Genomic DNA, 41708 nt, shown 5'->3' with positions numbered 1-41708 from the left:
GAACGACGACGACCACAGGGTGGGCATACGGCTCTTGAGGTGCGGGAACTCCTCGCGCAGTACGCGGGAGGTGAAACCCTTGAACTGGTTCGCGACGTAGGACGCGGAAGCCTTCGGCTCATGCTTGACGAACAGGTGCACGTGATCGGGCATCACCTCAAGGGCGATGATCTCCCAGCCCTTCTCGGCCGCCTTCTGCTCGATCAGCTCACGCAACCGGACCGCGACCCGGCCACCGAGAACCTGGCGGCGGTACTTCGGGCACCACACCACGTGCAGGCCCAAGTCGTACACGCCGCCGGAGTACCGGCGGACCTTCCGCGTCACAGTCACACGATCACTATACACACGCCACACATCTAGCTGGAGTCAACAACGCAGATCCGTAGGGACAGTTGAGGTCAGAGCAGTCCTGAGAAACGATTCCCCCCATGCCTAAAGGCACGGGTCCCCTCGCTAGCTATCCGATGGACGCACCCAGCGCAGGCCCGCTCCGTCCATCGCCACCCGCCAAGAGCATCCTGATACTGCCCTGGCAAGCGACTTGGTGCCTCCCAAAATCATCAACACCAGAAAAGGTCAGTTGGACGCCTCGGGTGCCGGCGCGGGCAGGGGCGCGGAGCAGGTCGCCCGGCCGAACTCACCGCTGGCCGTGGCGCTCTGCACGTGCCGCCCGCGCACGGCGACCGCGCAGCGGGCCTGACCGCCCTGCTCGCCCAGAGTGATGCTGATGACAGGGTTCCGACCGAGAGGCACCTCGACCGTCTTCTTCCAGGGTAGGCGGGCGCCGGAGACGGTCTCCGCCGTGCCCTGCTCGCTCGCCCCCTGGTAGCTGAGGTCGGCGGTCCCCTCGCCGGTCACCTCGTACGTCACCGGGGCGGTGGGGATCTCAGGCTCGGCCTTGCCCTCGTCGCCGCCGCGCACCATACCGAACAGCACGACGCCGAGGCAGAGCACGAGGAAGCCGACGGCCGCGATCAGAACGGGGCGGTCGGAGGAGATCCTGCGGTTGCCGTCCTCGGTGCCGGCCGGGGGAGCCCCGCCGTCTCCGTCGCTCCCGGCGTCGGCCGTCCCGGTCGTCTCCGGAGCGTCCGCGCCCGCCTCCGCCTGCTCGAGGGCAGGCGTGGAAAGCCCCGCCTCGCGCGTCTCGCCGCTCATCCGAACTCCCCTCAACCGTAGGCCCGGACGGGCCCCGCCCGATCCAAGAGCCGTGGGGAATCCTCTGTCAAGCGATCTTGGCGCAACGGTCAGGGTTGGCCTGATCCCATCGCATTGCTTTGCGGGACGATCCTGCGAAGAAGAGGAAAAGTCACAGCTCAGGCAGCAACTGACTGCTCCTATGGGTGAGTTGTGTAAATAGTCTGTGCGGTTGACATGGGCAGGGGGCCGCCTGTTAGGGATCTCGGCTGACAACTGCCGTCCGGCAGATGGTCCTTGGTTCCTTCGAAGGGAAACCGATGCACAGACCACGGGCCGTAAGGCTCTTGGCCTCGAGTGCGGCGCTGGCGGTCCTCGCGACCGTCGCACCGACGACACCGGCATTTGCGGCACCACCCGACACGGGACGACTCGCCGACAGCCTTCGCGACTTCTTCACCGACGGGGACGCCGAACCGGCCGATCCGCCCCATCTCCCCGACACCGACGTCCCGGCCAGTGACAAGCTCGCCAAGGCGAAAGACGCGCCGAAGGCCAAGCGCGTCAAGGAGTTGACGGACCGGCGGACGCCCTACTCCCGTCACTGGCGCATGTCCGACGGGCGGGTCCAGTCCGAGGTCTCGGCCATGCCCACCGCCTACGAGACGGGCAAGGGCAAGGACGGCGAGTGGAAGCCGATCGACACCGCGGTCACCGACACCGACCGCAAGGGCTTCGAGAAGGCGAACACCACCAACCTCGCCCGCACCTACTTCGGTGCACACCCGGGTGAGCTGGTCCGCTTCGAGCTCGACGAGGGCCACTGGGTCGCCATCGGCCTCAAGGACGCCGGTGCCGCGAAGCTGACCCCGGCGGTCGACGGCAACAAGGTCACCTACAAGGACGCCCTGGGCCAGGGGATCGATCTCTCCTACACGGTCGGCAACGGCAGTGTGAAGGAGGACATCGTCCTCAACGAGCGTCCGAAGGGCACGCCATCCTTCGAGTTCACGCTCACCACTGGTGGCCTGACCGCGAAGTCGGAGAAGAACGGCACCATCTCGCTGTACGGCGAGAACTCACCCGTCGGCGCTCCCGCGTTGGTGATCCCCGCGCCGTTCATGACGGACGCGAAGAAGGATGCCGTCTCGGCGTACGGCACCACCGGCACCGACGCCGTCCGTCAGGCCCTGTCCGGCAAGGAGGGGTCGTACGGCATCAGCCTGAAGCCGGACGCCAAGTGGCTGGCGGCGCCGGAGCGCCAGTACCCGGTGACGGTCGACCCGACCGTCACGATCGCGCCGACTCCGTCGCAGTCCGCGGACGCGATGATCTCCTCGGACGACCCTGGCGCCAACTACGCGGACCTCTGGCGCCTCTCGGTCGGCAACACCAGCACCGGCACGTCGCGTGCGCTGCTGAGGTTCGGGCTGTCGGGCATACCCGCCGACACGCAGCTGGATTCGGCCGAACTGAAGCTGTACTTCGACCAGACGCACACCACCGGCGCCACCGAGGTCCAGCTGGAGGCGCACCGGGCCACCACGGCCTGGACCGAGACCGGCGCCACCTGGAACAACGCCAAGGACCTCACCGGAGAGCTGTCCGGCACGTCGGTCCTCGTCGACGACGGCGACTCCGGCACCACGGCTGCCCAGGGCGCCTGGCCCACCTCCGGGAACACCGCGTACACCCAGTACGCGATCGGGCAGGACTACCGGTACAACAAGGACGCCACGGCGGGTGACAAGTACACCTGGCGGCCGAGCCTTCCCGAGGACGGCGAGTACCAGGTCGACGTGCACTACGTCCCGGCCTCCGACCGCGCCACCAACGCGCCCTACACGGTGACGTACGACGGCGGCACCAAGACGTACCCGGTCAACCAGCAGGCGGGCACCGAAGGCGTCTGGAAGCCGCTGGGCAAGCACCCGTTCAAGGCCGGCACCACCGGCCAGGTCGTGCTCGGTGACGGCCCCGCCTCGACCTCCACGGCCGTCCTCGCGGACGCGGTGCGCTTCACCAAGGGCGGTGTGGTCACCAAGCAGCCGCAGGAGGTCAACACCTGGCACTCCTTCCCGGTGACCAAGACCGTCCAGCAGTGGCTCGACGGCACCTACCAGAACCACGGCTTTGTGGTGAAGGCCGCCGACGAGTCCGCGAGCGCCCCCAAGGGCGGCCCGCGGTACGAGGCCGCCGAGTACGCCTACAAGGGCGAGGTCGCCAACTACCCGAAGCTGGTCCTCACCTGGGGCGACCAGGGCGTCGACGTCAATCCGCCGAAGGTCATCCACTCCACCGGCGCCGAGCTGAGCTGGCCCGCGTACACCGACCCGTCGACCTCGCCGGGCGACGACATCGCCGAGTACCAGGTCCACCGCAGCGTCTTCCAGCACTTCACGCCGTCCTCGCAGACGCTGGTTTCCCCGGTCGCCGAGGACACGCACACGTACACGGACACCTCGGCCCGGCCGACCCCGGTCGACTCCGCCGAGGAGTTCGGCGACGCGTACTACTACATGGTCGCGGTGAAGACCCGTGACGGACGGATCCTCCCGGCTGTCACGGAGCTGGTGCGTCTGCCCAAGGCAGGCCGCACCACGGTGGTGCTGCAGTCCGGGCAGAGCGACACCACGCTCTCCTCGGCGCAGCCGTCCACCGGCCACGACACGCTCACCGACGCGGGTGTCGCCCACCCGTGGCTGTCGGTGGGCAACAACTCGGCCACGTACGGCAACACCCGTGCCGTGCTGAAGTTCCCCGGCGTCGGCGAGATCCCGGGCAACGCCCGGGTCCTCGAGGCGCAGCTGAACATGTGGGGCTTCCAGACGGCGACCGACTCCAGCGGCGCGATCTACGAGGCGCACGGTCTGACGCGCGACTTCGACGAGGCTACCGCGTCCTGGACGAGGGCGAACTCCACCACCTCGTGGACGACCGCCGGCGGCGACATGGACGCCGCCGTCTCCGACACGGTCGGCACGGTCACCAACGACCCGGCACGGCAGTCCTGGTCCATCACCTCGCTGGCCCAGAGCTGGATATCCGACCCGGCCGGCAACCACGGCGTCGCCGTCAGACTGCGCGACGAGTCGACGAGCGGCCCGCGCGAGCGGGCGCTGTTCCTCTCCTCCGAGGCCGAGGAGCCGCAGCTGCGCCCGCAGTTGGTCGTGACGTACCTGACGAAGTCGACGGAGGCGACCTACCACGCCCCGTACACGCCGTCCCGGATGATCCCGGGCGATGAGTACACCGTCGACGTCACCCTCACCAACACCACCACCAGCACCTGGGCAGCGGGCAGCCACGCCCTGTCCTACACCTGGTCGCTCCCGGACGGCACCGACGCCACCACCGGCGGCAACCAGCTGCAGACGGCGCTGCCGGACGAGGTTCTGCCCGGCGACTCGGTCACCGTGCCGGCGAAGCTGAAGGCCCCGATCAACTCGGACTCCGGCAACAAGCGCCTGGACTACGTGCTGAAGTGGGACCTGAAGAACACCACGACCGGCACCTGGCTGTCCGACAGCGAGGGCATCGCCCCGCTGGCGCAGAACGTCCGCACCGAGGACCCGACCTCCAACCAGCTCGGTCTGGAGAAGTTCTACTCCTACGCGGGCAAGAACACCGGTGCGGGTTCGTCGCTGATGACGAACCTGTACGCGGGCAACAGCGTCTGGCAGTACAACGCGTTCTCCAACCCGGGCCGCGGCATCACCACCTTCGCCCGGTTCGCGTACAACTCCCAGGACACCTCCGACACGGTCCTCGGCCACGGCTGGTCGGCCCAGGCCGCGATGCCGCTGCGTCTCGGCGCCGCGCTGGACTTCCACCCCAACCCGAACCCGACCGAGGTCACCCTCCCCGACGGTGACGGCACCGCCCACGTCTTCCGCAAGCAGGAAGACGGGACGTGGCTGGCGCCGGCGGGTGTGCACTACCTGCTGCGGCAGGGCACCGGCGTGGACTGCACACCGGACAAGGACGGCGACCCGAAGGCCTGGTCGCTGACCCGGCCGGACCGCACCCAGTTCTTCTTCGACTGCGACGGCTACCTGACGTCGATCGTCGACAAGAACGGCAACACGCAGACGTACACGTACGCCGAGCGCAAGTCGAACAACAAGCCGGTCAAGTTCCTCACCTACATCGAGGACCCTGCCGCGCGTCAGTCGCTGACGGTCGAGTACTACACGAAGGACGACACCACCAGCCCGAAGATCATCGACCACGTCAAGTCGATGACCGACATCTCGGGCCGGAAGATCACCTTCGAGTACTCGGACAAGGGCCTGCTCACCACCCTCACCGACGGTGCGGGAAGCTCGCAGCCCAAGGTGTTCCGCTTCACGTACGACATGGAGCAGGGCAACAAGAACGCCAAGCTGGTCGAGGTCACCGATCCGCGCGGCAACTCCACCTCGCTGGACTACTACTACCCGAGCGAGGGCGACGACCCGAAGTTCCACTGGAACACGCAGACGCTGACGGACCGCCTGGGCGGGACCACCGGCTATGTGTACACCGATCCGGACGGCACGGCGGGCTCGGTCGTCAACACCAAGGTGACGGACGCCGAGAACCACGACACGCAGTACGTGCTCGACGGGTACGGCCGCGCCACCCAGATGACCAACGCCAAGTCCGAGACCACCAAGACGGCCTGGGACACCGACAACAATGTGACGCGCCTGGAGGAGGCCAACGGCGCGGTCACCACGTGGAAGTACGACACCAGCACCGGCTATCCGCTGGAAATGAAGGACGCCGAGGCCAACAAGAACGGCACCGCGGCGCAGACCCTCACATACTCCTACGGGCTCAACGGCCATATCGCGGACCTCTTCGAGAAGAAGTCCCCGGAGGGCCGCACCTACCGGTTCGGCTATGACACCAAGGGCAACCTGACCTCGGTCACCGACCCCAAGGGCGTCGCATCCGCCACCGAGGGCGACTACACCTCTCGCACGGAGTACGACGCGCTGGGCCAGGTCATCAAGGAGACCGACGCCAACGGGCACGCCACACAGTACGGCGAGTTCGAGCCGGTCGGCTACCCGAAGACCATCACGGACGCGGCCAGCAACCCCTCGCACTTCGTCTACGACGTGCGAGGCAACGTCACCAAGGTGACCAACGCCCAGGGCGCCGAGGTCACCCAGGCCTATGACGCGTTCGGCAGACCGCTGGAGAAGCGCGAGCCCAAGGACCAGAAGGCAGGCGAGTTCATCGTCACGCCGGAGCCGGTCTATGACGCCAACGACAACATCACCAAGGCCTTCGCCCCCAACGGGACCGAGACCACGGCGGTGTTCGACAAGGCGGACCAGCGGATCGAGTCGGTCAAGCCGTCCGACGAGCCCGGCGGTCCGGTGCGCAAGTCCACCTCCGTCTACGACAAGGTCGGCAACCTCGTCTCCGGTACCGGCGCACAGGGCAACCTGACGGCGACCGAGGGCGACTACACCGCCACCACCAAGTTCGACGCGATCTACCAGCCGATCGAGATGGTGGACGCCGAGGGCAACAAGGCGACGGTGGAGTACGACAACGTCGGCAACGTCGTCAAGGTCGTGGACGCGCGCAAGAACGCCACCGCGAACGCCGACGACTACACCACGCGCTACGAATACGACCTGAACCACCGGGTCAAGCGCACGGTCGACGCCCTGGAGTGGGCCACCTCGGTCCGCTACGACAAGGACGGCCTCCAGATCGCGCAGACCGACGCGGAGGGCAACGAGTCGCTCGCGACGTACGACGAACGCGGCGCGCTCGTGGAGTCCAATGTGCCGGTCAAGGAGGACACCTCCGGCAACATCACCTACCGCACGACCAAGTACGCGTACGACCAGGTCGGCAACCGTACGAAGACCACCACCCCGCGCGGTGTCGCCACCGGTGACGACGACGCGGACTTCATGTCGGAGACGGTCTACGACGAGCTGAACCGGGTCAAGGAGGAGCGCTCGCCCTACGACAAGGACGAAGCGGTCTACTCCTCACCGGACTCGGTGTTCTACGATTACGACTCCGTCGGCAACCTGAAGTCGGTCTCGGCTCCCCCGTCGGATGGCCAGACGGTCCGCAACGTCACCGAGTACACGTACTTCGACAACGGCTGGACACGTACGGCCGAGGACCCGTGGGACATCACCACGGCCTACGAGTACAACAAGCTCGGCCAGCAGACGAAGAACACGCTGACCTCGGCGGGCGGCTCCCAGCAGCGCACCATGACTTGGGACTACTACCCGTCGGGCAACAAGAAGGCCCGCTCGGACGACGGTGTGCCGGTCGGCAACCAGGTCGTCCTGGTGGACAGCTCGGACTTCAACAACACCGCGACCCAGGGCAACTGGTCGCGGACGCAGGCCGAGCAGCAGTACGGCTACGACACGTACTCGCACCCCGCGGGTACCGGCACCTCGTCGCTGTCCTGGCAGTTGAACATCCCGCAGAACGGCACCTACGAGGTGTTCGTCCGTTACCCGAAGCTGACGGGTGCCGCCTCGGACGCCAAGTTCAAGGTCGACCACGACGGCGGCAGCACCACCAAGACCGTCGACCAGACCGCGAACACCGGCGCATGGGTCTCACTCGGGTCCTACGCGTTCGTGGAGGACGGTCCGCAGAAGGTCACGCTGACCGACGCCGCCAATGGCACGGTGCTCGCGGACGCGGTGAAGCTGGTCCGCTCGAACTCCGGTGAAACGGACAACGAGAAGAAGGACTTCACCTACAGCTACAACGCGAACGGCAACATGACCGAGGTCCGTGACCTCTCGCCGGGCGCGAAGATCGACACGTACAAGATCTCGTACGACGGCCTCAACCACATCACCAAGGTGGAGGAGTCCGCGGGCGGCACGGTGAAGAACACCACCTCGCTGACCTACGACGAAAACGGCAACCCCGTCACGTCCACGCACGATCTGACCTGGACGAAGATCGAGTACGACGAGCGCGACATGGTCAAGAAGGTGACCAACGCCGATTCGCCCACCGCGGGCGATCAGCAGATCACCACGATGACCTACACCGGGCGCGGCCAGCTCCTGAAGCAGACCAAGCCCAACGGCAACACGCTCGATATGCGCTACTACCCCGACGGGTCGGTGGAGCAGTCGCTCGAGAAGACCTCGGGCGACACCGTGGTGGCGCAGCACGACCTGGAGTACTCGCCCAACGGGCACCGCTCCAAGGACGTCCTGAAGCTGATGAACGCCGATGACAACTCGGCCTACATCAACAACACGTACACCTTCGACTACGACCCGCAGGACCGCATCACCAAGGTCACCAAGAGCGGCGACGACGCGTCCACCGAGTCCTACCGCTACGACCGCAACAGCAACATCGTCGAGCAGACGGTGGACGATGTCACCACGACCCAGCGCTACGACCGAAACCGCCTGTTGTCGGCGAGTTCGGGCGGGGTCACGTCCACCTACAACTACGACCCGCTGGGCCGGCTCGACACCGTCAGCACCGGCGGTCAGACCGTCGAGAAGCACTACTACGACGGCTTCGACCGTGAGGCGAAGGTCCGGCAGGGCGTGGGCGCCACCGCGGTGACCACCTCGTACGTCTACGACCCGTTCGACCGGACGGTCTCCCAGACCACCTCGGGCGACCAGGGCAAGACCACGGCGTTCACCTACCTCGCCATGGACAAGACGCTCCTGCGCGAGACGGTCGACGGCAAGGCGGACAAGGACTACCAGTACATAGCCGGTGGTCAGCGCGCCACGCAGATCAAGCACAAGGACGACGGCAGCAAGGAGGCCTCGCAGTACGTCACGAGTCCGCGCGGCGACGTCGAGGCGATCACGAAGGAGGACGGCAAGACCCGTTCCACGTACGGCTACACGGCCTACGGTTCGGACGACTCGTCCCAGATGACCGGTGCGGACAAGCCGGGCAGCGGCACCGAGGGCAAGAGCGACTACAACTCGTTCCGCTTCAACTCCTCGCGCTGGGACGGTGCCTCGGGCACGTACGACATGGGCTTCCGCAACTACGACCCGGGGCTGAACCGCTTCCTCACCCGGGACTCGTACAGCGGCGCCCTGGCCGACATGTCCCTGGCCACCGACCCGTTCACCGGCAACCGGTACGCGTTTGCCGGCGGCAATCCGATCAGCTTCGTCGAGCTCGACGGGCACCTGTTCGGTCTGTCGCTCTCGGACATCGGCCATGCCACGCTCGACGTGGTCGGCCTGGTCCCCGTCGTCGGTGAGGTCGCCGACGTCGCCAACGGCATCTGGTACGCGGCCGAGGGCAACTATGTCGACGCCGCACTGTCGTTGACCTCGGCGATCCCGCTCGCGGGGTACGCGGCCACCGCCGTCAAGGCCGGCCGCTACGTCGAGAAGGGTGTCGAGGCGGTGGACTCCGCCAACGACGTGCGCAAGGCGGTGGACAACGCCGGTGACGCGGCGAACGCCGCGAGCGACGTTCGCAAGGCGGACGGCGTGGACGCCCCGACGACGAAGTCGCCGGACAGTCCGCAGGCACCCGCCTGCAAGGTGAACAGCTTCCTGCCGGGCACCCAGGTCGTCCTCGCGGACGGCACCACCCGGGCCATCGAGAAGCTGGAGGTCGGCGACCTGGTCGTGGCCACCGACCCGGAGACCGGGGACACCCGGGCCCGGGAGGTCACCGAGACGCGTGATCACGAGGGCACCAAGGACCTCGTGACCCTGACCGTCGACTCCGGCGGCAAGGGCAAGGCGCTCAAGCTGACCTCGACGGCCGCGCACCTGTACTGGCTGCCGGACTTCGGCAAGTGGGTCCCGGCCAAGGACCTCAAGTCCGGTATGTGGCTGCAGACCTCGGCCGGTACCTGGGTCCAGATCAGTGCGGTCGACACCGCCCACCGCTCGGCCAGGGTCTACAACCTGTCGGTCGAGGGCGTCCACACGTACTACGTGGGGTCGGGTACCGCCGCGGTCCTGGTCCACAACTGTGGTTATAAGGATGAGGCGGTCAGGGCGCAGCAGCGCGCCCAGGAACTCGCCGGTCAGCTCCACTTCTTCAAGGAGTCCATGGTGACCGTCGCGGTCATCGGGGTCCGGAAGAAGGGCACCAAGGACATCATCGAGAAGGTGGGCATGAGCTCCGGTCAGAAGGGCGACCTTCTGGAGCTCTCCGACGGCCAGTCGTTCGTGCCCGGCAACCTGGTGCCCGGACGTGTGACCAAGAAGGGCAATCCCGCCTACGAGCACGCCGAGGAATCGGTGTTCAGGTGGCTCGAGGAGAACCCGGACTACGAGGTGCTGTACGGCGGCACGTCGAAGAACGTGTGCTCCGACATCTGCGCACCACTCGTCGAGCAGAGCAAGATGAAGCTCGACGGTGAGGTGTTCGGCGGAGCGTCCGACAAGACCGACTTCCGGACGTTCTGGCGCTTGAGGCGCTAGGAGACATTGGCGCCACCTCCAGTGGCGCCGCCAGACACGCAAGCAGGACGCCCGGCCGGGGGGCTTCCCCGGCCGGGCGTTCGCGTCGCGGGACGCGCTCAGCTCGCGTCGGCCAGACTCCACAGGTGCACGGCCGTGCGGTCCTCGGCGAGGGTGGCCCACAGGCCGGGGCCGGCCCGCAATGGGCTGCCCGAGACCGGCAGGGAGTAGACGATCCGCCCGCGCAGAGCGAGTGTGCCCGGGTCCACGAGCCAGTGACGGGGCTCGGAGGTGTGCCCATCGGTGCTGACGACGGCGCCGTCCTCGTAGGGGTAGGCGCCCTCGTAATCCCAGCGCGCCATGTCCTCACCCGGCGCGGGTGGCACGACATCCCTGGCGTTGAGGCGTCCGGCCTCCTGCGCGCCGGGGGACTCGTGCAGATACAGCGCCCACTGGCCGGGATCCGTGCACAGGAAGTGCCCACCGGACGGACTGACGTCCTGCAGCAGTACCCCTTCGATGCGTTCGAAGCCCAGGTCGGTACCGTCCCAATGCCCCCACAGGGAGGGGGAGTCCTCATGCCCCTCACCGACGGTCAGTCCCATGTACGAGCCGTCGGGATGCGGGAAGTGGGCGGACGCCGAACCCACGGTCGAGGTCCTGGTCCGGCCGAGCACCGACCCGTCGGCCGCGTCGAGGACCAGCCACTCCTCGTGCGGCCAGTCCTGTGCGTGCCGCACATGGGCCCACACCAGCTTGCCGTCCGGGCTGAACGCGGCGGAACCGTGGTCTGCGCGCCGATGCCGCGGGTCGTCCGCGTACTCCTCGAACGAGGCATGGGCCGCCGTGCACTTGGCGGCGGACCAGCACCCGTGCGGGAGCTCCCAGTGGACCTTGCCTGTCCGGTCCACGGCCCGTACGGCGTGCACGCCGCTGAACACGGCGAGGTCGCCCGTGGGAGAGACGGTGACATCGCCGAAGGGCCGAGGCCAGGGGGCCGGGAAGCGGAACTCGGCGCCGTGCTCCTGCCCTGTCGGGCCGAGCCCGACCACGGCGAGCTCGTCGTCCCCGCGCTGGACGAGCAGCCTGTGGCCGGGCCCATAATGGATGCGCGGAGCGTCGGCGTCCGCGGCGCCCAGGGGGGTGGGGACCGTGGCAACGAGGCGGGCCGTGTGTGCCACAGCGGCCGCGTCTATGGGATCGGTGGACATGGACGGCATGCTTCCACACCCGAGTGGCAGGTAGCGTGCCGCCATGCACCAGGCGCGTTGTGTGCGGTACTGCGGTCGCCTGGCGCGCGGAATGCGATCGTGGACCAGGGAGTTTGCATACGCAGCACGAACAGCACGAACAGTACACAGCGCAGAGAGCGGATGGATGACACCCATGGGCGAGTTGATCCTGATCCGGCACGGCGAGACCGAGTGGTCGCGGTCCGGGCAGCACACGAGCCACACCGATCTGCCCCTGACCCCCTTCGGTGAACGTCAGGCCCGCGCACTGGCACCCCTGCTCGCCGACCGGCAGATCGCACTCACCCTGGTCAGCCCCTCGGTGCGTGCCCGGCGCACCGCGGAACTCGCCGGACTTGCCGCACCTCGCATCACACCCGAGCTGCGTGAGTGGGACTACGGCGGCTACGAAGGCTTGACCACCGACGAGATCCACCGCACCCGCCCCGAGTGGAACCTCTGGACCGACGGAGTCGCCCCCGGCCCCGAGGCGCACCCCGGTGAGACCCCTGCCGACGTCGGTGCGCGCGCCGACCGGGTGCTGGCCGAAGTCGCGAAGGCGGCGAGCCGCGACGCGGACGAGGACATCGCGCTCGTCGCCCACTCGCACTTCCTGCGCGTGCTCACCGCCCGCTATCTCGGCCTGACCCCGGCCGAGGGCACGCTGTTCCAGCTCGCCACGGGGGCCGTCTCCCGGCTCGGCACCGAGCACGGTCAGCCGGTCATGACGGCGTGGAATGTGACATTGCCCGAGAGCCTGTTTCCCCGGGCCGTTCCGGATTTGCCGTGCGGGACCGAGGGCGTTGTGGCCGGCTGAGAGGGCACCGGCTGCGTCACGGCCACCGCGGCAGGCCGGGCCTGCCGGTGAACCGCCCCCGCGTGCACGCGACGGCCGGCACCCCAGAGGCGAGGTACCGGCCGTCCGCGAGAGACGCGCGGCGCTACAAGCGTTTGGAGCCCTGGATCAGGAGAGCAACTCCAGTTCCGCGAGCGTCCCTTCACCGGCGAACACCAGGCGGTAGTGCGCGTACGAGCCCGGCGTACTCACCGAGAACACCCTCGTCTGCCTGTCCCAGGTGAACGACTGGGCCGACCGCTTGTCGAGTTCCTTCCACGTGGTGCCGTCCGGCGAGCCCTGGAGGACCCACCCGGTCGGGGCCTTGTCCGCCGCGCTCGAAGTCAGCGTGTACTGGACCGCGTTCGTGGCCGAAGGCACCGGCAGGTCCACGGAGGTGACGGACGCCGAGGTGGCCGAGGTGTTGTCGAACAGGGCGCCCTCGCCCTTCAGTACGTCCGCCTTCGGCGATGCCACCTTGTCGTCCGTGGTGATCGAGGTCGGCGCCGCGTCCTTGCCGGTGCCCCACGACGACGGCTTGGCGCCCATGTCGAAGTCCAGCACACCGCCCTTGGCCAGCAGGTCGTGCGGCAGTGAAGTCGAGTTCCACTTCTTGCCGTTGACCTTCAGGCCCTGCACATAGATGTTCTTCGCGCTGTTCTTCGGCGCCCTGACGACCAGGTCGTGGCCGTTCTCCAGATGAACCGTGGTCTTTGTGAAGAGCGGGGAGCCGATCGTGTACTCGCCACTGCCCATCACGAGCGGGTAGAAGCCGAGCGAGGAGAAGAGGTACCAGGCCGACTGCTCACCGTTGTCCTCGTCGCCGTGGTAGCCCTGGCCGATCTCACTGCCCGTGTAGAGGCGGCTCAGGACCTCGCGGACCTTCTCCTGCGTCTTCCAGGGCTGCGAGGCCGCGTCGTACATGTATGTGACATGGTGCGCGACCTGGTTGCTGTGGCCGTACATGCCCATCCGTACGTCACGGGCCTCCGTCATCTCGTGGATGACACCGCCGTACGAGCCGACGAACTCGGGACCGGCCGTCTCCGGAGTGGCGAAGTACGTGTCGAGCTTCTTCGCCAGGCCGGCACGCCCGCCGTACAGATTTGCCAGGCCCCTGCTGTCCTGCGGGGCCGTGAAGGCATAGCCCCAGCCGTTCGTCTCCGTGTAGTCGTAGCCCCAGACCCGCGGGTCGTACTGGTCCGACGGCAGTCGCCAGTCGCCCTTGGCGTCCTTGCCCTGGAAGAAGCCGGCCTTGCCGTCGAAGAGGTCGACGTAGTTGCGGGCGCGGTTCAGGAAGTACTCGGACTCCTCCTTGTACCGCTCCTTCTTCGTCTTCTTGTAGAGCGCCCGGCCCATCTGCGCGATGCCGTAGTCGTTGAGGTAGCCCTCCAGCGACCAGGACAGGCCCTCGTGCGTGGAGGTGTTGGCGTAGCCGACGAACGGGGACGTCTCCATGCCCTTGCGGCCGACGCCCGAGGACGGCGGGACCACGGTGGCGTTCTTCAGGGCCGCGTCGTAGGCCGCCTCGGCGTCGAACTTCACGCCCTTGACGTAGGCGTCCGCGAACGCGACGTCCGAGGAGGTGCCGGTCATCAGGTCGGAGTAGCCGGGGGACGACCAGCGGGAGATCCAGCCGCCGTCCTTGTACTGCTGGACGAAGCCGTCCACCATCTCGCCGGCCTTGTCCGGCGTGAGGAGGGAGTACGCGGGCCAGGTCGTCCGGTAGGTGTCCCAGAAGCCGTTGTTGACGTACACCTTGCCGTCGACGATCTCCGCGCCCGTATGGGTCGGGGTGTCGGAGCCGACCTGCGGAGAGAAGGGGCTGGCGTACTTGTCCTTGCCATCGACCTTCTCGAAGCCCGAGTTCGGGTACAGGTACAGCCGGTACAGGCTGGAGTAAAGGGTGGTCAGCTGGTCGGCCGTGGCACCCTCGACCTCCACCTTGCCCAGGATGTCGTCCCAGGCCTCCTGCGCCCGGTCCTCGACCCGGCCGAAGGAGCGGGAGGCGGGAATCTCGGCGGCGAGGTTCTGCTTCGCCTGGTCGATGCTGATCAGCGAGGTAGCCAGTCGCAGGTTGACCGTGCGGTCCTCGCCCGCGTCGAAGCTGAGGTAGCCCGTGACGTCGTCGCCACCGCCGCCGGACAGCTTCCCGCTCGCGATGACCGGCGCGTCGAAGACGCCGTGGACGAAGAGTCGGGTGGCTCCGGTCGAGCCGCCGCTCTTCACATCGGAGAAGCCGGTGAAAGAGCCGCTCTTCGGGTCGAGGGTGAGCCCGCCGTCGTTGGAGACGTTGTCGAAGACGATGCTCGCGTCGTCACCGGGGTAGGTGAACCGCATCCGGGCGGCGTGGTCGGACGGTGTCATCTCGGCCTTGAGGCCGTTGTCGAATGTCACACCGTAGTAGTGCGGCTTCGCCGTCTCGTTCTCGTGGTGGAACGGCAGCGCACGCGCCTTGCGGGAGGCGTCCGGGGTGCCGGAGACCGCCGACGGCATCAGCTGGAAGGTCTGCCGGTCGCCCATCCAGGGACTCGGCTCATGGCTGGCGCTGAAGGCCTGGAGAGTGGGCAGGTTGTCGTCGTTGTTGCCGCGCGCGTAGTCGTACAGCCAGCTGGTCGATCCGGCGTTGGTGACCGGCGTCCAGAAGTTGAAGCCGTTCGGGATCGCGGTGGCGGGGAAGTTGTTGCCGCGCGAGAAACCACCGCTGGAGTTGGTGCCACGGACCGTCGACGCGTAGTCGGAGAGGTGTGAGCGGCGCTTCTCGGGTGCCTTCGGGGCGATCTTGATGTCGTCGATCCAGCCCTGGAACTTCGCCGGGCCCTTGGGGGAGTCGTACGCGACCAGAATCCGGTCGACGGTCCTGCCCGCCGCGACCGTGCCGATCGCCGCGTCGACCTTGTTCCACTGGTTGACGTACAGCCGCTTGGCATCGGCCTGGCCCTGCGGAGTCAGCAGGCCGCCGTTGCTGTCGGTGGCCCGCAGATCGCTCAGATACGTGCCGTCCGTGAACGCCAGGTCGACCGAGACATGCGTCGCCGGGTAGGAGAGGTCCGTCTCGCCCATCTGGGGGTAGATCAGATAGGAGAGTGAGGTGTCACGGGTGACAGCCGTGTTCACATCGAAGATCTTGTTGTACGAGTAGGCCCGGCCGTCCGCCTTGTGCGTACCGGCGTACCGCAGGGCCTTCTTTCCGGTGAAGCCGGCGCCCGCCTTGGCGGTCGGGGAGCCGGACGGGCCGCGGTCGGTCTGGCTGCGCATCGAGTCGGGCGCCGGGACCGAGGTGTTGCCGTCGGAGAACTGGACGTCGGCGAGCTGGGTCGCGCCAGAGGCGCCGTTGTTCTTCGTGATCTGCAGACGGTAGTGCTGGTATGCCGTGTCGGATGTGAAATCGTACGACTTCGTCTGGAACCGCTCGGTGAACGTCTGGCCGGTCCGGGAATCGAGGTCCGTCCAGTCCTTGCCGTCGGCGGAGCCCTGCAGGGTCCAGTCCTTCGGATCCCGCTCGTCGTGATCATTGGCCGACGTCAGCGCGTACGTCACGAGCTTCACCGGTTCGGTGAGATCGAACTCGACCCAGGCGGTGGGCTCGAAGGACAGCCACTTGGTGCCGGGCTCCCCGTCGGTGAGATTCTCCTTCACCTCCCCGCCACCGGTGTTCTCGCCACTGGCGCGGACATCTGTCACCTTGTCTGTGACATTGCCCGGTATTCCTGTGGAGAAGCCGCCGTCGACACCCGATGACCGCTTCTTTCCGTCAGGACCTTCTTCGACGGTGCTGCGCCAGTCCGGCTGCTTTTCGTCCGCTTCGAAGGATGAACTGAATGTCCGTTCCCCCAAGGCGCTTTGGCTCTTTTCGCCTGTCCCGGCCGACTGTGCGGCGGCCACGGTGGGGGCTGTCACGACCAGGACCAGTGAAGCCGCGATCAGTGCGGCCGTACGGCTTTGTCTCTTGCGAGAACCATGTCGGGGCTGCATGCCGAGCCATTCCTCTCGGGGAAGTACGCTTGGACAACGTTGTCAGGGAGATGCGCAAGGTCCAGTAGGAAGCCAAGTTCCGTGATGTGTCAAGGGTGTTGGAAGTGAATCGCCAGTCGAATCGACCGTAATGTGGAAATCGTTACACCTGGGCCGGGGTGCACGGGGTCCAGGCATCCGCGAGGTCTCAACTCGGGAAAGACTGCCACCCAACCTTGCATTCGATCTTGCTCAGGCGGCTGGGAGTGGACTATACCTGTCGGCGTCTGCGCAGCTCTTTCCGGCGACGCGGACAAGGGGGACACGGGGGAACGGTCAAGGAGTGCACAACAAGTGCATCCGATGCCCGGTCTTCCGAAACCCTCCACTGCACATGGCTAGCCTGAGATCAGCACTATCCAAGCGCAACTGACCGCGGTGGCGGGGCCCTTCGCCTGAGGCGAGTTTCGACGGGCGACCGGTACACACCGCCTGAGTCCTGGAGAAAGCGAGGACTTGAGCATGGGATCCACCTCCGCCCACAAGAATGAGGGCCTCGGCCGTCGCGATGTGATCAAGCGATCTGCCGCACTCGGTCTGATCACCGTTCCGACGGTGGGCTTCCTGTCGTCGTGTGCGAGCGGCGACAGCGGCAGCGACAAGAAGGTCGAGAAGGGCAAGGTCAGCAAGACGAACCCGCTCGGCGTCAATGAGACAGCTCCCCTCGAGGTGGTCATCTTCGACGGCGGCTTCGGCCAGCAGTACGCGATCGACGCGGAGAAGAAGTACAACGCGGCGTTCCCGAAGGCTCCGAAGGTCAAGCATGTCGCGACCCAGAAGATCGCGACGCAGCTGCAGCCGCGCTTCAACGGCGGCACCCCGCCGGACCTGATCGACAACTCGGGTGCCGAACAGATGGACATGGGCATCCTGGCCGGCAAGAAGCAGCTCAAGGACCTGACGCCGCTGATGGACGCCCCGTCCTACGACGACCCGAACAAGAAGGTGCGTGACACGCTGCGCCCGGGCGTCCTGGAGATGGGTCAGCTGGAGGGCGACCCGGTCTGGATTATGTACTACGCCTACACCGTCTATGGCGTCTGGTACTCGCAGACCGCGCTCGACAAGCTCGACGCGCAGTACCCGGAGACCTGGGACGACATGCTCGCCCTCTGCAAGAAGGCGAAGCAGCAGGGCATCGCCGGCTGGACGTACCCCGGCAAGTACCCCTACTACCTGGCGTACTCGCTCTACCCGTTCATCGCCAAGATCGGTGGCCGGGAGGTCCTCGACAAGATGGACAACCTGGAGCCGAACGCCTGGAAGGACCCCGCGGTCAAGGCGGCGTTCGAGGCGTACTACGAGCTGTACAAGAAGGGGTACATCCTCAAGGGCACCCCCGGCCTGACCCACATCCAGTCGCAGACCGAATGGACCAAGGGCAAGGCGCTGTTCATTCCGAACGGTTCGTGGGTGGAGAACGAGGCTGCGCCGACGACGCCCAAGGACTTCAAGATGATGGTCTCGGCGCCGTCCGGCCTGGACGCGTCCGACAAGCTGCCGTTCGGCACCATCTGGGCCTCCGGCGGCGAGCCCTTCATCGTCCCGGCCAACGGGAAGAACCCCGAGGGCGCCATGGAGCAGCTGCGCATCATGCTCTCCGAGGAGTCCTCGAAGAACTTCACCAAGCAGGTCAAGTCGCTCACCTCCTTCAACGGAGGCACCGACGGTCTGAGCCTGTCGACCGCCCTGCAGTCGGGTGTCGACGCGCTCAAGCTGGCCGGCGACAACGTGCTGAACCCGCGTCTTGAGGGCTGGTACTCGAAGTTCCAGAAGGAACAGGTCGGCATCGCCGGTCTCGGCGAGATGCTGGCGGGCCGCGCGACCCCGGCGGAGACCATCAAGAAGATCCAGGCCTTCGCCGACGCGACGGCCAAGGACCAGTCCATCAAGCACTACAAGCACCAGTGAGCAACCGTCACCAGCGGCGGCACCCGCGGAAAGATCGGGGTCGGTAAACGATGCAGCACGGCAAGTACCGTTTCATCGTGGGGTTCTTGGTTGTCCCACTGGCGTTGTACGCGGTCTTCGTCATTTGGCCGTTCGTCCAGTCCATCTACTATTCGTTCACGGACTGGACCGGTCTGAGCGCGGACTTCAAGATGGTCGGGTTCGACAACTACACGAAGATGCTGAAGGACGACATCTTCTGGAAGTCGTTGCAGCACAGCGTGTTGCTTGTGCTGCTGCTGCCGCTGGTGACGCTGGGCCTGGCGCTGTTCTTCGCTTTCATGCTCAATGTCGGAGGCCGCCGGCGCAAGAACGCCACGGTCTCCGGCGTGCGCGGGTCGAGTTTCTACAAGATCGCCTATTTCTTCCCGCAGGTGCTCTCGATCGTCATTGTCGCCCTGCTCTTCCAGTTCGCATTCAACCCGCGTGACGGGATGCTGAATGCGACGCTGAAGGGAATCGGCCTGGGTTCCATTCAGCCGGACTGGCTTGGTGACCCGAGCCTGGCGCTCGTCTGTGTCATGTCGGTGCTGGTCTGGTCGACGGTCGGCTTCTTCGTCGTCCTCTTCTCGGCCGGAATGGCGTCCATCCCGAAGGACTTCTACGAGGCGGCGCTCCTCGACGGCGCCAACCGCTTCACGACGTTCTTCCGGATCACGCTTCCGCTGCTCTGGGACACGGTGCAGTCGGGCTGGGTCTACATGGGGATCCTGGCCCTCGGCGTGGAGGCGTTCACCGCCGTACAGGTCATGACCGTGGGCCCCGGTGGTCCCGACTACTCGACCACGGTCCTGCCGCTGTACGTGTACCAGACGGCCTTCCGCGACGGGCAGGCCGGATACGCGACGACGATCGGTGTCGGACTGCTCATCGTCACCATGGCCTTCGCCGCCATCGTGATGCGACTGGGCCGTCGCGAGCGGCTGGAGTTCTGATGTTGCGAATGACGGGAGACGGCCCCCGGACCCCCAGCAGGCACCACAGGTCGGCCTCCGTGTCCGGCTCGACAGTACGAGGTGAGTACACGTGAAGACGACCGACACCCCTCCCGCGGTCCCGGCGGCGGACCCGGTCCCCGTGGCCAAGGCGCCCGCGCCCGTCGGCAAGGCGAAGAGCAGCGAGGGCCAAGTCCTCAATGTGTTCTCGCACGGTGTGCTGATCATCTGGGCGATCCTGGTCGTCATGCCGCTGCTCTGGGCGGTGATGGCGTCGTTCAAGACCGACAATTCGATCCTTTCGACGCCCTGGGCGCTACCGGACAAGCTGCACTTCGAGAACTGGTCGCGCGCCTGGAGCCAGGCGCACATGAGCGACTACTTCTTCAACACCATCATCGTGGTCGGCTGCTCGCTCGTCGGCACTCTGCTGCTCGGTTCGATGGCGGCATACGTACTGGCGCGGTTCGACTTTCCCGGCAATCGCTTCATCTACTACATGTTCATCGGTGGGATGAGCTTCCCGATCATCCTGGCACTGGTCCCGCTGTTCTTCGTCATGAACAACATGGGCCTGCTGAACACGCGGCACGGACTGATCACGGTCTACATCGCGTACTCGCTGCCGTTCACCGTCTTCTTCCTCACCTCGTTCTTCCGGACGCTGCCGACCTCGGTGGCGGAAGCGGCGATGCTCGACGGGGCCTCGCACACCCGGACGTTCTTCCAAGTGATGCTGCCGATGGCGAAACCTGGCCTGATCAGCGTCGGTATCTTCAACTTCCTCGGGCAGTGGAACCAGTACATGCTGCCGACGGTGCTCAACACCGATCCGAACCACCGGGTGCTCTCCCAGGGGCTGGTCGAACTGGCCAACAGCCAGGGATACAAGGGTGACTGGTCCGGTCTCTTCGCCGGTCTGGTGATGGCGATGCTGCCGGTCCTCGCCGCCTACATCGTCTTCCAGCGCCAGGTCGTCGCAGGGCTTACCGCGGGTGCGGTGAAGTAGCACCCGTACCCCCTGCGCACAGACGAACCGCCCGCCGGCACATGCGCCGGCGGGCGGTTCGTCTGTGCAGGAGGCTGCCTCGGATGCGGGCACTGTGCTCATCCGAGGCTTCGCATGCTCAAGGTCTTGACGGGGAGTACCCCAAAACGCTCAGCTTAGAGTTCACATGTTGGAGAAAACGGTAGGAGTGAGAGAGTCGATGGAGACTCCGGGGTCGCAGACATCTCTGCATCGCGCCAACCTTGAGCGAGTCGTGCGCGCGGTCCGCATGGCCGGCTCGCTCACCCAGGCGGAGATCGCTCGGAGCACCGGCCTGTCAGCGGCCACCGTCTCCAATATCGTTCGCGAGCTGAAGGACGGCGGCACGGTCGAGGTGACGCCCACCTCGGCGGGCGGCCGCCGGGCCCGCAGTGTCTCGCTCAGCGGTGACGCGGGCATTGTGATCGGTGTCGACTTCGGACATACGCATCTGAGGGTGGTGATCGGTAATCTCGCCCACCAGGTGCTCGCCGAGGAGTCCGAGCCGATGGATGTCGACGCCTCGGCGGCGGAGGGGTTCGGGCGGGCCGAGCGGCTGGTCAAGCGGCTGATTGAGACGACCGGGATCAGCCCGGACAAGGTGATCGGGGTCGGCCTCGGTGTTCCCGGCCCGATCGACGTCGAGTCCGGCACGCTGGGCTCCACATCGATCCTGCCGGGCTGGACGGGCATCAACCCCAGCGAGGAGCTCGCAGGCCGGCTCGGTGTGCCGGTGTACGTCGACAACGACGCCAACCTGGGGGCGCTCGGCGAGCTGGTCTGGGGGAGCGGCCGCGGGGTCAAGGACCTTGCCTACATCAAGGTCGCCAGCGGTGTCGGCGCCGGTCTGGTGATCGACGGGCGCATCTACCGGGGGCCGGGCGGCACGGCCGGTGAGATCGGGCACATCACGCTCGACGAATCGGGTCCGGTGTGCCGCTGCGGCAACCGGGGGTGCCTGGAGACGTTCACGGCCGCGCGATACGTCCTGCCGCTGCTCCAGCCCGGTCACGGGCCCGATCTCACCATGGAACGGGTGGTCCAGCTGGCCCGCGAGGGCGATCCGGGCTGTCGTCGGGTGATCGGGGACGTCGGGCGGCACATCGGCAGCGGGGTGGCCAGTCTCTGCAATCTGCTCAACCCCAGTCGGGTGGTGCTCGGCGGTTCGCTCGCCGAGGCGGGCGAGCTGGTGCTCGCACCGATCCGCGACTCGGTCTCCCGCTATGCCATTCCCAGCGCCGCCAGACAGCTGTCGGTGCTGCCCGGGGGGCTCGGCGGCCGGGCCGAGGTGCTGGGTGCGCTGGCCCTGGTACTGAGCGAGATGGGGGATTCAACCCTTTTGGAGTGCACTCTGTCGACGACCACTCTGCCTTCACTTAGATAATGAATGGCACCGTTGTCATCTCGTTAAGGATTTACTCCTTGACGCTGACGTCGCAGCCGAGTTGACTGCCAGCCACCTCGGCCGCAACGTCGCGGCCTCGTCAGGGAGGTTCGAGAATGAACACGCGTATGCGTCGTGCCGCCGTTGCCGTTGCCGCCACCGCGATGGCGGTGTCCCTCGCTGCCTGTGGCAGTGCCAAGGATGCCGATGGCAAGAAGAGCACGGAGTCGAGTGCCAAGAAGGGCGACGACATCACGATCGGTCTGCTCCTTCCGGAGAACCAGACCGCACGCTACGAGAAGTTCGACAAGCCGCTCATCGAGAAGAAGGTCGGCGAGCTGACCAACGGCAAGGGCAAGGTCGAGTACCTCAACGCCAAGCAGGACGCGCCGACCCAGGCCCAGCAGGTCGACACGATGATCACCAACAAGGTCGACGCGCTGATCGTCGACGCGGTCGACTCCGCCTCCATCAAGACCTCGGTCCAGAAGGCCCACGACGCCGGTATCCCGGTCGTCGCCTTCGACCGCCTGGCGCAGGGCCCGATCGACTCGTACGTCTCCTTCGACAATGTCCAGGTCGGACACGTACAGGGCAAGGCACTGCTGGAGGCACTCGGTGACAAGGCCAAGTCCGGCAAGATCGTCATGATGAACGGTGCGATCACCGACCCCAACGCCCACGACTTCAAGACGGGCGCGCACGCCGAGCTCGACGGCAAGGTGAACATCGGCAAGGAGTACGACACCAAGGAGTGGAAGCCGGAGAACGCCAACGCCAACATGGACGCGGCGATCTCGGCTATCGGCAAGGACAAGATCGTCGGTGTCTACTCCGCCAACGACGGCATGGCCGGCGGTATCATCACCGCGCTCAAGGCCGCCGGAATCTCCCCGCTCCCGCCGGTCACCGGCCAGGACGCAGAGCTCGCGGGCGTGCAGCGCATCGTCGCCGGTGAGCAGTTCATGAGCATCTACAAGCCCTACGTCCAGGAGGGGCCGATCGCTGCCGAGATGGCCGTGAAGCTGGCCCAGGGCAAGGAGCTCGGCTCCCTCGCGACCTCCACGGTCGACAGCCCCACCACCAAGAAGGTCCCCTCGGTGATCATCCCGGTCGTCTCGCTGACCAAGGAGAACATCCAGGACACCGTTCTCAAGGACGGCATCTATCAGGTGAGCGAGATCTGCACCCCGAAGTACCAGGCCGCCTGCGACAAGCTCGGCCTGAAGTAGGGATCTCCCCCGTCGTGAGACCGGCCGGCCGACTTCCGCAGAATTCCGGCGGGTCGGCTTCTCCAACGCAGCCTCTCCGAGGCAGCACCGGCCAGTCCGATGAAGCCTGTCCGGCGCCCCGGCACATCAACAGTCCCGCTGTCGGGCGGGGCGCCAGGCGGAACGCTTCTTCCCCTGCTCTCTGTTCTCTTGTTCTCTTCTGCTCGACCACCGCGCCTCCCGCCAGGCGTGGCATCCCCGCCGGTCAGGCGGCGAAGGAGATGGTTCATGTGTCCGCTGCGCCCGTGCTGGCGTTGCGAGGGGTCTCCAAGCGATTCGGTGCTGTGCAGGCACTCACCGACGTAGAACTTGAGGTCCGCGCCGGTGAGGTCGTCGCCCTGGTGGGCGACAACGGAGCCGGTAAGTCCACGCTGGTCAAGACGATCGCCGGTGTGCACCCCATCGATGACGGCGTCATCGAGTGGGAAGGCAGGCCCGTCCAGGTCAACAAACCGCAGGACGCCCAGCAATTGGGCATCGCGACGGTGTATCAGGACCTCGCGCTGTGCGACAACATCGACGTCGTCGGCAACCTCTATCTCGGCCGGGAGCTGCGCAGGCGCGGCATCCTCGACGAGGTCGAGATGGAGCGCCGCTCGCTCGAGCTGCTCAACACCCTGTCCATCCGAATCCCCAGTGTGCGCATTCCGGTCGCCTCGCTCTCAGGCGGTCAGCGCCAGACCGTCGCGATTGCGCGCTCGATGCTCGGCGAACCCAAGCTCGTCATCCTGGACGAGCCCACCGCGGCACTCGGTGTCGAGCAGACCGCCCAAGTCCTCGACCTGGTCGAGCGGTTGCGTGAGCGCGGCCACGCGGTCATCCTCATCAGCCACAACATGGCGGACGTCAAGGCCGTGGCCGACAAGGTGGCCGTACTCCGTCTCGGCCGCAACAACGGCGTCTTCGATGTGAAGAGCACATCGCAAGAAGAGATCATCTCCGCCATCACCGGAGCCACGGAGAACGCCGTGACCCGTCGTGCGGCGCGCAACGCGGAGGTTCAGAAGTGAGCACCGAAAAGACTGCCGTCCCCACGGCCGAGGCCGCCAAGGGAGCCGTCACCGCGGTGGACCCCCGGCTGCTCGTACGCGAGCAGGGCTTCATGGGCTACCTGTGGGAGTTCCAGCGCAGGATCCGGGCCGGGGACCTGGGATCCCTGCCCGTCGTGCTCGGCCTGCTGATCATCTGGTTGATCTTCCAGAGCCTCAACTCGAACTTCCTCTCCGCCGAGAACCTGAGCAACATCTCCGTCACGATGGTCGGCACGGGCATGATCGCCGTCGGTATCGTCTTCGTACTGCTGCTCGGTGAGATTGACCTCTCGGTCGGCTCGGTCAGTGGTGTCTCGGGTGCCGTCGTCGCTGTGATCACGGTCACACACGGCATGAACGAGTGGTTCGCGATTCTCGTCGCGATCGCCAGCGGCGCGGTCATCGGCGCCATCCACGGCTTCTTCTTCGCCCGCGTCGGCGCCCCCGCGTTCGCCGTGACATTGGCCGGTCTGCTGTTCTGGCTGGGCTTCATGCTCCAGATCCTGGGCAGCAACGGCACGATCAACCTGGACTCCGAAGGCGTCGTCGGGCATCTGACCACCTACTACTTCACCGATGTGGCGGCCGCCTACGGTCTGGCCGTATGTGCCGCGGTGGTGTACTTCCTCAGTACGTTCTTCGAGAACCGGCGGCGTGAGGCGGCGGGCATCCCCTCCCGGCCGCTCACCGAGATTCTGGTGCGCACGGGCCTGCTCGCGCTCCTGGCCCTGGTCGTCGCCCGTGTGCTCAACCAGTACAAGGGCCTGCCGCTCGCGTTGGTGATATTCCTCGCGTTCCTGGTGGCCACGGACTTCGTGCTGCGCCGTACCGCCTACGGCCGCAAGATCTTCGCGCTCGGCGGCAGCGTCGAGGCATCGCGCCGAGCCGGTATCAACGTCACCGCGATCCGTATCTCCGTCTACACCATCGCCGGGACGTTCGCGGCCATCGGCGGCCTGTTCCTGGCCTCCAAGATCGCTGCGGCCAACCAGAGCGCGGGCACCGGCGACCTGCTGATGAACGCCATCGCGGCAGCCGTCATCGGCGGCACCAGCCTCTTCGGCGGCCGCGGCCGCACTTGGAACGCTCTGCTCGGTGTCATGGTGATCACCTCGATCCAGTACGGCCTCGCCCTGGAGGGCATCGCCACCCCGATCCAGTACATGATCACCGGTGGTGTGCTGCTCGCCACGGTCGTCATCGACTCGGTCACCCGCAAGACCCAGAAGACCGCCGGCCGCGCCTGACCACGGCCGCGCTCCTGTGCCCGGCACCACGGAAAGTGCCGGGCACAGGAGTGTCCGCGTGTACGCACAGCGCCCCGGCCGGGTACCGAGTACGTCCCGAACTCCCCGCCCGATGACTTCACGCGCGGACGGAACATTAGACTCATCGGACCGGCATGCTCGACCAGCTCAAACGCAAGGAGGCACGGTGACACAGCCGCGCGAAGCGCGACGCGCAAGGGTGGCGGTGGGCGACGGGTGGGATCTGCTGACCCGCATCGGTGGACCGCGCGACCTGGACCGGCTCACTCCCGAGCAGCTGGACCAGCTCGCCGAAGAGATCCGGACCTTCCTCGTCGACGCCGTTTCGAAGACCGGCGGCCACCTCGGCCCCAACCTGGGTGTGGTCGAGCTGACCATCGCCCTGCACCGGGTCTTCGATTCGCCGAAGGACAAGGTGCTGTTCGACACCGGTCACCAGAGCTATGTTCACAAGCTCCTCACCGGTCGCCAGGACTTCTCGAAGCTCAAGAGCAAGGGCGGCCTGTCCGGCTACCCCTCCCGCGCCGAGTCCGAGCACGACATCATCGAGAACTCGCACGCCTCCACCGTGCTCGGCTGGGCCGACGGCCTCGCCAAGGCCAACCAGGTGCTGGGCAAGGACGACCACGTCGTCGCGGTCATCGGGGACGGCGCGCTCACCGGCGGTATGGCCTGGGAGGCGCTGAACAACATCGCCGCCGCCAAGGACCGCCCGCTCGTCATCGTCGTCAACGACAACGAGCGCTCCTATGCCCCGACCATCGGCGGTCTCGCCAACCACCTCGCGACCCTGCGCACCACCGACGGCTACGAGCGCTTCCTGGCCCGCGGCAAGGACCTCCTGGAGCGCACCCCCGTCGTCGGCAAGCCGCTGTACGGGACGCTGCACGGTGCCAAGAAGGGGCTGAAGGACTTCATCGCCCCGCAGGGCATGTTCGAGGACCTCGGCCTGAAGTACGTCGGCCCGATCGACGGCCATGACATCGAGGCCCTGGAGTCCGCGCTCCAGCGCGCCAAGCGCTTCGGCGGGCCCGTCATCGTGCACTGCCTCACCGAGAAGGGCCGCGGCTACACCCCCGCCCTGCTCGACGAGGCCGACCGCTTCCACGCCGTCGGCAAGATCCACCCCGACACCGGCCTCCCGGTCGCCACCTCGGGCCTCGACTGGACCTCCGTCTTCGGCGAGGAGATGGTCAAGCTCGGCAAGGAGCGGGAAGACATCGTCGCGATCACCGCGGCCATGCTTCAGCCGGTCGGGCTGTCCAAGTTCGAGAAGGAGTTCCCGGACCGGATCTACGACGTCGGTATCGCCGAGCAGCACGGCGCGGTCTCCGCGGCCGGCCTCGCCACCGGCGGACTGCACCCCGTCTTCGCGGTGTACGCCACCTTCCTCAACCGGGCCTTCGACCAGGTCCTGATGGATGTCGCGCTGCACAAGTGCGGTGTGACCTTCGTCCTGGACCGGGCCGGTGTCACCGGCACCGACGGCGCCTCGCACAACGGCATGTGGGACATGTCGATCCTGCAGTGCGTGCCCACGCTCCGGATCGCCGCACCTCGCGACGCCGACCAGGTCCGCGCCCAGCTGCGCGAAGCCGTCGAGGTCGACGACGCACCGACCGTGGTCCGCTTCTCCAAGGGCGCCGTCGGACCGGCGGTCAAGGCCGTCGGCAAGGTCGGCGGGATGGACGTCCTGCGTGAGCCCGGCACCACCCGGCCGGACGTCCTCCTGGTCTCCGTCGGCGCGCTCGCCCCGATGTGCCTGGAGATCGCCGGTCTGCTGGACGCCCAGGGCATCTCGACGACCGTCGTCGACCCGCGCTGGGTCAAGCCGGTCGACGAGGCCATGGCCCCGCTTGCCGAGCAGCATCGGGTCGTCGTCACCGTCGAGGACAACAGCAGGGCCGGCGGCGTCGGCTCCGCCATCGCCCAGGCGCTGCGCGACGCCGGGGTCGACGTACCGCTGCGCGACTTCGGCATCCCGCCGCGCTTCCTCGACCACGCCTCCCGGAACGAGGTCATGGCCGAGATCGGGCTGACCGCACCGGACATCGCCCGTCAGGTCACAGGCCTGGTCGCCAAGCTGGACGGCCGCTACGGTGCGAGCACGGACAGCGCCTCCGTGATAGAGCCCGTCCGCGACTGACCGGTACGGCCCCGATCCTCGCGACCGGCACGAGATACCGCCAACGGGCCGGTCGGAACACCCTGTACGGGTGGTCCGACCGGCCCGTTCGCGTGAAATCGCCCAGTACACAGGCCTTTGCTCAAGGCGCTGTCCCAATCATGGCGTACACGACGAGTGCGTGGAGGTACGCCGGTGACTGCCCAGCAGGACACACCACCCAGCAGTGCTGGACTGTTCCGGACCAAGACGGTCGAACAGTCCATCCGCGACACCGAGGAGCCGGAGCACGCGCTCAAGAAGTCCCTCTCCGCGCTTGACCTCACGGTCTTCGGGGTGGGCGTCATCATCGGCACCGGCATCTTCGTGCTCACCGGCAAGGTCGCCAAGGAGATCGCGGGCCCGGCCACCTCCCTCGCCTTCGTGGCTGCGGGCATCGTCTGCGCCCTGGCCGCGCTCTGCTATGCCGAGTTCGCCTCCACCGTCCCGGTCGCCGGCTCCGCCTACACCTTCGCGTACGCCTCGCTCGGCGAACTGGTCGCCTGGATCATCGGCTGGGATCTGGTGCTGGAGTTCGCACTCGGCACGGCGGTGGTGGCGGTCGGCTGGTCCGGCTATGTCCGCTCGCTGATGGACAACTTCGGCTGGAGCGTGCCCGATGTTCTCTCCGGAACCGATGTGGCGAAAGGATTCGGCTTCGACATTCTGGCCTTCATCCTGGTGCTCGTTCTGACCGTCGTGCTGGTGCTCGGCATGAAGCTTTCCGCCCGGGTCACCACGATCGTGGTCGCCATCAAGCTGGTCGTGGTCCTGATCGTCATCGTCGCTGGACTGTTCTTCGTCGAGGCTGCCAATTACTCGCCCTTCATCCCCGAGGCACAGCCGCAGCCTTCCGGTTCCGGACTGACCGCGCCGCTGGTCCAGCTGATGTTCGGCTATGCGCCCACGAACTTCGGCGTCATGGGCATCTTCACCGCCGCCTCCGTCGTCTTCTTCGCCTTCATCGGCTTCGACGTGGTGGCCACCGCCGCCGAGGAGACGAAGGTTCCGCAACGTGACATGCCACGTGGCATCCTCGCTTCGCTCTTCATCTGCACCGTGCTCTATGTCGCCGTGTCACTGGTGGTCACGGGCATGGAGAATTACAGCCAGCTGTCGGTCGAGGCCCCGCTGGCCGACGCCTTCAAGGCCGTCGGTCATCCCGTCTACGCGGGATTCATCAGCTTCGGCGCCGCGATCGGCCTCACCACGGTCTGTCTCATCCTGCTGCTCGGGCAGACCCGGGTATTCTTCGCGATGAGCCGTGACGGGCTGCTCCCGCGGTTCTTCTCGGTGACGCACCCCCGCTTCCGCACCCCGTACCGCCCGACCATCCTGCTCGGCGTGATCATCGCGATCGTCGCGGGCTTCACGAGCATCAACGAACTGGCGACGCTGGTGAACATCGGCACGCTCTTCGCGTTCGTCGTCGTAGCCGTGGGCGTCATGGTGCTGCGTCGCACCCGCCCCGATCTGCACCGCGCGTTCCGCACCCCGTGGGTGCCGCTGATCCCGATCCTCTCGGTGGCCGCCTCGGTGTGGCTGATGCTCAATCTTCCGGCCGAGACCTGGCTTCGGTTCGCCGTCTGGATGGCCATCGGCGCGGTCGTCTATTTCGCGTACGGGCGGCAGCACAGCCGGGTGGCGCAGGGCGATGCCCGGTAGCCGCGGAACGCCCGCCATGCCCCGTCTCATGATTACTATGACCGTATGACTTGGCTGATCACGGGTGGTGCTGGTTTCATCGGGGCCCACATTGTAAGGGCGATGCTCGATGCGGGCGAACAGCCTGTCGTCTACGACGACTTGTCCACGGGGAACCCGAACCGGTTGCCCGAGGGCGTGCCCTTCGTCAAGGGGTCGACGCTCGACCGTGATGCCCTGGACCGGACCCTCGCGGAGTTCGGCATCGACGGGGTCGTCCACCTTGCCGGGAAGAAGCAGGTCGCGGAGTCAGTGGCCCGCCCGCTCCACTACTACCGGGAGAACGTGCACGGGCTGCAGAACCTCCTCGAAGCCGTCACGGCGGCCGGGGCGCGCCGCTTCCTCTTTTCCTCGTCCGCCGCCGTCTACGGCCTCCCCGACGTCGACCTGGTCAGCGAGGAGACTCCGTGTGCTCCGATCAATCCGTACGGCGAGACCAAACTCGCCGGCGAGTGGATGGTGCGTGCGACGGGTGCCGCCCACGGCATGGCGACCGCTTCGCTCCGATACTTCAACGTCGCGGGTGCGGCCGACCCGCAGCTTGCCGACACGGGCGTCTTCAATCTGATCCCCATGGTGTTCGAGCAGCTCACCGAGGGCCGGGCACCGATGATCTTCGGCGACGACTACGCCACCCCTGACGGTACCTGCATCCGTGACTTCATCCATGTCGAGGACCTGGCCTCCGCCCACGTCTCGGTGGCGCGCGCCCTGGGGAAGCGCGGAGACGGGACCGATCTGACCGTCAACATCGGCCGGGGCGAGGGGGTTTCGGTCCGCGAGATGATCTCGCTGATCGGCGAGGTCACGGGGTACGGACCGGCGGCGGAGCCCACGGTGTCCCCCCGCCGTCCGGGCGACCCGGCCCGGGTGGTGGCCTCGGCCGACCGTATGCACAAGGAACTGGGCTGGGCGGCCCGGCACGACGTGCGTGAGATGGTCGCCTCGGCCTGGGAGGGCTGGTGCCTGTACCACCCCGAGGCGCGTCGCTGACCGGTGGCACGGAACGGATGATGCGGCGATGCCCCGGGTGCTCACCCCGGGGCATCGCCGCATCGCACGCGGTTGGAACCGGAAGTTACGCCGGAACGCTCGCCACGCCCTGTGCCAGGAACTTCTTGCCGTTCACCCGCTCCGAGACGCCCTCACGGTCCAGGTACGGCGTGATGCCGCCCAGGTGGAAGGGCCAGCCCGCGCCGGTGATCAGGCAGAGGTCGATGTCCTGGGCCTCGGCGACGACGCTCTCGTCCAGCATCAGACCGATTTCCTGCGCGACCGCGTCCAGGACACGGTCGCGCACCTGCTCCTCGGTCAGGACGACATCGCCCTGCTTGAGGAGTGCGGCGACCTCCGGGTCCAGCTCCGGCTTCCCGGAGTCGTACACGTAGAAGCCGCGCTTGCCGGCCTTGACGACCGCGGCCAGGTTCTCGGAGACGGTGAACCGGTCCGGGAATGCGTGGTTCAGGGTCTCGGAGACATGCAGACCGATGGCCGGGCCGACCAGCTCCAGCAGCACCAGCGGCGACATCGGCAGACCGAGCGGCTCGATGGCCTTCTCGGCGACCTCGACCGAGGTGCCTTCGTCGATGATGTTCTGGATCTCACCCATGAAACGGGTGAGGATGCGGTTGACGACGAACGCCGGGGCGTCCTTCACCAGCACCGCGGTCTTCTTCAGCTTCCGCGCCACACCGAACGCCGTGGCCAGCGAGGCGTCGTCGGTCTGCTCACCGCGGACGATCTCCAGCAGCGGGAGGATCGCGACCGGGTTGAAGAAGTGGAAGCCGACGACCCGCTCGGGGTGCTGCAACTTCGACGCCATCTCGGTGACCGAGAGGGACGAGGTGTTGGTGGCGAGGATCGCGTGCGCCGGGGCGACAGCCTCGACCTCCGCGAACACCTGCTGCTTGACGCCGATCTCCTCGAAGACGGCCTCGATGATGAAGTCGGCGTCGGAGAAGCCCTCCGCCTTGTCCAGCACACCGGAGACCAGGGCCTTGAGGCGGTTGGCCTTGTCCTGGTTGATGCGGCCCTTGCCGAGCAGTTTCTCGATCTCGGTGTGGACATAGCCCACACCCTTGTCGACGCGCTCCTGGTCGATGTCGGTCAGCACGACCGGCACTTCCAGGCGGCGGAGGAACAGCAGCGCCAGCTGCGAGGCCATCAGACCGGCACCCACGACACCGACCTTGGTGACCGGGCGGGCCAGCGCCTTGTCTGGAGCACCGGCCGGGCGCTTGGCGCGCTTCTGGACCAGGTTGAAGGAGTAGATACCCGAGCGCAGCTCGCCGCCCATGATCAGGTCCGCGAGGGCCTGGTCCTCGGCGTCGAAGCCGGCGCTCAGGTCGCCGTTCTTCGCCGCGGCGATGATGTCCAGCGCGCGGTACGCGGCCGGGGCCGCACCGTGCACCTTGGAGTCGGCGATGGCCTTGCCGCGCGCGACGGCCTGGTCCCAGGCGTCACCGCGGTCGACCTCGGGGCGCTCCACCGTGACCGTGCCGTTCAGCACGGAAGCGGTCCACACCAGCGACTGCTCCAGGAAGTCCGCGCCCTCGAAGATCGCGTCGGCGATCCCGAGCTCGAATACCTGCTTGCCCCTCAGCTGGCGGTTCTGGTTCAGCGAGTTCTCGATGATGACGGAGACCGCGCGGTCGGCACCGATCAGGTTCGGCAGCAGTGCGCAGCCGCCCCAGCCGGGGACCAGACCGAGGAAGACCTCGGGCAGCGAGAACGCGGGCAGCGCCTTGGAGACGGTGCGGTACGAGCAGTGCAGACCGACCTCGACACCGCCCCCCATCGCCGCGCCGTTGTAGTACGCGAACGTCGGGACCGCGAGGCCGGAGAGGCGGCGGAAGACGTCGTGGCCGCCCTTGCCGATGGCCAGCGCGTCGTCGTGGTTCTTCAGCAGTTCGACGCCCTTGAGGTCGGCGCCGACCGCGAAGATGAACGGCTTGCCGGTGATGCCGACACCGACGATCGCACCCTCGGCGGCCTCCTTCTCGACCTGGTCGACGGCGGCGTTCAGGTTCGCCAGCGACTGCGGTCCGAAGGTGGTCGGCTTGGTGTGGTCCAGGCCGTTGTCCAGCGTGATGAGGGCGAAACGGCCCGCACCGGCCGGAAGGTCCAGGTGACGTACGTGCGCCTGCGTGACGACCTCATCGGGGAACAGCTCGGCCGCACCCTTCAGAAGCTCAGTGGTGGACCTCACTTGTGACCTCCGTCTGCCGTGTCGAAGTGCGGGTTCTCCCAGATGACCGTCGCGCCCATGCCGAAGCCGACGCACATCGTCGTCAGGCCGTAGCGGACCTCCGGCTGCTCCTCGAACTGGCGGGCCAGCTGCGTCATCAGACGTACACCGGAGGAGGCGAGCGGGTGACCGTAGGCGATGGCGCCGCCGTACTGGTTGACGCGGGCGTCGTCGTCGGCGATGCCGTAGTGGTCGAGGAAGGCGAGCACCTGCACGGCGAACGCCTCGTTGATCTCGAACAGACCGATGTCGCCGATGGTCAGCCCGGCCTTGGCGAGGGCCTTCTCGGTCGACGGGATCGGGCCGTAGCCCATGACCTCCGGCTCGACGCCCGCGAAGGCGTACGACACGAGGCGCATCTTGACCGGGAGGCCCAGCTCGCGGGCGACGTCCTCGGCCGCGAGCAGCGAGGCGGTGGCGCCGTCGTTGAGCCCCGCGGCATTACCGGCGGTGACCCGGCCGTGCGCACGGAACGGGGTCTTCAGACCTGCGAGGGACTCCAGGGTCGTACCCGGGCGCATCGGCTCGTCGGCGGTGACCAGGCCCCAGCCGGTCTCTCCGGCCTCGGCGTTGGTACGGCGCACGGAGACCGGCACCAGGTCCTGCTGGATCTTGCCGTTGGCGTACGCCTTGGCGGCCTTCTCCTGCGAGCGGACCGCGTACTCGTCCGCACGGAGCTTGGTGATCTGCGGGTACCTGTCGTGCAGGTTCTCCGCGGTCATGCCCATGAACAGGGCGGACTCGTCGACCAGCTTCTCCGATACGAAGCGCGGGTTCGGGTCCACGCCCTCGCCCATCGGGTGCCGGCCCATGTGCTCGACACCACCGGCGACGACGACGTCGTACGCGCCGAAGGCGATGGAACCGGCAGTCGAGGTGACGGCGGTCAGGGCGCCCGCACACATGCGGTCGATGGAGTAACCGGGAACGGACTGCGGCAGACCGGCCAGGATTCCGGCGGTGCGGCCCAGCGTCAGACCCTGGTCACCGATCTGCGTGGTCGCGGCGATGGCGACCTCGTCGATCAATGCGGGGTCCAGGTCCGGGTTGCGGCGCAGCAGCTCCCGGATGGCCTTCACGACGAGATCGTCGGCGCGGGTCTCGTGGTAGATGCCCTTCGGGCCCGCTTTGCCGAACGGGGTGCGGACGCCGTCGACGAAGACGACGTCCCTGATGGTACGAGGCACGGTGGCTCTCCTCCAGGGTGCGGGATGGCACTGCTGCGGGGCACACCCAGAGGCGTGCCGCTTCCTTCATGCTACTTGCGGGTAACCAGACTGCCCAGTCCCTGTGACGGGAGCGGCGAAGGTCACATACGAATGGGGGCGGGCGCGAGGGCCGTTTCGTCCTCGAACGCCGGACGGGCCGGCAACGCAGGGCCGGACGTGTCGAGGCCGCGCCGGAAACGGCAATCGCCGGACGGGGCGGCGAAAACGGCCCGTCCGGCGATTGAGGGCAGAGCGCGGCGTCCGGCCGCGCAATCTGGCGTGAACACGACCCTCGACGGTCTCAGGCCGCCGACATCAGCACTCGGACCAGCAGTGGGGTCACCTGTTCGATCTGCCAGCGCCGCGCCCCGTACCCGGTGAGCGCGGACTCGATCACGTCCGCGGTCGGATTCTTCGGCGGCTCCCAGCAGATCCGGCGCACCGTGTCCGGGGTGATCAGGTTCTCCTGCGGCATGTGGAGCCGCTCCGCGAGCTCCGACACCGCGGTGCGGGCGGCCGAGAGCCGGGCCGCTGCCGCCGGGTCCTTGTCCGCCCAGGCACGGGGCGGCGGCGGACCGGCGAGGCTCTGGCCGGGCTGGGGGAGCTCGGCGTCCGGCAGCGCCTTGGCCCGGTCGATGGCCGCCTGCCACTGCTCAAGTTGACGGCGGCCCATGCGGTGGCCGAACCCGGGCAGCGCGGTCAGCGCATGGATGTTCGGCGGGAGCGCGAGCGCCGCCTCGACGATCGCCGCGTCACCCAGCACCTTGCCGGGGGAGATATCCCGGCGCCGGGCGGCCTGGTCACGGGCGGTCCACAGCTCCCTCACCACCGCCATCTGACGCCGGCGGCGGACCTTGTGCATGCCGGAGGTGCGGCGCCACGGGTCCTTGCGCGGGGGAGCGGGCGGCGCCGAGGCGATCGCGTCGAACTCCTCTCGCGCCCACTCCAGCTTGCCCTGCCTGTCGAGCTCGTCCTCCAGGGCGTTGCGCAGCTCGATCAGCAGCTCGACATCGAGCGCCGCATAGCGCAGCCAGGGGTCGGGCAGTGGACGGGTGGACCAGTCGACGGCGGAGTGGCCCTTCTCCAGCGAGTACCCGAGCACACTCTCGACCATGGCGCCGAGGCCGACCCGCGGGAAGCCGGCCAGCCGTCCTGCCAGCTCCGTGTCGAATAGCCCGGTGGGAGTCATCCCTATTTCGCGCAGACAGGGCAGATCCTGGGTGGCGGCGTGCAGGATCCACTCGCTGCCGCTCAGGGCGTTACCGAGTTCGGACAGGTTGGGGCAGCCGACCGGGTCGATCAGTGCGCTGCCCGCGCCGTCGCGGCGCAACTGTACGAGGTAGGCGCGCTGGCCGTAGCGGTAGCCGGAGGCGCGCTCGGCATCGACGGCCACCGGGCCGGAGCCGGCGGCGAAGGCGGCGACCACCCGGGCGAGAGCGTCGTCGGATGCCACCACCGGGGGAATGCCTTCTCGAGGTTCGAGCAAGGGGATCGGCGCCGGGGCGACGTCGTCCGGGGGGGCGCCCCCGGTGGTTCGCAGTGAAGTGTCTGCTGCGGTCTCTTGGGCGTCGGTCACGTGTAAAGGGTATCTGTGAATGTAAGGCGCCCGTCGACGGAACGTTCCGTCGACGGGCGCCGATGAATGTAAACCAGCCGGTTCGTGTCGCTGTGTGTACCTGCGGGGGTGCGCGGGTCAGTGGATGATGCCCGTTCGCAGGGCGACGGCGACCATGCCTGCGCGGTCTCCGGTGCCGAGCTTGCGGGCGATTCGGGCGAGGTGGCTCTTGACGGTCAGGGCGGACAGGCCCATGGAGACGCCGATGGCCTTGTTGGACTGGCCTTCGGCGACCAGCCGGAGGACCTCGACCTCGCGGCCGGACAGTTCGCGGTAGCCGCCCGGGTGGCTCGGGGTGCCGGGGGGCCGGCGGTGCATACGGGCGGCGGTGGCGCCGATGGGGGCGACGCCGGGACGGGCGGGGTGGCCGATATTGGTTCGGGTGCCGGTGACGACGTAGCCCTTCACACCGCCCGCGAGGGCGTTGCGTACGGCGCCGATGTCATCGGCGGCGGAGAGGGCGAGGCCGTTCGGCCAGCCGGCGGCTCGGGTCTCGGACAGCAGGGTCAGCCCGGAACCGTCGGGCAGGTGGACGTCGGCTACGCAGATGTCGCGCGGATTGCCGACGCGGGGACGGGCCTCCGCGATGGACGACGCCTCGATGACGTCACGTACTCCGAGTGCCCACAGATGGCGGGTGACGGTGGAACGGACGCGCGGGTCGGCCACGACGACCATGGCCGTCGGTTTGTTCGGGCGGTAGGCGACCAGGCTTGCGGGCTGCTCTAGGAGAACGGACACCAGGCCTCCTGGGGAGTGGCGGGACGGGCCGGCTCGGGGATGAAGCCGGGGCGAACCGTGCTTGAAGGGTCATTGACCTCTTCGGCAGCAGAGCCGTCCTCCTTTAGAGGAAGATCACTATTTGGTGAGTAACAATTTCGGGCAAATCGGGCATACGATCGATTTTACGAAAATAGTGTCGGTAACGTTGCGCTGATTGTGACGCGGTGCTACCGGCGAGGGAAAAGGTTCAGCGCAGATTCAGGGAGCCTGGGGGCCACGCCGCTGGGGGAGCGTCACCACCGCAGCGTCGGCGGGGCCGGATGGCGGCAGGCCGGCGATCTGACACAGCAGATCGCCCCACGCCATCAGATGCGCCGCCGTGTCCGGCGCTCCGCCACGACCCCCGCCCGGTGTCCACGACGCCCGGATCTCGATCTGCGTCGCCGGGCGTCTTGCGGCCAGCGCACCGAAGTAGTGCGACCCCGCCCGGGTCACTGTGCCGCCCGCCTCTTCGTACGACAGGCCGCGTGCCTCCAGCGCACCGGTCAGCCACGACCAGCACACCTCCGGCAACAACGGATCGGAGGCCATCTCCGGCTCCAGTTCGGCCCGTACCAGCGTCACCAGGCGGAAGGTGCCGTGCCAGGCGTCGTGCCCGGCCGGATCGTGGAGCAGTACGAGGCGGCCGTCGGCGAGATCGTCCTCGCCGTCCACGACCGCGGCCTCCAGGGCGTAGGCGTACGGAGCGAGCTGCTTGGGCGGCCGCGTCGGCTCCACCTCCAGCTCCGGGCGCAGCCGCGCCGATCGCAACGCGTCGACCGCCGACCGGAACGCGGGCGGGACGGATCCACCCTCCGCGCTGTCCTTGCTGTCAGCGCCATCGGATTGATCGGAAAACTGTCCCTGAGCCGGAGCCATGCGGGGAAGAGTAGGCGGAACCGGAGCCTCGCGCAGGGAGGGACACCCGGCCGCGCCCGGCTGCTTACGACCTCGTGCGAAGATTCTTGGTGTGAGTGCCAACGATCGCCCCATGGGCCAGCAGACGAAGACATCCGCCACCCATGAGTCGGCGTTCCTGAAGGCGTGCCGACGCGAGCCCGTGCCGCACACGCCGGTCTGGTTCATGCGTCAGGCAGGGCGTTCGCTGCCGGAGTACCTGAAGGTGCGCGAGGGCATCGGGATGCTCGACTCCTGCATGATGCCGGAGCTGGTCGCGGAGATCACCATGCAGCCCGTCCGCCGCCACAAGGTCGACGCCGCGATCTACTTCAGCGACATCGTCGTACCGCTCAAGGCCATCGGGATCGACCTCGACATCAAGCCGGGCGTGGGCCCGGTCATCGCCGATCCGATCCGCACCCGCGCCGATCTGGCCCGGCTGCGCGATCTCACGCCCGAGGACGTCGGCTACGTCACCGAGGCCATCGGCCTGCTCACCGCCGAACTGGGCTCCACCCCCCTCATCGGCTTCGCGGGCGCGCCGTTCACCCTCGCGAGCTATCTCGTGGAGGGCGGCCCCTCCCGCAACCACGAGCACACCAAGGCCCTGATGTACGGCGACCCGCAGCTCTGGGCGGATCTGCTCGACCGGCTCGCCGGGATCACCAGTGCCTTCCTCAAGGTTCAGATCGAGGCCGGTGCCTCGGCCGTCCAGCTCTTCGACTCCTGGGTGGGCGCGCTGGCCCCCGCCGACTACCGGCGTTCGGTGCTCCCCGCCTCGGCGAAGGTTTTCGACGCCGTCGCCCCGTACGGGGTTCCGCGCATCCACTTCGGTGTCGGCACCGGCGAACTCCTCGGCCTGATGGGGGAGGCGGGCGCGGATGTCGTCGGCGTCGACTGGCGGGTTCCGATGGACGAGGCCGCGCGCCGCGTCGGCCCCGGCAAGGCGCTCCAGGGCAACCTCGACCCCGCGGTGCTGTTCGCGCCGACGGCGGCGGTGGAGGAGAAGACCCAGGAGGTGCTGGACGCGGCCGCCGGTCTCGAGGGCCACGTCTTCAACCTGGGCCATGGTGTGATGCCGTCGATGGACCCGGATGCCCTGACGCGGCTCGTGGAGTACGTGCACGAACGGACCGCGCGCTGAGCGGCGCAGGACACCCGACGGGCCAGGACCGCGCTACGACGCCGGGGGCGTGGACGAGGACTCGGACTGCTCGGGCGTCCGCGGTGCACGGCGCCCGGGCAGGCGGCCCAGCAGCAGCCGCCACAGCAGCAGAAGTACGGTGGCCGTGGCCAGGAATGGAGCCGCGGCGCCCAGCGCCATCGCGAGCCACCGCAGCATTGTGACGAACGCGTGCCAGCCGCCGCCGAGCGCGTCCAGGAAACCGGGGGCGTCGTCGTCCTTCGCCACCGTCTCCGGCTCGGAGAGGTCGAGCGTGATCGTGGCGAGCGTGGTGCGGTCCTTCAGTGACTCCTGCTGGGCGAGCAGCGACTCCAAGGAAGCCTGACGACTGCTCAGTTCGCCTTCCAGCGCGACCACATCGGTGAGCTTCTCGGCCCGGTCCATCAGCTTGCGCACCCGTGCCACGCTCGCTCGCTGGGTGGCGATCCGGCTCTCCACGTCGACCACCTGGGCGGTGACGTCCTTCGCCGACGACGTGCGCGACAACAGCTTTCCGGCGCCCGCGAGATCTCGCAGCACCGCGTCGTACTCGCCCTGCGGAACACGCAGCACGATATGTGATATTTCACGCGAATCGTCTGCCCGCTCCGTCTCCTCGCGGGCCACCAGACCGCCCGAACTCTCCGCGACCGAGCGGGCGACCGCGGCGGCCTTCGGCACGCTCTTCACCTCCACGGAGAGCGAGGCGGTACGGATGACATGGGTGTCGGCGGGCAGGGCGTCGGGCTTCTCGCGCTCTGTCGGCGCACCGCCGCCCTCGGGTGTCCCTTGCGCCGGCCTTCCGGCCGCGGAGTCCGCCGCGGAGTCCGCCGCGCCCTGCTCGGCCGGGGCGATCGCCGCCTTCTCGGCGTCCCCGGAACTCGCCTCGCTCGCACTGTCGGTGGCGCCGCAGCCGCTCAGCGCGAGGAGGCCGGCCAGGAGCCCGGCGGCCAGGATCGTACGCGAACGATGGACGCATGAACGGCCAGGACGCCGGTCGTCTGTCTGCATAACTGCTCCCCCTGGGCGGGCGGTTGATGGTGCTGGTTCGACGTGCGGAGCGGCGGGCGGGTTGCCTGATACCGGTTTCGAAGCGGTCACGTTCAGGACTCGGGAGAGGTTTGAGAGAGTGGAGGCATGCAGCGTTCAATAAACCGCGCGGACACTGGTACGGGTCACGTCGTCGTCATCGGCGGTGGTATCGCCGGTCTCGCCGCCGCCCACCGGCTTCTTGGGGCCGGGCTGCGGGTCACCCTCCTCGAGGTCACCGACCGGCTCGGCGGCAAGCTCATGACCGGTGAGATCGCGGGTGCCCAGGTCGACCTGGGCGCCGAGTCGATGCTGGCCCGGCGCCCGGAAGCGGTCGCCCTGGCACGCGCCGTCGGGCTCGGCGACCGTCTCCAGCCACCCGCCACCGCCACCGCATCGGTCTGGACGCGCGACGCCCTGCGGCCCATGCCCAAGGGTCACGTGATGGGTGTACCGAGCGACCCGGCGGCGCTCAGCGGAGTGCTCTCCCCGGAGGGCCTCGCGCGCATCGCGCAGGAGCGCGACCTCACCCCGACCACCGTCGGCGACGATGTCGCGGTCGGTGCGTACGTCGCCGACCGGCTGGGCCGCGAGGTCGTCGATCGGCTCGTGGAACCGCTGCTCGGCGGCGTGTACGCGGGTGACGCCTACCGGATCTCGATGCGCGCCGCCGTACCGCAGCTCTTCGAGGTGGTGCGGGAAGGCGGCTCGCTGCTCGACGGTGTCCGGCGCATCCAGGAGCGGGCCGCGGCCCGGCAGCAGACCGGACCGGTCTTCCAGGGCATCGACGGCGGCATCGGCACCCTGCCGTACGCGGTTGCCGACGCCGTGCGCGCGATGGGCGGGGAGATCCGGACCGCCACCCCCGTCCTCGGCCTGACCCGAACCACCGACGGCTGGGACGTCCGCACGGACACCCGGATGATCACCGCCGACGGCGTCGTGCTGGCCGCACCCGCCTGGTCCGCCTCCACCCTGCTCGCCGCCGAGTCCCCGGCCGCCTCCGCCGAGCTCGCCGGTATCGAGTACGCGTCGATGGCGCTCGTCACCATGGCGTTCCGCCGCTCGGACGTGGCTGCCACCGGCGCACTCGAGGGCCGCTCCGGCTTCCTCGTACCGCCGGTCGACGGCCGGACCATCAAGGCCTCCACCTTCTCCACCCACAAGTGGAACTGGGTCGCCGATTCCGCCCCCGACCTGTTCGTCCTGCGCACCTCCGTCGGCCGGTACGGCGAGGAGGACCACCTGCACCGCGAGGACAGCGAGCTGGTGGACGTATCGCTGCGAGATCTGGCCGAGGCGACCGGGCTGGCCGCGAAGCCCGTGGAAACCGAGGTCACCCGGTGGATCGGCGGACTGCCCCAGTACCCAGTGGGTCACCTCTCCCGGGTCGCCCGGATCCGTGACGAGGTCGCCAAGTTGCCCGGCCTGCGGGTCTGCGGAGCGGTCTACGACGGGGTCGGCATCCCGGCATGCATCGCGAGCGCCCACCGTGCCGCGGATGAGATCGCCCGCGACCTCACCGGCGGGCCCGGGGAAGAGATCACCACCACGTCGACCCGGGTTCAGGGCACGCGGAGCGAGGCGGGACAATAGCCGTATGAGTGCGCCTGAGACTGTGAAATCAAGCAAGGGCCCCAACGCGGGTAAGAAGGCCAAGGACCTCAACGAGGTCATCCGCTACACGCTGTGGTCCGTCTTCAAGCTGCGCGATGTCCTGCCCGCGGACCGTGCAGGTTACGCCGACGAGGTCCAGGAGCTGTTCGACCAGCTTGCGGCGAAGGACATCACCGTCCGCGGCACCTACGACCTCTCCGGCGTGCGCGCCGACGCCGACATCATGATCTGGTGGCACGCCGAGACCGCGGACGAGCTGCAGGAGGCGTACAACCTCTTCCGGCGCACGAAGCTGGGCCTGGCGCTGGAGCCGGTCTGGTCGAACATGGCGCTGCACCGCCCCGCCGAGTTCAACAAGTCGCACATTCCGGCGTTCCTGGCCGACGAGACGCCGCGCAACTACATCAGCGTCTACCCCTTCGTGCGTTCCTACGACTGGTACCTGCTGCCGGACGAGGACCGCCGCCGTATGCTCGCGGACCACGGCAAGATGGCCCGCGGCTACCCCGACGTCCGGGCCAACACCGTCGCCTCCTTCTCGCTCGGCGACTACGAGTGGATCCTCGCCTTCGAGGCCGACGAGCTGCACCGCATCGTCGACCTGATGCGCCACCTGCGGGCTTCCGAGGCGCGGATGCACGTCCGCGAGGAGGTCCCGTTCTACACGGGGCGCAGGAAGTCGGTTGCAGATCTGGTGGCCGGGCTCGCGTAGCGAGCGGGCTCCGACCACCCCAACCCGGAAGATCAGACGGCGGGCACCGGCAAGTTTCGCGCTGCCCGCCGTTCCAGCGACACCGGGTTCGGCTCCGGGT

General features: G+C 67.7%; 25 protein-coding genes. 15 read left to right on the top strand and 10 right to left on the bottom strand.

The genetic code is table 11. From position 1 onward, the window contains the following. Both tnpA and ABT115_RS13145 read right to left on the bottom strand, forming a co-directional pair. On the bottom strand, positions 1 to 333 hold a 333-nt coding region (tnpA, locus tag ABT115_RS13150), incomplete at its 3' end, for an IS200/IS605 family transposase (RefSeq protein ID WP_351787845.1). 246 nt (positions 334 to 579) lie between these two features. Next, positions 580 to 1158, bottom strand: a complete 579-nt coding sequence (locus ABT115_RS13145; RefSeq protein WP_351787842.1) for a hypothetical protein — start codon at positions 1156 to 1158, stop codon at positions 580 to 582. A gap of 590 nt (positions 1159 to 1748) precedes the next feature. Between ABT115_RS13145 and ABT115_RS13140 the strand changes: the two genes are divergently transcribed. Continuing rightward, positions 1749 to 10562, top strand: coding sequence for a golvesin C-terminal-like domain-containing protein (locus ABT115_RS13140; RefSeq protein ID WP_502969088.1), 8814 nt, complete (start codon positions 1749 to 1751; stop codon positions 10560 to 10562). Between the two features lie 98 nt (positions 10563 to 10660). On the opposite strand, the gene ABT115_RS13135 is transcribed toward ABT115_RS13140, so the two are convergent. After that, positions 10661 to 11752 (bottom strand): hypothetical protein, encoded by a 1092-nt coding sequence (locus ABT115_RS13135; protein ID WP_351787837.1) that lies wholly within the window; start codon positions 11750 to 11752, stop codon positions 10661 to 10663. A gap of 175 nt (positions 11753 to 11927) precedes the next feature. On the opposite strand from ABT115_RS13135, the gene ABT115_RS13130 reads away from it, so the two are divergent. Next, complete coding sequence (locus ABT115_RS13130) at positions 11928 to 12590, top strand: histidine phosphatase family protein (protein ID WP_351787834.1); 663 nt, start codon at positions 11928 to 11930, stop codon at positions 12588 to 12590. 147 nt (positions 12591 to 12737) lie between these two features. Here ABT115_RS13130 and ABT115_RS13125 read toward each other — a convergent pair whose 3' ends face one another. Then, on the bottom strand, positions 12738 to 16583 hold the full coding sequence (locus ABT115_RS13125) for a GH92 family glycosyl hydrolase (RefSeq protein ID WP_351787831.1): 3846 nt from the start codon (positions 16581 to 16583) through the stop codon (positions 12738 to 12740). 501 nt (positions 16584 to 17084) lie between these two features. Here ABT115_RS13125 and ngcE point away from each other — a divergent pair. The 10 genes from ngcE to galE all read left to right on the top strand — a co-directional run bounded on the left by ngcE (position 17085) and on the right by galE (position 30349). Next, positions 17085 to 18533 carry an N-acetylglucosamine/diacetylchitobiose ABC transporter substrate-binding protein gene (gene ngcE, locus ABT115_RS13120; protein ID WP_351787828.1) on the top strand — a complete coding sequence of 483 codons (1449 nt, stop codon included), beginning with the start codon at positions 17085 to 17087 and terminating at the stop codon, positions 18531 to 18533. Between the two features lie 50 nt (positions 18534 to 18583). Further along, entirely contained in the window at positions 18584 to 19507 is a 924-nt protein-coding gene (locus ABT115_RS13115) for a carbohydrate ABC transporter permease (RefSeq protein WP_351787825.1), read from the top strand. A 91-nt stretch (positions 19508 to 19598) separates the two neighbouring features. Continuing rightward, positions 19599 to 20516, top strand: a complete 918-nt coding sequence (locus ABT115_RS13110) for a carbohydrate ABC transporter permease (protein WP_351787822.1) — start codon at positions 19599 to 19601, stop codon at positions 20514 to 20516. A gap of 199 nt (positions 20517 to 20715) precedes the next feature. Then, a complete protein-coding gene (locus ABT115_RS13105) occupies positions 20716 to 21918 on the top strand; it encodes an ROK family transcriptional regulator (RefSeq protein WP_351787819.1) in 1203 nt (400 codons plus the stop codon). A 128-nt stretch (positions 21919 to 22046) separates the two neighbouring features. Continuing rightward, positions 22047 to 23150 (top strand): ABC transporter substrate-binding protein, encoded by a 1104-nt coding sequence (locus ABT115_RS13100; protein WP_351787882.1) that lies wholly within the window; start codon positions 22047 to 22049, stop codon positions 23148 to 23150. Between the two features lie 260 nt (positions 23151 to 23410). Continuing rightward, positions 23411 to 24199, top strand: coding sequence for an ATP-binding cassette domain-containing protein (locus ABT115_RS13095; protein WP_351787817.1), 789 nt, complete (start codon positions 23411 to 23413; stop codon positions 24197 to 24199). After that, positions 24196 to 25467 (top strand): sugar ABC transporter permease, encoded by a 1272-nt coding sequence (locus ABT115_RS13090; RefSeq protein ID WP_351787814.1) that lies wholly within the window; start codon positions 24196 to 24198, stop codon positions 25465 to 25467. The genes ABT115_RS13095 and ABT115_RS13090 overlap by 4 nt, the downstream gene beginning before the upstream one ends. A 187-nt stretch (positions 25468 to 25654) precedes the next feature. Further along, positions 25655 to 27634, top strand: coding sequence for a 1-deoxy-D-xylulose-5-phosphate synthase (gene dxs, locus ABT115_RS13085; RefSeq protein ID WP_351787812.1), 1980 nt, complete (start codon positions 25655 to 25657; stop codon positions 27632 to 27634). A 174-nt stretch (positions 27635 to 27808) separates the two neighbouring features. Further along, the gene (locus tag ABT115_RS13080; protein ID WP_351787809.1) at positions 27809 to 29317 is read left to right on the top strand and encodes an amino acid permease; all 1509 of its coding nucleotides are present in this window, start codon (positions 27809 to 27811) and stop codon (positions 29315 to 29317) included. Positions 29318 to 29362: 45 nt separating this feature from the next. Next, entirely contained in the window at positions 29363 to 30349 is a 987-nt protein-coding gene (gene galE / locus ABT115_RS13075; RefSeq protein WP_351787806.1) for a UDP-glucose 4-epimerase GalE, read from the top strand. Positions 30350 to 30434: 85 nt separating this feature from the next. On the opposite strand, the gene ABT115_RS13070 is transcribed toward galE, so the two are convergent. The 5 genes from ABT115_RS13070 to ABT115_RS13050 form a co-directional block, all read right to left on the bottom strand. Continuing rightward, entirely contained in the window at positions 30435 to 32564 is a 2130-nt protein-coding gene (locus ABT115_RS13070; protein WP_351787803.1) for a 3-hydroxyacyl-CoA dehydrogenase NAD-binding domain-containing protein, read from the bottom strand. Beyond that, positions 32561 to 33790 carry a thiolase family protein gene (locus tag ABT115_RS13065; RefSeq protein ID WP_351787800.1) on the bottom strand — a complete coding sequence of 410 codons (1230 nt, stop codon included), beginning with the start codon at positions 33788 to 33790 and terminating at the stop codon, positions 32561 to 32563. Before ABT115_RS13065 ends, ABT115_RS13070 begins: the two co-directional genes overlap by 4 nt. 322 nt (positions 33791 to 34112) lie before the next feature. Next, positions 34113 to 35387: an HRDC domain-containing protein gene (locus ABT115_RS13060; protein ID WP_351787797.1), complete on the bottom strand. Its 1275-nt coding sequence runs from the start codon at positions 35385 to 35387 to the stop codon at positions 34113 to 34115. A gap of 117 nt (positions 35388 to 35504) precedes the next feature. After that, the gene (locus ABT115_RS13055; protein ID WP_018100712.1) at positions 35505 to 36167 is read right to left on the bottom strand and encodes a helix-turn-helix transcriptional regulator; all 663 of its coding nucleotides are present in this window, start codon (positions 36165 to 36167) and stop codon (positions 35505 to 35507) included. Positions 36168 to 36407: 240 nt separating this feature from the next. After that, positions 36408 to 37067, bottom strand: a complete 660-nt coding sequence (locus ABT115_RS13050) for a DUF3000 domain-containing protein (protein ID WP_351787793.1) — start codon at positions 37065 to 37067, stop codon at positions 36408 to 36410. A gap of 91 nt (positions 37068 to 37158) precedes the next feature. Between ABT115_RS13050 and hemE the strand changes: the two genes are divergently transcribed. Then, entirely contained in the window at positions 37159 to 38232 is a 1074-nt protein-coding gene (gene hemE, locus ABT115_RS13045; protein ID WP_502969086.1) for a uroporphyrinogen decarboxylase, read from the top strand. A gap of 33 nt (positions 38233 to 38265) precedes the next feature. Here the strand turns inward: hemE and ABT115_RS13040 are convergent, their stop codons facing one another. Next, positions 38266 to 39261, bottom strand: a complete 996-nt coding sequence (locus tag ABT115_RS13040) for a DUF4349 domain-containing protein (protein WP_351787790.1) — start codon at positions 39259 to 39261, stop codon at positions 38266 to 38268. Positions 39262 to 39387: 126 nt separating this feature from the next. On the opposite strand from ABT115_RS13040, the gene hemG reads away from it, so the two are divergent. Together hemG and hemQ are read left to right on the top strand one after the other, a co-directional pair. Further along, positions 39388 to 40875 (top strand): protoporphyrinogen oxidase, encoded by a 1488-nt coding sequence (hemG, locus tag ABT115_RS13035; RefSeq protein WP_351787786.1) that lies wholly within the window; start codon positions 39388 to 39390, stop codon positions 40873 to 40875. Positions 40876 to 40879: 4 nt separating this feature from the next. Continuing rightward, the gene (hemQ, locus tag ABT115_RS13030; RefSeq protein WP_351787783.1) at positions 40880 to 41608 is read left to right on the top strand and encodes a hydrogen peroxide-dependent heme synthase; all 729 of its coding nucleotides are present in this window, start codon (positions 40880 to 40882) and stop codon (positions 41606 to 41608) included. Positions 41609 to 41708: the final 100 nt, after the last annotated feature.

Origin of the sequence: Streptomyces sp. NPDC001832, assembly GCF_040297265.1 — a bacterium.
Lineage (GTDB): Bacteria > Actinomycetota > Actinomycetes > Streptomycetales > Streptomycetaceae > Streptomyces.
This window is presented reverse-complemented; position numbering and strand designations above follow the sequence as displayed.

Bases quoted from the DNA above. Each gene is read 5' to 3' on its own strand.
- ABT115_RS13145 (WP_351787842.1), bottom strand. From the start codon at position 1,158: ATGAGCGGCGAGACGCGCGAGGCGGGGCTTTCCACGCCTGCCCTCGAG.
- ABT115_RS13140 (WP_502969088.1), top strand. From the start codon at position 1,749: ATGTCCGACGGGCGGGTCCAGTCCGAGGTCTCGGCCATGCCCACCGCC.
- ABT115_RS13135 (WP_351787837.1), bottom strand. From the start codon at position 11,752: ATGTCCACCGATCCCATAGACGCGGCCGCTGTGGCACACACGGCCCGC.
- ABT115_RS13130 (WP_351787834.1), top strand. From the start codon at position 11,928: ATGGGCGAGTTGATCCTGATCCGGCACGGCGAGACCGAGTGGTCGCGG.
- ABT115_RS13125 (WP_351787831.1), bottom strand. From the start codon at position 16,583: ATGCAGCCCCGACATGGTTCTCGCAAGAGACAAAGCCGTACGGCCGCA.
- ngcE (WP_351787828.1), top strand. From the start codon at position 17,085: ATGGGATCCACCTCCGCCCACAAGAATGAGGGCCTCGGCCGTCGCGAT.
- ABT115_RS13115 (WP_351787825.1), top strand. From the start codon at position 18,584: ATGCAGCACGGCAAGTACCGTTTCATCGTGGGGTTCTTGGTTGTCCCA.
- ABT115_RS13105 (WP_351787819.1), top strand. From the start codon at position 20,716: ATGGAGACTCCGGGGTCGCAGACATCTCTGCATCGCGCCAACCTTGAG.
- ABT115_RS13100 (WP_351787882.1), top strand. From the start codon at position 22,047: ATGCGTCGTGCCGCCGTTGCCGTTGCCGCCACCGCGATGGCGGTGTCC.
- ABT115_RS13095 (WP_351787817.1), top strand. From the start codon at position 23,411: ATGGTTCATGTGTCCGCTGCGCCCGTGCTGGCGTTGCGAGGGGTCTCC.
- galE (WP_351787806.1), top strand. From the start codon at position 29,363: ATGACTTGGCTGATCACGGGTGGTGCTGGTTTCATCGGGGCCCACATT.
- ABT115_RS13050 (WP_351787793.1), bottom strand. From the start codon at position 37,067: ATGGCTCCGGCTCAGGGACAGTTTTCCGATCAATCCGATGGCGCTGAC.
- ABT115_RS13040 (WP_351787790.1), bottom strand. From the start codon at position 39,261: ATGCAGACAGACGACCGGCGTCCTGGCCGTTCATGCGTCCATCGTTCG.
- hemG (WP_351787786.1), top strand. From the start codon at position 39,388: ATGCAGCGTTCAATAAACCGCGCGGACACTGGTACGGGTCACGTCGTC.
- hemQ (WP_351787783.1), top strand. From the start codon at position 40,880: ATGAGTGCGCCTGAGACTGTGAAATCAAGCAAGGGCCCCAACGCGGGT.